The sequence below is a fragment of the Streptomyces sp. NPDC126499 genome (assembly GCF_040302485.1).
Lineage (GTDB): Bacteria > Actinomycetota > Actinomycetes > Streptomycetales > Streptomycetaceae > Streptomyces.
The window spans coordinates 1-54,110 of record NZ_JBEOUO010000001.1; the positions used below are offsets into that span (position 1 = coordinate 1).

62 protein-coding genes and 4 tRNA genes (1 of these 66 running past the window's edge) are annotated in these 54,110 nt (G+C 69.5%); 44 read left to right on the forward strand and 22 right to left on the reverse strand.

Features of this window, described 5'->3' with window-relative positions:
- Positions 1-338: 338 nt before the first annotated feature.
- A complete protein-coding gene (locus ABTZ91_RS00005) occupies positions 339-788 on the reverse strand; it encodes a helix-turn-helix transcriptional regulator (protein WP_352074797.1) in 450 nt (149 codons plus the stop codon).
- A 255-nt stretch (positions 789-1,043) separates the two neighbouring features.
- On the opposite strand from ABTZ91_RS00005, the gene ABTZ91_RS00010 reads away from it, so the two are divergent.
- From ABTZ91_RS00010 to ABTZ91_RS00020, 3 genes are read left to right on the forward strand one after another with little or no spacing between them, the layout of a single operon-like run.
- A complete protein-coding gene (locus ABTZ91_RS00010; protein ID WP_352074798.1) occupies positions 1,044-1,451 on the forward strand; it encodes a WhiB family transcriptional regulator in 408 nt (135 codons plus the stop codon).
- Positions 1,444-2,235 (forward strand): hypothetical protein, encoded by a 792-nt coding sequence (locus ABTZ91_RS00015; protein ID WP_352074799.1) that lies wholly within the window; start codon positions 1,444-1,446, stop codon positions 2,233-2,235. Before ABTZ91_RS00010 ends, ABTZ91_RS00015 begins: the two co-directional genes overlap by 8 nt.
- The gene (locus ABTZ91_RS00020) at positions 2,229-2,444 is read left to right on the forward strand and encodes a hypothetical protein (RefSeq protein ID WP_181019065.1); all 216 of its coding nucleotides are present in this window, start codon (positions 2,229-2,231) and stop codon (positions 2,442-2,444) included. Before ABTZ91_RS00015 ends, ABTZ91_RS00020 begins: the two co-directional genes overlap by 7 nt.
- Before the next feature lie 64 nt (positions 2,445-2,508).
- Here ABTZ91_RS00020 and ABTZ91_RS00025 read toward each other — a convergent pair whose 3' ends face one another.
- Positions 2,509-3,345: a hypothetical protein gene (locus ABTZ91_RS00025; RefSeq protein WP_352074800.1), complete on the reverse strand. Its 837-nt coding sequence runs from the start codon at positions 3,343-3,345 to the stop codon at positions 2,509-2,511.
- 419 nt (positions 3,346-3,764) lie between these two features.
- Between ABTZ91_RS00025 and ABTZ91_RS00030 the strand changes: the two genes are divergently transcribed.
- From ABTZ91_RS00030 to ABTZ91_RS00045, 4 genes are all read left to right on the forward strand, one after another.
- Positions 3,765-4,172, forward strand: coding sequence for a hypothetical protein (locus ABTZ91_RS00030; RefSeq protein ID WP_352074801.1), 408 nt, complete (start codon positions 3,765-3,767; stop codon positions 4,170-4,172).
- A 152-nt stretch (positions 4,173-4,324) separates the two neighbouring features.
- Complete coding sequence (locus ABTZ91_RS00035) at positions 4,325-4,924, forward strand: phage tail protein (protein ID WP_352074802.1); 600 nt, start codon at positions 4,325-4,327, stop codon at positions 4,922-4,924.
- Positions 4,925-5,022: 98 nt separating this feature from the next.
- The gene (locus tag ABTZ91_RS00040) at positions 5,023-5,313 is read left to right on the forward strand and encodes a hypothetical protein (protein ID WP_352074803.1); all 291 of its coding nucleotides are present in this window, start codon (positions 5,023-5,025) and stop codon (positions 5,311-5,313) included.
- Between the two features lie 113 nt (positions 5,314-5,426).
- Positions 5,427-5,726, forward strand: coding sequence for a hypothetical protein (locus ABTZ91_RS00045; protein WP_352074804.1), 300 nt, complete (start codon positions 5,427-5,429; stop codon positions 5,724-5,726).
- 93 nt (positions 5,727-5,819) lie between these two features.
- Here ABTZ91_RS00045 and ABTZ91_RS00050 read toward each other — a convergent pair whose 3' ends face one another.
- On the reverse strand, positions 5,820-6,641 hold the full coding sequence (locus tag ABTZ91_RS00050) for a hypothetical protein (protein WP_352074805.1): 822 nt from the start codon (positions 6,639-6,641) through the stop codon (positions 5,820-5,822).
- Between the two features lie 198 nt (positions 6,642-6,839).
- Here ABTZ91_RS00050 and ABTZ91_RS00055 point away from each other — a divergent pair, with 198 nt between their 5' ends.
- From ABTZ91_RS00055 to ABTZ91_RS00125, 15 genes are all read left to right on the forward strand, one after another.
- Positions 6,840-7,085 (forward strand): hypothetical protein, encoded by a 246-nt coding sequence (locus tag ABTZ91_RS00055; protein ID WP_352074806.1) that lies wholly within the window; start codon positions 6,840-6,842, stop codon positions 7,083-7,085.
- Between the two features lie 9 nt (positions 7,086-7,094).
- Entirely contained in the window at positions 7,095-7,499 is a 405-nt protein-coding gene (locus ABTZ91_RS00060) for a hypothetical protein (protein ID WP_352074807.1), read from the forward strand.
- Positions 7,500-7,631: 132 nt separating this feature from the next.
- Positions 7,632-8,291, forward strand: a complete 660-nt coding sequence (locus ABTZ91_RS00065; protein ID WP_352074808.1) for a hypothetical protein — start codon at positions 7,632-7,634, stop codon at positions 8,289-8,291.
- A 47-nt stretch (positions 8,292-8,338) separates the two neighbouring features.
- Positions 8,339-9,541 carry a phage tail protein gene (locus ABTZ91_RS00070; RefSeq protein ID WP_352074809.1) on the forward strand — a complete coding sequence of 401 codons (1,203 nt, stop codon included), beginning with the start codon at positions 8,339-8,341 and terminating at the stop codon, positions 9,539-9,541.
- Positions 9,538-10,779, forward strand: a complete 1,242-nt coding sequence (locus ABTZ91_RS00075) for a tape-measure protein (protein WP_352074810.1) — start codon at positions 9,538-9,540, stop codon at positions 10,777-10,779. The genes ABTZ91_RS00070 and ABTZ91_RS00075 overlap by 4 nt, the downstream gene beginning before the upstream one ends.
- 42 nt (positions 10,780-10,821) lie before the next feature.
- Entirely contained in the window at positions 10,822-11,745 is a 924-nt protein-coding gene (locus tag ABTZ91_RS00080; RefSeq protein WP_352074811.1) for a phage distal tail protein, read from the forward strand.
- 40 nt (positions 11,746-11,785) lie between these two features.
- On the forward strand, positions 11,786-12,988 hold the full coding sequence (locus ABTZ91_RS00085; RefSeq protein ID WP_352074812.1) for a hypothetical protein: 1,203 nt from the start codon (positions 11,786-11,788) through the stop codon (positions 12,986-12,988).
- A gap of 31 nt (positions 12,989-13,019) precedes the next feature.
- Positions 13,020-14,240, forward strand: a complete 1,221-nt coding sequence (locus tag ABTZ91_RS00090; RefSeq protein ID WP_352074813.1) for a hypothetical protein — start codon at positions 13,020-13,022, stop codon at positions 14,238-14,240.
- 43 nt (positions 14,241-14,283) lie between these two features.
- Positions 14,284-15,420, forward strand: a complete 1,137-nt coding sequence (locus ABTZ91_RS00095; protein ID WP_352074814.1) for a hypothetical protein — start codon at positions 14,284-14,286, stop codon at positions 15,418-15,420.
- A 12-nt stretch (positions 15,421-15,432) separates the two neighbouring features.
- Positions 15,433-16,569, forward strand: a complete 1,137-nt coding sequence (locus tag ABTZ91_RS00100; protein ID WP_352074815.1) for a hypothetical protein — start codon at positions 15,433-15,435, stop codon at positions 16,567-16,569.
- The gene (locus ABTZ91_RS00105) at positions 16,569-17,141 is read left to right on the forward strand and encodes a hypothetical protein (protein WP_352074816.1); all 573 of its coding nucleotides are present in this window, start codon (positions 16,569-16,571) and stop codon (positions 17,139-17,141) included. The genes ABTZ91_RS00100 and ABTZ91_RS00105 overlap by 1 nt, the downstream gene beginning before the upstream one ends.
- 40 nt (positions 17,142-17,181) lie before the next feature.
- A complete protein-coding gene (locus ABTZ91_RS00110) occupies positions 17,182-17,601 on the forward strand; it encodes an ATP-binding protein (RefSeq protein ID WP_352074817.1) in 420 nt (139 codons plus the stop codon).
- Positions 17,602-17,720: 119 nt separating this feature from the next.
- Positions 17,721-18,632, forward strand: a complete 912-nt coding sequence (locus tag ABTZ91_RS00115; RefSeq protein WP_352074818.1) for a peptidoglycan-binding protein — start codon at positions 17,721-17,723, stop codon at positions 18,630-18,632.
- 72 nt (positions 18,633-18,704) lie between these two features.
- A complete protein-coding gene (locus ABTZ91_RS00120; RefSeq protein ID WP_352074819.1) occupies positions 18,705-18,941 on the forward strand; it encodes a hypothetical protein in 237 nt (78 codons plus the stop codon).
- Complete coding sequence (locus ABTZ91_RS00125) at positions 18,928-19,191, forward strand: hypothetical protein (protein ID WP_352074820.1); 264 nt, start codon at positions 18,928-18,930, stop codon at positions 19,189-19,191. Before ABTZ91_RS00120 ends, ABTZ91_RS00125 begins: the two co-directional genes overlap by 14 nt.
- Positions 19,192-19,262: 71 nt before the next feature.
- Here ABTZ91_RS00125 and ABTZ91_RS00130 read toward each other — a convergent pair whose 3' ends face one another.
- From ABTZ91_RS00130 to ABTZ91_RS00175, 10 genes are all read right to left on the reverse strand, one after another.
- Positions 19,263-23,162 (reverse strand): DNA-directed RNA polymerase subunit beta', encoded by a 3,900-nt coding sequence (locus ABTZ91_RS00130; RefSeq protein ID WP_352074821.1) that lies wholly within the window; start codon positions 23,160-23,162, stop codon positions 19,263-19,265.
- A 100-nt stretch (positions 23,163-23,262) separates the two neighbouring features.
- On the reverse strand, positions 23,263-26,745 hold the full coding sequence (rpoB, locus tag ABTZ91_RS00135; RefSeq protein WP_352074822.1) for a DNA-directed RNA polymerase subunit beta: 3,483 nt from the start codon (positions 26,743-26,745) through the stop codon (positions 23,263-23,265).
- 547 nt (positions 26,746-27,292) lie between these two features.
- Positions 27,293-27,682, reverse strand: coding sequence for a 50S ribosomal protein L7/L12 (gene rplL, locus ABTZ91_RS00140; protein ID WP_352074823.1), 390 nt, complete (start codon positions 27,680-27,682; stop codon positions 27,293-27,295).
- A gap of 122 nt (positions 27,683-27,804) precedes the next feature.
- A complete protein-coding gene (rplJ, locus tag ABTZ91_RS00145) occupies positions 27,805-28,335 on the reverse strand; it encodes a 50S ribosomal protein L10 (protein ID WP_309054880.1) in 531 nt (176 codons plus the stop codon).
- A gap of 252 nt (positions 28,336-28,587) precedes the next feature.
- Positions 28,588-28,713, reverse strand: coding sequence for a hypothetical protein (locus ABTZ91_RS00150; RefSeq protein WP_352074824.1), 126 nt, complete (start codon positions 28,711-28,713; stop codon positions 28,588-28,590).
- Between the two features lie 92 nt (positions 28,714-28,805).
- Positions 28,806-29,534 (reverse strand): 50S ribosomal protein L1, encoded by a 729-nt coding sequence (gene rplA / locus ABTZ91_RS00155; RefSeq protein WP_309054882.1) that lies wholly within the window; start codon positions 29,532-29,534, stop codon positions 28,806-28,808.
- A 103-nt stretch (positions 29,535-29,637) separates the two neighbouring features.
- Positions 29,638-30,072 carry a 50S ribosomal protein L11 gene (gene rplK / locus ABTZ91_RS00160; RefSeq protein WP_345486284.1) on the reverse strand — a complete coding sequence of 145 codons (435 nt, stop codon included), beginning with the start codon at positions 30,070-30,072 and terminating at the stop codon, positions 29,638-29,640.
- Positions 30,073-30,231: 159 nt separating this feature from the next.
- Positions 30,232-31,125, reverse strand: a complete 894-nt coding sequence (gene nusG, locus ABTZ91_RS00165) for a transcription termination/antitermination protein NusG (protein WP_352074825.1) — start codon at positions 31,123-31,125, stop codon at positions 30,232-30,234.
- A gap of 44 nt (positions 31,126-31,169) precedes the next feature.
- The gene (gene secE, locus ABTZ91_RS00170) at positions 31,170-31,457 is read right to left on the reverse strand and encodes a preprotein translocase subunit SecE (RefSeq protein WP_345486286.1); all 288 of its coding nucleotides are present in this window, start codon (positions 31,455-31,457) and stop codon (positions 31,170-31,172) included.
- 106 nt (positions 31,458-31,563) lie between these two features.
- Positions 31,564-31,636 (reverse strand) — tRNA-Trp (locus tag ABTZ91_RS00175).
- Between the two features lie 204 nt (positions 31,637-31,840).
- Between ABTZ91_RS00175 and ABTZ91_RS00180 the strand changes: the two genes are divergently transcribed.
- Both ABTZ91_RS00180 and ABTZ91_RS00185 read left to right on the forward strand, forming a co-directional pair.
- Complete coding sequence (locus ABTZ91_RS00180) at positions 31,841-33,067, forward strand: pyridoxal phosphate-dependent aminotransferase (protein ID WP_352074826.1); 1,227 nt, start codon at positions 31,841-31,843, stop codon at positions 33,065-33,067.
- 129 nt (positions 33,068-33,196) lie between these two features.
- Positions 33,197-34,273 (forward strand): adenosine deaminase, encoded by a 1,077-nt coding sequence (locus tag ABTZ91_RS00185; RefSeq protein WP_352074827.1) that lies wholly within the window; start codon positions 33,197-33,199, stop codon positions 34,271-34,273.
- 77 nt (positions 34,274-34,350) lie between these two features.
- On the opposite strand, the gene ABTZ91_RS00190 is transcribed toward ABTZ91_RS00185, so the two are convergent.
- The 6 genes from ABTZ91_RS00190 to ABTZ91_RS00215 all read right to left on the reverse strand — a co-directional run bounded on the left by ABTZ91_RS00190 (position 34,351) and on the right by ABTZ91_RS00215 (position 36,916).
- Complete coding sequence (locus ABTZ91_RS00190; RefSeq protein WP_407077870.1) at positions 34,351-35,409, reverse strand: UDP-N-acetylmuramate dehydrogenase; 1,059 nt, start codon at positions 35,407-35,409, stop codon at positions 34,351-34,353.
- A gap of 67 nt (positions 35,410-35,476) precedes the next feature.
- Complete coding sequence (locus tag ABTZ91_RS00195; RefSeq protein WP_352074828.1) at positions 35,477-35,905, reverse strand: MaoC family dehydratase; 429 nt, start codon at positions 35,903-35,905, stop codon at positions 35,477-35,479.
- A 2-nt stretch (positions 35,906-35,907) separates the two neighbouring features.
- Positions 35,908-36,360, reverse strand: coding sequence for a MaoC family dehydratase N-terminal domain-containing protein (locus tag ABTZ91_RS00200; RefSeq protein WP_352074829.1), 453 nt, complete (start codon positions 36,358-36,360; stop codon positions 35,908-35,910).
- A 114-nt stretch (positions 36,361-36,474) separates the two neighbouring features.
- Complete coding sequence (gene rpmG / locus ABTZ91_RS00205) at positions 36,475-36,639, reverse strand: 50S ribosomal protein L33 (protein ID WP_003956487.1); 165 nt, start codon at positions 36,637-36,639, stop codon at positions 36,475-36,477.
- Positions 36,640-36,727: 88 nt separating this feature from the next.
- Positions 36,728-36,800: transfer RNA gene (locus ABTZ91_RS00210), tRNA-Met, on the reverse strand.
- Positions 36,801-36,843: 43 nt separating this feature from the next.
- Positions 36,844-36,916: transfer RNA gene (locus ABTZ91_RS00215), tRNA-Thr, on the reverse strand.
- A gap of 207 nt (positions 36,917-37,123) precedes the next feature.
- Here ABTZ91_RS00215 and ABTZ91_RS00220 point away from each other — a divergent pair.
- The gene (locus tag ABTZ91_RS00220) at positions 37,124-38,398 is read left to right on the forward strand and encodes an amidohydrolase family protein (RefSeq protein WP_352074830.1); all 1,275 of its coding nucleotides are present in this window, start codon (positions 37,124-37,126) and stop codon (positions 38,396-38,398) included.
- 2 nt (positions 38,399-38,400) lie between these two features.
- Entirely contained in the window at positions 38,401-39,057 is a 657-nt protein-coding gene (locus ABTZ91_RS00225; protein WP_352074831.1) for an SDR family oxidoreductase, read from the forward strand.
- A 75-nt stretch (positions 39,058-39,132) separates the two neighbouring features.
- Here ABTZ91_RS00225 and ABTZ91_RS00230 read toward each other — a convergent pair.
- Positions 39,133-39,209: transfer RNA gene (locus ABTZ91_RS00230), tRNA-Tyr, on the reverse strand.
- A 131-nt stretch (positions 39,210-39,340) separates the two neighbouring features.
- Here ABTZ91_RS00230 and ABTZ91_RS00235 point away from each other — a divergent pair.
- The 3 genes from ABTZ91_RS00235 to ABTZ91_RS00245 are packed head-to-tail and all read left to right on the forward strand — an operon-like array spanning position 39,341 to position 42,621.
- Entirely contained in the window at positions 39,341-41,542 is a 2,202-nt protein-coding gene (locus ABTZ91_RS00235; RefSeq protein ID WP_352074832.1) for a hypothetical protein, read from the forward strand.
- A gap of 54 nt (positions 41,543-41,596) precedes the next feature.
- Positions 41,597-42,043, forward strand: a complete 447-nt coding sequence (locus ABTZ91_RS00240; protein WP_352074833.1) for a winged helix-turn-helix domain-containing protein — start codon at positions 41,597-41,599, stop codon at positions 42,041-42,043.
- A gap of 11 nt (positions 42,044-42,054) precedes the next feature.
- Positions 42,055-42,621 carry an HD domain-containing protein gene (locus tag ABTZ91_RS00245; protein WP_352074834.1) on the forward strand — a complete coding sequence of 189 codons (567 nt, stop codon included), beginning with the start codon at positions 42,055-42,057 and terminating at the stop codon, positions 42,619-42,621.
- Here the strand turns inward: ABTZ91_RS00245 and ABTZ91_RS00250 are convergent.
- On the reverse strand, positions 42,609-43,082 hold the full coding sequence (locus ABTZ91_RS00250; protein WP_352074835.1) for an NUDIX domain-containing protein: 474 nt from the start codon (positions 43,080-43,082) through the stop codon (positions 42,609-42,611). The two genes, ABTZ91_RS00245 and ABTZ91_RS00250, sit on opposite strands and share 13 nt — an antisense overlap.
- Positions 43,079-43,849: a helix-turn-helix transcriptional regulator gene (locus tag ABTZ91_RS00255; RefSeq protein ID WP_352074836.1), complete on the reverse strand. Its 771-nt coding sequence runs from the start codon at positions 43,847-43,849 to the stop codon at positions 43,079-43,081. The genes ABTZ91_RS00250 and ABTZ91_RS00255 overlap by 4 nt, the downstream gene beginning before the upstream one ends.
- 558 nt (positions 43,850-44,407) lie before the next feature.
- On the opposite strand from ABTZ91_RS00255, the gene ABTZ91_RS00260 reads away from it, so the two are divergent.
- The 15 genes from ABTZ91_RS00260 to ABTZ91_RS00330 form a co-directional block, all read left to right on the forward strand.
- Positions 44,408-44,671, forward strand: a complete 264-nt coding sequence (locus ABTZ91_RS00260; RefSeq protein WP_352074837.1) for a DUF6284 family protein — start codon at positions 44,408-44,410, stop codon at positions 44,669-44,671.
- Entirely contained in the window at positions 44,668-44,943 is a 276-nt protein-coding gene (locus tag ABTZ91_RS00265) for a DUF6303 family protein (RefSeq protein WP_352074838.1), read from the forward strand. The genes ABTZ91_RS00260 and ABTZ91_RS00265 overlap by 4 nt, the downstream gene beginning before the upstream one ends.
- Positions 44,940-45,110: a hypothetical protein gene (locus ABTZ91_RS00270; protein WP_352074839.1), complete on the forward strand. Its 171-nt coding sequence runs from the start codon at positions 44,940-44,942 to the stop codon at positions 45,108-45,110. The genes ABTZ91_RS00265 and ABTZ91_RS00270 overlap by 4 nt, the downstream gene beginning before the upstream one ends.
- Entirely contained in the window at positions 45,107-46,246 is a 1,140-nt protein-coding gene (locus ABTZ91_RS00275; protein ID WP_352074840.1) for a conjugal transfer protein, read from the forward strand. The genes ABTZ91_RS00270 and ABTZ91_RS00275 overlap by 4 nt, the downstream gene beginning before the upstream one ends.
- Positions 46,243-47,271, forward strand: coding sequence for a DNA cytosine methyltransferase (locus ABTZ91_RS00280; protein WP_352074841.1), 1,029 nt, complete (start codon positions 46,243-46,245; stop codon positions 47,269-47,271). Before ABTZ91_RS00275 ends, ABTZ91_RS00280 begins: the two co-directional genes overlap by 4 nt.
- On the forward strand, positions 47,255-47,635 hold the full coding sequence (locus ABTZ91_RS00285) for a DUF6251 family protein (protein ID WP_352074842.1): 381 nt from the start codon (positions 47,255-47,257) through the stop codon (positions 47,633-47,635). The genes ABTZ91_RS00280 and ABTZ91_RS00285 overlap by 17 nt, the downstream gene beginning before the upstream one ends.
- A gap of 1 nt (position 47,636) precedes the next feature.
- Positions 47,637-47,831: a hypothetical protein gene (locus tag ABTZ91_RS00290; protein ID WP_352074843.1), complete on the forward strand. Its 195-nt coding sequence runs from the start codon at positions 47,637-47,639 to the stop codon at positions 47,829-47,831.
- 111 nt (positions 47,832-47,942) lie between these two features.
- On the forward strand, positions 47,943-48,356 hold the full coding sequence (locus ABTZ91_RS00295; RefSeq protein ID WP_352074844.1) for a hypothetical protein: 414 nt from the start codon (positions 47,943-47,945) through the stop codon (positions 48,354-48,356).
- 91 nt (positions 48,357-48,447) lie between these two features.
- The gene (locus ABTZ91_RS00300; protein ID WP_352074845.1) at positions 48,448-48,651 is read left to right on the forward strand and encodes a DUF6257 family protein; all 204 of its coding nucleotides are present in this window, start codon (positions 48,448-48,450) and stop codon (positions 48,649-48,651) included.
- 87 nt (positions 48,652-48,738) lie between these two features.
- Positions 48,739-50,922 (forward strand): cell division protein FtsK, encoded by a 2,184-nt coding sequence (locus ABTZ91_RS00305; protein ID WP_352074846.1) that lies wholly within the window; start codon positions 48,739-48,741, stop codon positions 50,920-50,922.
- Between the two features lie 141 nt (positions 50,923-51,063).
- Positions 51,064-51,315 (forward strand): hypothetical protein, encoded by a 252-nt coding sequence (locus ABTZ91_RS00310; protein WP_352074847.1) that lies wholly within the window; start codon positions 51,064-51,066, stop codon positions 51,313-51,315.
- 159 nt (positions 51,316-51,474) lie between these two features.
- On the forward strand, positions 51,475-51,663 hold the full coding sequence (locus ABTZ91_RS00315; RefSeq protein ID WP_352074848.1) for a hypothetical protein: 189 nt from the start codon (positions 51,475-51,477) through the stop codon (positions 51,661-51,663).
- 8 nt (positions 51,664-51,671) lie between these two features.
- Positions 51,672-52,337, forward strand: coding sequence for a hypothetical protein (locus ABTZ91_RS00320; RefSeq protein ID WP_352074849.1), 666 nt, complete (start codon positions 51,672-51,674; stop codon positions 52,335-52,337).
- 87 nt (positions 52,338-52,424) lie between these two features.
- Positions 52,425-53,276, forward strand: coding sequence for a DNA primase (locus ABTZ91_RS00325; protein ID WP_352074850.1), 852 nt, complete (start codon positions 52,425-52,427; stop codon positions 53,274-53,276).
- Positions 53,277-53,278: 2 nt separating this feature from the next.
- Positions 53,279-54,110, forward strand: the 5' portion of a protein-coding gene (locus tag ABTZ91_RS00330) for an ATP-binding protein (RefSeq protein ID WP_352074851.1). The gene runs 644 nt beyond the window's last position; only the first 832 of its 1,476 coding nucleotides appear in the window; it begins with the start codon at positions 53,279-53,281; the stop codon falls past the right edge of the window.

A 54,110-nucleotide genomic window follows, 5' to 3' on the forward strand; every position in this document is an offset into this window, starting at 1 on the left:
CCCGGCCCGGGGGGGCCGCGGGGGGGGGGGGGTGGGGGGGGGGGGGGGGGGGGGGGCCCCCGGCCGCCCCCGGGGGGGGGGGGGCGGGGGCGGGGCCGGGTGGCGGCGGGCCGGCGCCGGCCGGGACTGGAGCCGGGTCGCACGTGGGCCGCGGGCGAGCCGAGGCGACACGGGGCCGGGTCGGACGTGACCAGCGGGCAGACCGGCCGAGGCGGCCCGGTCGGCGGCGGGCCACGGTCGGTCGGGGGCGGGGGCCGGCGCGGGACCTGGGGGTGTCTCGCCGGCGTGGCCGCCCGGGATGTGGATCGGTGCGGCCCCGGACGGATCCGGGACCGCTGTCAGTCCTGCGCGGCGCGGCGGGACTCGCCCGTGGCCCGGACGTCGCCGCCCTCGGCCTCGGGATCCAGGAACTGCGTGACGACCTTGACGAAGACGTCCATCCGTTCGTCGGGGACCCCGAGCCAGCGCGCGAAGTCCTGCATGGTCGGCTGCCAGTCACCCGGCGGCAGCAGATCCGCCGCGAGCGGCAGCTCCTCCGGGGTCACGCGCCCGGACCGGATCAGCATGTCGCGGACGGAGACCCCGAGGAGCGGGGCGATCCTGCGCATGGTTTCCAGGTCGGGCATGCTCTGCCGCTGCAGCAGCCGGGTCACGGCGGCGCGATGGACGCCGGCCTCGTCCGCGATCCGGGACTTCCCTCCACCGCGGGGGCTGTCGATGTCGTAGCCGCGGGCCCGCATCAGACCTTCGACCCATCCCGCGAATTCGTCGAGCCCTTGAATGCTCATGTTATTTACCGCTCCCTCTTACTCCCCCACCCTTCGGGCCCCTTACTTTAGCGTGCTTGCGCGCACGGAATTACGTGCTTTCGGGCACGCAATCGTGTCGAATCGGTGAAGAGGCCTCCATCCCGGCTTCCGAAGCTAGTTGCGAGCTCGCACGCAACATGTCTATCGTGCTGCTCGCCGCACTCGTCGGCCTCCTGAGTCCCAAGGGCCCCATACGCCCCATGGGCACCGGGGCCCGGAACGTGGAGACCCACCTTGCACCTGTCCGACACCACCTCATGGCATGCCGCCGCCGCGTGCGTCGGCCTCTCGCCCTCCGTCGTCTTCTCCCGGCGTGGAAAGGAGGCGGCCCCGGCCCTGCGGGCCTGCGCCGTCTGCCCCGTCAGCCGCGAGTGCGAGGCGGCGGTGGCCCCCGCGGAGAGCTGGTTCGACGGCGTCTGCGCGGGCCGCCTCTGGCGCAACGGCCGCCCCGTGAAGCCGCGCCGCCGCCCCGGCGAGGCGGCCGCGGAGGCCGCGGAGGCCGCGCGAGCGGCCGAGGCCGCGGAACTGGCCGAGGCGCTCGACGCGGCCGGCCTCGCCGGCCGGAGCGACCTGTCCGACCGCACGTCGGCCCCCCTCCGCACCCTCGCCGGTGCCGTCCCCGCCGGAGGCCCCCGTGGCTGAGCGCATGCCGGAGACCGCCGACCACTCCGGAACCGCCACGGCCACCGGAGGCACCGGCACCGGCACCGCCGACGAGCGGGTGCTGCGGGACATCACTCTCTGGGCCGCCTCCCTCGTACGGCAGTTCCCGGAGCTCGCCGAGGAGCTCGCGCCCGGGCGGCGGGGGCCGGTGGGGAGTGCGCCGACGGCGCCGCATCCCGGGCGGGACGAGCTGATCCGCCAGGAGCGCCGGGAGGCGCTGCTGCTCGAACAGCGGCACGGCCTGGTCGTCCCCGGACACGGTGCCGCGCCGATCCGGCTGCACGTGTCCGATGCCATCCGTGACATCACCGACGGTGTCGTGGAGCTGGAGGAGGCGGTCTGCGCACGGCTCGGGCTGCCGCGGCCGCGCCGGGCCGGAGTGGTCGAGCGGCTGCGCCGGGTGGTCGGCCTGCTCGACGAGGTGGCGGGGCACCCCGTGCTCGCCCGCCACGTGCGGGACGAGATCCGCCGTATGGCACGGCGGTGTGCGCGGACGCTGGGCGAGGCGGAGACGGTCGTACGGGTCTCGGGGCGCTGCCCCTGGTGCGACTCGGTGTCCCTGCGGGCCTTTCCCGACCGGCGCGCGGTGCTGTGCGTGAACCCGGCGTGCGTGTGCACCGACACGGCGTGCGGCTGCCAGGACGACCCGTCCTACCGGCACCTGTGGCCGGAGGAGGAGTGGGCCGAGCTCGCGGCCGCGTCGGGGGCGCGTACGGAGGAGATCGAAGCGGCGATGGACGACACGAAGGAGACCTCATGCTGAGCTCGACCGCACTGCCGCTGTCCCTGCCGGCGCTGATCCCGGGCCCGCTCGCCGCCGAGGAGGCGGGAGTCGCCCCGGCGACCATCCGCAAGTGGGTCCAGCTGGGCCATCTGCGGGCCGCGGGGAAGGCGGGCCGGGCGCAGTTGTTCCGCCTGGAGGACGTCTTCGCTGCGGAGCGGGCGACCCGGCGGAAGCCCCGTACCGCCTGAACGGCCCCCTGCGACTCGTACGAACGAAGCGCCCCGTGTCTCTCGTGAGACACGGGGCGCTTCGTCATGCCCGCAGGAAGTCGTGCAGGGAGCGGGTCATCTCGGCGACGAAGCGGTCCCGGACCTCCTGTGGCACCCGGTCCAGGGAGAGATACGGATTGAGGTCCTCCAGCTCGACCAGGAGCAGCTCGCCCTCGGGGGTGCGGCAGGCGTCGACGCGCTGGATGCCGTGGTCGAGGGTGTTCCAGTCGACGAAGCGGCGGGCGAAGGCGAGGTCCGCTTCGGTGGGTTCGTACGGCTCCAGGACCCAGCGACGCTCGGGGTCGGGGGCGTACAGGGCGTACTGGAAGCGGTCGTCGACGTAATAGAAGGACACCTCGTAGCGGAAGTCGATCCGCGGCTGGACGAGGATCCGGTCGTACGAGAGCTCCGCGAGGTGGTCGCCGGGCACGAACTCCAGCCCTATGGAGTCGGCGCCGGCCTTGGGCTTGACGACGTACTCCGCCGCCTCGGGGAGCCGGCCGAGGTCGGCGGCGCGGTCGACGGTGGGGATGACGGGGAGTCCGGCGGCGGTGAGGTCGAGCAGGTACTGCTTGCCGGCCATGTCGCCGCTGCCGTGGAGCGGGTTGTACACGCGCGTGCCGAGGGCGGTCGCCTTGGCGCGGAAGGCGTCGTAGGTCTCCTGGTAGTGGAGGACGGGTCCGCTGTTGCGGACGACGACGGCGTCGAAGCCGTCCATGAGGGCGGCGGCGTCGCGCGGGTGGCACAGGGCGAGGTCGAAGTCGGTGCGCAGGCGGGCGGTGAGCTCGATGTCCTCGTCGCAGTAACGGCGTCCGCGGGCGGGGTAGGCGAGGTCGGTGACGTAGAGGAGACGGGGTCGGGGGCGGGCTGCGGCGGGCACGGGCGGCTCCTCTGGTTCGGTTTCGCCCAACCTACCGTGCCGAGATTTCGGCCAAAGCCCCAGGTCAGGCCCCGTGTGCACCCCTCCTCCGCGAAGGGGGCCCGAAACCGATCACCGAACTAGTTGCGTGCGCGCACGCTCTCTGTCACAGTTGGTGCAGCGGCGGAGCTGTGCCCGCGAGACGGGCCGCAGGCTCCGCCGTTCGCCGTCCGGGAGCGCTCCGCGCCCCTTCCCCCTTCGCCCGCGTCGAGCACCCCGGACGGCCCCGCACCACCCGCGCAGCACCTGCGTCACCCCGCACCACCCGCGCACCACCTACCTCACCCCGCACCACCTGCGTCACCCGCGCACCACTCGCACCACTCGCACCACCACCGCACCACCCGTCCCGCCCTCCCCCTCCACCGAGGAGATCCGTCATGACCACTCCCCCGAGTGCTTTCCCAGACGTCGAGAAGCTGGTCGTCGACGTCCTCAAGGCCGACCCGGCCCTGGCCGGCGTCACGATCGCCGTGCAGGCGCCGGCCGGCTTCGACGGCACGCAGAACGCCGTCCTGGTGAACCGCCGCGGCGGCGCCTGGATCGGCGACCTGCACGTCGACAAGCCGCTGATCGAGTTCGAGGTGTACGGCCCGACCAAGAACGCGGCCCACATCACCGCAAACGCCGCCCGGCGCGCGCTGCTCGCCACCATCGGCAAGCAGATCGGCGTGAACTTCGTCAGCGACGTCGAGGAGCAGGACGGGCCGCGCTGGCTGCCCGACTACCTCTACCGGGGCGCCAACCGCTACCTCTGCGTCATCCAGCTCTCCCTGAACGTCTTCTAGACGCCCAGGCTCCAGGAGCGCTCCCCCGGCGTCGTCACGACGCCCCCACAGACCAGGCCTCGCCGAACCGGCGGGGCCTTTGCCGTACCCGGACCCGGAATCGGTCCGGCCGGGGACGGCGCCCTCACCCTCTCACCAAGGAGAAACCCACCATGGCAGGAAACAACTCCGCCGAGATCCGCGTCGCCGGCGTCGGCAAGCTCTTCGTCGCCAAGGCCGACACCGCCGTGCCGGCCTTCGGTGCCGACTCCGCCACCGACTGGAAGGACTGGACCGACCTCGGCTACACCACCGGCGACGGTGTCACCTTCTCCAAGAAGGACAAGCTGGAGGCCATCGACTCGTGGCAGTCGGTCTCCCCGGTCCACTACATCTACTCGGCCCGTGACCTCTCGCTGAAGTTCTCCATGCTCCAGTTCAACGAGGACACGCTCCCGTTCTTCATGGGCGGCGGCAAGGTCGCGCCCGAGCCGGCCACGTCGACGGAGGTCTTCAAGTACGAGATCGCCGAGCGTCCGTTCGCGGACGTGCGCGCCCTCGGCCTGGAGTTCACCGACACCAAGGCCGGTGGCACCGCGGTCACGTACCGCTTCGTCATCCCGCGCGGCCAGGTCACCGCGTCCGACGACATCAAGCTGGCCCGTAAGGCGGCGTCCACCCTGGGCATCACCTTCTCCGCCATGTCGAACGGCGCGGGCAAGCCGCTGGCCACCTTCCTCATGAAGGACAGCCAGTACGGCGCGGCTGTCTGATCCGGCCACACCCCGGGGCGGGACGGCACACCGCCGTCCCGCCCCGCCCCCTCTCCTCATTCATCCACGCGCACCACGCGAACAAGGAGTACGCACACATGTCCCGTTTCGACGTCAACGCCGCTCGCGCCCAGCGACTGGAGGCCCACGGCCGCACCTGGTCCTTCGAGCTGGACGGCGAGTCCTTCACGCTTCCCACCGAGCTCTCCCGCAAGACCGCGAAGGCGCTGCGCAAGCTCGACGACAACGACGTGGACGGTCTGCTCGCGCTCCTGATGGGTGAGGAGCAGTTCGCCCGCTTCGAGGAGCACGACATCACGATGCAGGACATCGCCGCGATCCTCGAGGCCTACGGCAAGGAGACCGGGCTCGGCCTGGGGGAAGACTGAGCCTCGTCGAGTTCGTCGACGAACACGCCGAGGCCCTTGAGGCGGATCTCCTCCGCTACTACAGCGTCGACCTCCTCGACTGGCACAGGGGGGAGCTCTCGAGCCGGCGGCTGATGGTCCTGATCAAGAACCTTCCGCAGGACGCCGCCGTGTCGCGCGAGATCCACGGGGAGTCGGCCGACTGGTCGATATCCGACCATCTCCTCGCTGCCGCGGTGGACCACCTGGCCGCCGCCAACTGGATGTTCCAGTGCGTCAACAGCAGCGAGGACGACGATCAGCCCGACTTCCCGAAGCCGGTCCCGCGTCCGGGCGTTACGGACGAACAGGCCGAGGAGTCGGACGAGGGCACGACGGAGGAAGGCACCACAGAGGCCGTTTCCCCCATCGCCCTTGCCCGCTTCTTCGGCTGACGCTTCCTCAGCCCTATCGCACACCCTCGCAGCCCCCGGAGCCCGCTCCCGTCAGGGAGCGGGCTCCGGGGGCGCTTCCTGTGCTCGTTCCCGTCAGGGCTCGGGTGGCGCTTCCGGTGATCGTTCGGCGGCCAGGTCCTCCTCCAGGGCCCTGGCGCGCTCGGAGAGCCGGGGCCTACGCGCGCCCGCGCGCGCGTCCGGTTCGCCGGACTCGCCGCCGCGCCGCTCGGAACCGGCTCCGCCCTGACCGGGCACGCCGGCGAGCGGCGGCACGATCGGGCGGCCGCCCTTGCGGCGGGCGACCTTGCGGACAGGCTGGGTATTCCTGCGGGAGCGGCTCTCCTGGGCGGTCAGCAGGACGTCCGGCTCGGGGTCGGGGGCCGGGTCGGGCGCCGGCGCACGGACCGGTTCGGGATCGGGGTCCGGTTCACGTCCGCGCTCGGGCTCCGGTTCGGGCAGCGGCTCCGGCTCTGGGCGCTGTTCGAACATCTCGCGCTCCCGACGGACCCGCTCCTCGGCCTCGACGACCACGGCCGGCGGTTCGAGCAGCCGGGCGAAGGGCAGCGGGATGACCCGGGCGCCGTCCGGATTCGCGTTCGCATCGGTACGCCGCTGAGGGCGCCGGATTCCACGCGCGTCACCCTGCCCTTGAGCGTAGGCGTCGGCGACGCGCTTCTCGTACTCGCGGCGAATACGGGGCAGTTCGTCGGATACGGCCTCGGCCCAGCCGGCGGTGAAGGCGGCCGTCTCGCGGCGGTCGACCTCTGAACGCGGCATGACCACCAGGTCCTCGGGGTCGTACCCGTGGACGTGGACCAGTTCGGCGAGCCGGGCGAAGAGATGGGGCAGGTCCGGGTGGGACTCGAGCCAGTCGATGACCCGCTCCCGCCGGTTAGTGCCCGACTCCTTGTCCATGCGTGCGCACTGCCTTCCAACCCCCTGGGGTCCCCACGCGCCCCTCGCGCCCCTCGTCCCCCCGGCTGTGTCAGGCCCGGGCAACGCGTCCTCCAGGGTACCCCGGTCGAACACCAGACCCGTTCGAGGACCAAACCCTCACGGAACCTGACGAGATGACACGCCCGCAGGGGCTTCTCGCTCGACAAGCTCGAACCGATGTTCGACAATACTTCGCACACCAGTTCGATGGCCGAAAGGCAGGGCACCATGACTTCTCAGACCGGGGGAAGCGGCGCACAGACCACGCTGCAAGACCACCTCAACGCGTTGCTGCAAAGCCCCGGTCCCGTTGACAAGCGCGCGCTGCTCGCCCTCCTCGACGCCGAGGTCGCGGCTCGCGAGATCCACGCCTACAAGGCCGGCTGGAACGACGCCGTAGTCGAGTTGCGCCGGGTTTCATAGGATCCCGACGTGAGAAATCCGTGGTGGATCACCGCCGTCGGCGTGATCGCATTCAGCGCGTTCTTCTGGGCCGTAGGCGGAGCCGTGGACCTTGGTCTCGAACAACACGCCCGGGGGCGCTACGGCCTTCCCCGGGAAGGCCAGCGCTATACGTACGCCTTGTTCGGCGGGGGTGTGATCGCCTTGGGCTCGATGCTGGCCCTCGCCGGTCGCCGCGTACCCGGGTGGCAAACCGCGTTGCTTCCCGTCACGGGCCTCGTGGTCGGAGCCGCATCGGTCCTGATCCTGGGTCAGCAGTCCCGGCACTGGCTCGCAGCCGGCGCGATGACCCTCGCCGGGTTGGTGATCATATTGATCGCAGCCAGGCGCCGGCTCGCCGACAGACCGTCCGGGAACGAGCGCGCATCACGCTGAAGCGAAGGGATCCGTTCCCCGACTCCCGCTGCCACACCCAACCGCATGTGACGAAGCCCCTGCCCTCCCCGGCAGGGGCTTCGTCGCATGCCCGCCGAGCGCCGCAAGGCGCTCCGAACCGAAGGAGGTCCGATGGCGAAAAGCCTCGAGCAGTTGACCACCGACGTGGGCAACCTGCAGGCGGCCCTCGATCCGAAGAACAAGGACAACGTCCTCAAGGACACTGCGAAGTCCGCGGACATCAGCGAAGGCGCTCTGAAGGCGACGACGGGCGACGCCCAGTTCGCCACGAAGAGCTGGACCAAGACCCACGTCACCAAGGCGACTGAGACCAAACTCTTCGACTGGATCAAGACACCGGAGTTTCTGGCGCTGGTGACCGCGGGCGCGTTCGCACAGATCGGAGGCGCGCTTTTCAAGTTCGAGATCATGCCGTTCCTGAACTTCGACCCGGCGATCGAAGCCTGGTTCAAGAGGAGGGGCTTCGAGCGCAACAGGTGGGGTGTGCTGTGGAAGCTCTCCGAACAAGAGCTCCGCAGGCGGGAGCGCGAGTCACCTGAGTACGCCATCCGGCGTCTCCAGGACCTGGTGGTCAGTGCGCACACGAAGATCGGCAACTCCAACAAACGCATCAGTGTCCTGGAGAAGAAGGTCGGACGACTCACCACCCGGGGCAACACCACGCGTCAGCAGATCCGCCACATGGACTCCAATCCCGCGCTGCAGGGCGCGTCGAACCAGATCACGCTGCTTCAACGACGCGTCGATCTGCTCGCCCAGGCCCTCTCCTGACCACCGCCCCACGCAACGTCCCCATCCCTTAGCAGAGGTGGACAGTCATGTCCCTCGTCAGTTCGCTGAAGAACGCCAACGGATCCCTGCAGCAGTTCAGATCAGCCACGTCCAACGCCGAACGCGCCACGCAGACCCTCGGTCAGCGCGCCTCGTCGGCCGGCAAGAACATCAGCGGTATCAAGAGCGCGGCCCAGAGTTCCGCCCGGGAACTCAAGAACCTCAAGACGGCTTCCGACCAGGCCGAGCGCTCCATGGCCAAGGCCGGCCAGACCGGTCAGTCAGCCGGCGGCAAGCTCGGCAAATACGAGTCCGGCGCCGGCAAGGCCGCCAAGGGCCAGGACAAGCTCAACAAGTCCATGAAGGGCAACTTCCTGGCTCGGCTGATCGAGCTCTTCATGCCGCTCATCGAGAAGATCGTCGAGATGGCGACCCGCTCGAAGACCATGCAGACGATCCTGAAGAAGGCGTTCAGCGCCATCAAGACCGTGATCAGCTCGGTCATGAAGGCCGTCGGCCCGATCATGAAGAAGGCCGGCCAGCTGATCAAGACGGTGTGGAACGGCATCAAGAAGGCCATCTCCACCGTCGTCAAGGCCGTCGCCACCGTCATCAAGACCTACGTGAAGATCTGGAAGACGGTCATCACCACGGTCATGAAGGCGATCAAGACGGTCGTCAGCTCCGTCTGGAAGGGCATCAAGGCCGTCATCACCCCGGTGGTGAACTGGATCAAGACGGCCATCCCGAAGGCGTTCAGCGCCGTCAAGGAGAAGATGTCCTCGATCTGGAACGGCCTCAAGGACATCGCGTCCCGGGCGTTCGAGGGCATCAAGAGCGGTGTGTCCGGCCCGATCAACGCCGTCATCGGCCTGATCAACCGGATGATCAGGGCCGTCAACGGGGTCAAGGTCAGCGTCCCCGGCTGGGTGCCCATCGTCGGCGGCAAGACCTTCGGCGTGAACATCCCGACCATCCCGATGCTCGCCACCGGTGGTGTCGTCATGCCGCGCGCCGGCGGTGTCCCGGCGATCCTCGCCGAGGCCGGCGAGGCCGAGGCCGTCCTGCCGCTGTCCAAGCTGGACCGGCTGCTCGCCCTCACCGCCCGCCGCGCCCGCATGGCGTCGCAAGCCCAGGGCGGCCGCGGTAAGGGCGTCGGACTGCACATCGAGCACTACCACGCGGCCCGTGGCAGTGACCCGCAGTCCACCGCGGACGCGCTGATGTACCTGGCGAAGGCACGCGGATGAGTGCCCTGGCACTCAATCCGCTCGCCGGCTCGGGTCCTGGTTTCAGCGCCCTGGCAGGTGGAGCACGGCAGGCGGCGGAGTCGGTACAGCGGGTACTCGGCGCCGTGCGGCGCGCCGCCACCGGCGCTGACCGGCTTCGGGACGCAGCCCGCACGACGGCCACCCCCGTGCGCACCTTCGGCCAGAACGCCGGCTCTGCAGCCGTCGCCGCCGCGAAGCTCGGGCAGTCCCGCGCGGCCAAAGGCGTCAAGTCCTTCGGTGACCGGGCCCGCAAGGCCACATCGCGGTTCGGCAAGCTTGCCACCGGCGTCGGCGGCATCCTCGCCATCCTGCTGCCGCTGCTGCCCATCACCGATGTGATCACCGGCCTGATGGGCACCTACGGCACGGTCATGACCGTCGCCTCCGTCGCCATGACCGGCATCAACGTCGCCATGCGCGCCAACCCGATCGGCTTCCTCATCGGCATCCTCGTGCCCGTCGCCGCCTGGCTCATCGAGTACGCGATGCACAGCGAGACCGGCCAGAAGATCATGAAGCAGGTCTTCCAGGCGGTCCTGAAGGGCTTCCAGGCCGTCTGGAAGTTCCTCTCGCCGATCATGAAGGCGGTCGGCAAGGCCGTCGGGACCTACGTCAAGGCGTATCTGACCCTGTTCAAGGCCGCCCTCAAGGGCATCGGCGCCGCGATCGACGGCGTCAAGAGGATCGGCAGCGCGATCGGCTCCGCCCTCAACGCCATGCGCGGGATCGCCTCCCGCACCATGGGCGCGATCAAGAACGCGGTCAAGCCGATCCTGACCTTCATCACGGACAAGATCCCGGGCTTCTTCCGTCACGCGAAGGACGCCGTGGGCAAGGCCCTGCGCGGCATGGGCGACCTCATCAAGGGCGCCCTGAGCGCCGTGCTCGGCGTCGTCAAGGGACCCATCAACGGTCTCATCGCCTTCGCCAACTGGATCATCGACGGCCTCAACAAGCTGAGCGTCAACATCCTCGGCAAGAAGTTCGGCGTCGACATCGACAAGATCCCGATGCTCGCCGAGGGCGGTGTCGTCTTCCCCGGCTCCACCGAAGGCTGGCGCATCGACCCGCTCACCGTGCTCGAGAACCGTCGTGTCCCGGCCGTCACCGAGGCGCCCCCGCGGCCCCACCGCATCCGGGAGTTCCACGAAAAGCCGGGCGCCGGCCCCCGGTCGACCGCCGAGGACCTGCTCTTCCTCGCGTCGGCGCACTGCTGAACGCCCACCCTGTCAGCCCCTCAGAAGTGAGGTGACGGCCCCATGGCCGAGACCACAACCGCATATGCCGGAAGCGACAGCTTCACCGCCGACCTCGCGCCCGGCTCGCTGATCACCCAGGACGGGCAGATCCAGTGGGCCGGGCTTCTCATCGGCCCCGGTACGCCCTTCTCCGTCGACCGCTCCGGCCTCTCCGGCTGGGAGGACCTGCCGGAGTACGACTCCTCCGACGCCGAGCGCCCCACCTCGCACGGCGCCTGGCCCGGTTCCCGTTACGCCAAGCCGCGCAAGATCGGCGGCACGATCGTCCTGATGCCGGAGTACGGCGCCGCCACCGAGGCCATCCGCGCGCTGCGCCAGGCGCTCGCCCTGCTGGACGAAGAGCGCTGGCTCACCGTACGGCTGCACGGCGAGATGCTGACCGTGCGCGCCCGGATCGCCCAGCGGGTGGTCCCGGCCGACCAGGGCTTCGCCACCCAGGGCAGCTCCAAGATGTCCGTCCAGTGGCTGGCCGCCGACCCGCGCCGCTACGCGGTCACCGAGCAGACCGTCTCGACGGTCGCCCCGCAGCCGGAACTGGGTCTGAACTGGCCGCTGACCTGGCCGCTCGACTGGGGCCAGGCCACCTCCACCGGTGACGTCGTCGCCGAGAACACCGGCTCCGCCGCCACCCACCCGGTGATCAGCTTCCGCGGCCCGTGCTCCATGCCGACCGTCACCGAACGGGTCAGCAAGCGCCGGCTGCGGTACGCGATCGACCTGGCCACCGGCGACGAACTCGTCGTCGACACCGCCAACGGCACGGTCACCCTGAACGGCACCGCGTCCCGCCGGCACACCGCCATGGCCGACTCCAGCCCCGAGGAGCTGTTCCTGCTCGAACCCGGCCGCGCGGAGCTCTCCTTCCGGCCGGACGACAGTCCCGAGGCGCTGATGACGGTCCGCTGGCGCAGCGCCGAGTGGTGATCCCCGTGCGCGACCCCCGACCACTCAGGAAAGGTGAACGATGACCGTTCGCGCCGCTTGGCTCCAGCCCACCGGGCAGACCCGCGAGGACACCCGCCTCACCCTGGCCGCTCTGCTCACCCCTTCCGGTCAGGCCCCCGAGGAGACCCCGCTGCGCTCGCGGCAGGGCATCCTCCCCGGCGGCTTCGTGCTGACCGGGACGGCCCCCATGCAGTGCACCATCGGCACCGGGCGGGCGATCATCCAGGGCAAGGACACCCGTCAGGGCGCCTACCTGGTGAGCGCGATCTCCCCGGAGACCATCACCATCGACGACGGTGACCCGCAGTACGACCGGATCGACCTGATCGAACTGGCCGTCCTCGACAACGACTACGACAAGACCGGTGCCACCGAGTCGGTCATCCGCCTGGTCAAGGGCACCCCCGCGGCCACTCCGGCCGTCCCGGCGAGCGGCCCGGGCAGCACCCAGCCGCTCTACACCGTCAAGGTGCCCAAGGGCACGTCCGCCGGTACCGGCGGCATCGTCTGGACGGGGACCGGCAGCCAGGTGACCACCCAGCACTGGCCGGTCGTCGCACTCGGCGGCATCCTGCCGACCAGCGGTTTCAAGGGCGCCTACCCGGGTCAGTACCGCGACGCGGGCGGGGCCCTGCAGCGCTGGGACGGCGTCACCTGGGTCTCGTATCCGAAGGCGCTCGGCGGCATCGCCCCCAGCGGGACGACCTCCGGCGGCTACGCCGGCCAGTACCGCGACAGCTCCACGGGCCTCCAGCGCTGGGACGGCGCGGCCTGGCAGTACGCCGAGGGCTCGGCGAAGATCCTCTTCGCCGCCACCCAGTGGACGACCTCCCAGCAGCAGAGCGTCCCGGCCAACACCTGGACCCCGATCACCATGCCCACGGTGGAAGCCGACGACGCCGCCGGCTGGAACGGCACCCACACCTATGTCGTCCCGCGCACGGGCTGGTGGCGCATCGCCGGCCACGTCACCTGGGCCGGCGACTCCCAGACCGGCATGCGCGGCGCCCGCCTCGTGGTCGGCGGCGTCGGGCAGTCCCGGGCGACATGGCTCACGCCGGCCGGCAACGGCGCCATCTCGGTGGGCGGCCAGGGCCTGTTCAAGCTCACCGCGGGCGCCACGGTCCAGCTGGCCGGCTTCCACAACCACACCGCGGCGATCAAGACCCTCGGCGGCTCCGGCTACGCCTGCGTCCTGACCGCCGAATGGCTCAAGTCCTGAACCTCCCCCAGCTTCCCGATCGGAGAACTTCATGAACCTGCGCAGCAGCTGGGTCCTCGAGACCGGCCAGACCCGCGAGGACACCCGGCTCACCCAGATCGGCGCGACCAACGCGCTCAACCCCGTCCAGGTCCGCTCCGGCATCCTGCCGGGCTCCTACGACGGCAAGTACCGGCTGTCCGGCTTCTGGATGACGGGCGCCTCCGCCATGGCGGCGACCGTCTCCGAGGGCCGCGCCGTCATCCAGGGCGACATCTCCCAGGGCGTCTACCCGGTGGCCCTGCCGCTCTCCCAGCAGGTCACCTTCGCCGCGGGCGACGCCCAGTACGGCCGGGTCGACCTCGTCGTCCTGCGGATCTACGACAAGCTCTACGAGGGCACCCGCAACGAGGCCCTGGTCGAGGTCATCCAGGGCCAGCCCGGTGCGACGCCGAAGGCCCCGGCCGCCCCGCCGCGCAGCCTGCCGCTGTACGAGGTGACGGTGCCGGCCGGCGCCAGCGCGGGCAACGGCGGCATCCCGTGGAACACCGCCCTGAAGGACCTGCGGACCTCCGTCGTCTCCGCGGGCGGCATCCTGCCGGTCGAGGGCCCGGTCGCCCCCGGCGCCTACCCGGGCCAGTACCAGGACCAGGACCTGCCGAGCAGCCAGCTGCAGCGCTGGGACGGCGGCAAGTGGGTGGCGTACCCGCAGGCGCTGGGCGGCGTCGTGCCGACCTCGGTCAGCGCGTCGACCCCGGGCAGCTACAACGGCCAGTACCGGGCCACCAATGCGGGCCCGCTCCAGCGCTGGACCGGTTCGGCTTGGGTGTCCGCCTACCCGGGCCCGTACTTCAACGACTCGCTCGACGCGGGCTACACCGTCTCGACGACGTACGTGAACACGCTGACGGAGCGCGCCGAGAACCCGCTGTCGGTGACCTTCACCGCCCCGGAGACCCGCCAGGCGCTCGTCACCTTCGGTTCCCGGATCGAACTGACCCTGGCCTCCGGCACCAACGCCCCCTGCACGGGCTTCATGGGCATCCGCGTGATGCAGGGCACCAACGTCCACCGGGAGCTGGAGGACGAACTGAGCGTCGTGAACTCCCGGTCCGCCGACGCGGCGAACGCCGTCGCCGTCTCGACGACGCAGCGGCTGCACACCCTGACCCCGGGGGCGACCTACACCGTCACGGCGTACTACCGGACCTCCCACGCCAACATCCGCGCCTGGTTCGACAACACCTTCATCCAGGTCACGCCGCAGTACTGATCCGCGAGGCCGCGCCCGACCGCCCCTTCCTCCAGGAGACCCCATGCCCGTACGCTCCGGCTGGCTGACACCCACCGGTCAGTCCCGACAGCACACCCGCATCACCAACATCGGTGCCACCACTCCCGTCAACCCGCTCGGCGTGCGGTCGGGCATCCTGCCCGGAACCATCGACGGCAAGTACCGGGTCGGCGGCCTGTGGATGAGCTCCACCGGCCCGATGACGGCCACCGTCCACGCCGGCAAGGCCGTCATCCAGGGCGGCAACGCCGACGGCGCCTACCCGGTGGCCCTCGACCAGGACATGACGATCACCTTCACCGACGGCGACGCGCTGAACCCGCGCGTCGACCTCGTCGTCCTGCGCGTGTACGACAACGACGTCGACCTCCAGGGCAGGTACGAGGCCGTCGTGGAGATCGTCCAGGGGGAGCCGAAGGCGACCCCGGTCGCGCCCGCGGCGCCGGCCCGCTCCCTGGTGCTGTTCAGCGTCAAGGTGAAGGCCGGCGCCTCGGCGGGCACCGGTGGCATCGACTGGACGGGTACGGGTGTCGTCACCGATCTGCGCACCACGACGGTGGCGGCGGGCGGCATCCTGCCCGTCTACAACAACGCCGGTGTCGCCGGCGCCTACCCGGGCCAGTACCAGGACAACGACAACGCCCACTTCCTCCAGCGCTGGGACGGCACCTCGTGGGTCGCCTACCCCAAGGAGATCGGCGGCGTCGCGCCCAGTGGCACGCTCTCCACGGGCAGCTACACCGGGCAGTTCCGGGAGAACGCCGGTGTCCTGCAGCGCTGGAACGGCAGCGCCTGGGTGAACTACCACCCGCCGGTGGAGGTGGAGGCCACCACGACCGGCGCGACGGCGGCGGCCAACTGGACCGTCACGTACTTCTACGCCCGCCGGACCCGGGGCATCGTCACCTTCAACGTCAACGTCACCCGTTCCGGCGCCGACATCACCGCGCCGGCCAACGGCAACATCCCCGACGAGACCGTGTGCACGCTGCCCGTCGGCTGGCGCTCGGCGATCAACCTGGAGACCCTCGCCTCCGACGGCGTCGGCTCGGGCAGCGCCGCCCTGCTCAACACCGGCGACATCGTGCTGCGCACCTGGACGCCCAACGGAGTCCTGACCTCCCGCGCCATCCGCATCACCGCCACCTACGTCCTGTAAGGGAGGCCCGTCATGGCCATCGACACGCCCTACCGGGCCATCTTCACCGACCTGCTCACCGACCAGACCCTCGACATCCTGCCCCTGCGGGACGTCTCGTTCGACGATTACATCGGCAAGGCCGGCTCGCTCTCCGGCACCATCCCCATCCCCAACAAGGACATCGCCGACCGGGTCAAGAAGGTCCGCGAGGGCCGCACCGCGGTCTACCTGGAGCGCGGCGGCGACCTGTGGTGGGGCGGCATCATCTGGACCACCACCCTGCAGTCCAGCGGCCGAGGGGTGCTGACCCTCGGCATCCAGGCCGCCACCTTCGACTCGTACGCCGCCCGGCGCCGCATCCGGACCGAGATCACTTTCGCGACCGCGACCGACCAGCTCGAGATCGCGCGCCGACTGTGGAAGGAACTGAACCGGCAGGAGGACCCCAGCGTCCCCCGGGCGGAGGGGCAGGAGCCCCGCAGCCTCGGCATCACCTTCGGCGAGGAGAAGTCCGAGGTCTTCCGGACCGCCTCGTGGCGCAAGGGTGACGAGACCGTCTACCTGGAGGCGCTGGACCAGCTCGCCGCGATGGAGAACGGCTTCGAGCACCAGATCCTGGTCTACCGCGACCCGGACAGCGGCAAGCGGATCCGTCAGCTCCGACTGGGCTGGCCCAAGATCGTCAACGGTGCGACGGACCTGCTGTTCGACCGGCCCGGCGCCATCCTGTCGTACTCCTTCCCGTACGACGCGACCCGCGGCGGCACCACCGCCCTGGCCCGTGGCGCCTCCACGAACTCCAACGCGGGCACCGAGTCGCGGCCGCTCTACTCCACCGAGCAGTTCGCCAGCGACCTGCTCGCGGACGGCTGGCCGCTGATCGACCTGTCCTCGGACCACAACGAGGTCACCGACCCGACCACGCTGAGCGCGCTGGCCAAGCGGGAACTCGACGAGGCCCGCGGCGCCGTCGTCGTCCCGGCGATCAGCGTCCACCTCGGCGGCCTCGTGCCGCCCGCGCTCATCGGCCGCGTCGCCCGCATCCGCATCACGGACGAGTGGCACCCCCAGGGCCTCGACGCCCGCTACCGCATCATCGGCGTCAAGGTCACTCCCCCGGAGCGCGGCCGCCCCGACACCGCCGAGCTCTACCTTGAGGAGGCCTGATGCCCCAGCTGCCCGAGGACATCATCGACCGGCTGAACAAGATGGACCGCCGGATCAAGGCGCTGTCCACGGCCGTCAACACCCGGCCGGCGGTCAGCGAGATCCGCCCGCCCGCGCAGACCGGAAGCGTCACCGTCAACCGGCCGCTGTTCCGGATCTTCGACGGCTACAGCCACGAGATCTTCGCGGACGACATCATGACCGGCGGCCTCGCCCGGCCGTGGCTCGCGCTGCTGCCGCCGCAGACCGTCGACAAGGCCCACTGGCCGTCCACCACCAGCACCACCTTCACCACCGTCGCCCGGTCCTTCAACCCCATCTGGCAGCCGAAGCTGCGGCTGTCCGTGGAAACGGGGGCGTCCGCCAACGCCACCGGCGAGGTGCGGGTCCTGGTCGACGGACAGCCGTTCGGTTCGCCCGTCACCGCCGGATCCACCTTCAACCACACGGGCCTGATCCCCGGTGACATGAACAGCAGGTTCGGCCAGATCATGCAGATCGAGATCCAGGCCAAGGCCAACGGCGGCACCGTCTACGCCCAGCCCGTCCTGATCTACGGCACCCAGACGTGATCCCCGCACCCCCGCAGCCGAGCCGAACGAGGAGCACAGCATGAAGATCGACCCCACCCAGCCCTGGGGCGTGGCCATCGACTACGCGGGGCGCGCCATCGTCACCGAGAACGGCCACACCCTCAACATCCGCGTCTACGACAACAGCCTCGGCTACGCCCTGGACCGCGACCCGGTCACCGGGCAGTACCCGTCGGTGTACGTCACCGCCGAGTTCAACGAGAAGGGCGACGGCGACGCGTCCCTGCGCGGCGCCGGACTGGTGACGGTGGCCGCCCGGGACGGAGCGCCGGTGGTGCCCGACGCGACCGCCGTCCAGCGGGCCGTCGCCGCCGCCCTCGCCGACTTCGAGTCCCGCCGCGCCGCCTACGCCGCGCTCTGCGCCGCCTGGGCCCCGGCCCCCGAGTCGCCCGCCGAGCCCTCCCCGGCCGAACCGGCCCCCGAGGCCCCGGCCGCGTAACACCGGCACCACCAGCCCCACGCCCGCCCCGAGCCGACGCACCGGCCGGGGTTTTCTCATGTCTGGGAATGCCCGGGATCACCCGGGAACGCCCGGAATCCCTGCCCCGGAGGACACAGATGGCAGCCCCCCTCTCCGCGGACCGGCTCGTGGCCGCGCTCCGCGCCGAAGGCGTCACCGTCGTCGAGCACGACGGCTGGCGCACCCACCACCGCAACCAGGCCGGCCCCTGGGGGCCCGTGGCCGGTGTGATGATCCACCACACCGTCTCCAGCGGCACCGCGCACACCGTCGAGCTCTGCTACAACGGCTACGAGGGTCTGCCCGGCCCGCTGTGCCACGGCGTCATCGCCAAGGACGGCACCGTCCACCTCGTCGGCAACGGCCGCGCCAACCACGCGGGCGGCGGCGACCCGTCCGTCCTCCAGGCCGTGATCAGCGAGACGTACGGGGTGCGCCCGCCCGTCCCGCGCGAGCACCAGGGCAGCCGCGGCGCCGTCGACGGCAACTCCCGCTTCTACGGCTTCGAGTGCATCAACCTCGGCAACGGCACCGACCCCTGGCCGGCCGCCCAGCTCGACGCCATCGAGCGGGTCTCGGCGGCGCTGTGCCGGGCCCACGGCTGGGGCGCCCGCTCCGTCATCGGCCACTCGGAGTGGTCCGACTGGAAGAGCGACCCCCGCGGCTTCGGCATGCCGGGCATGCGCGACCGCGTCCAGAAGCGGCTCGGCAAGGCCCCCGCGCCCAAGCCGACCGCCCCCGCCAAGCCGGCCGCCCCGCGCTACCAGCCGTTCCCCGGGACCGCGTTCTTCAAGACCACCCCGAGCTCCCCCATCGTCACCGCGATGGGCCGCCGACTGGTCGCGGAGGGCTGCGGCCGCTACAAGGTCGGGCCGAGCCCGCGCTGGTCCGAGGCCGACCGCCAGTCGTACGCCGCCTGGCAGCGCAAGCTCGGCTTCTCCGGCTCCGACGCCGACGGCTGGCCGGGCCGCACCTCCTGGAACGCGCTGAAGGTCCCGTACGTCCAGTAGCCCCCTGATGCCGCGGTCCCCACGCCCGTGGCCCACCTTCGCACCAGCTCCCCCACGCAAGGAGAACCACCCATGTCCGAAGCCGCCAAGCGCACGATCCGCACGATCGTGCAGACCGCCGTCGGCATCGCCGTCGTGCTGCCGGCGCTCGTCGACGCCTCCGGGATCCCCGCCACCCTCCCCTGGGTCGCCGGGGCACTCGCCGTCGCCGGCGCCCTCACCCGGGTGATGGCCGTCCCGGCCTTCCAGGCCCTGCTGCCGTCCTGGCTGCGCACCACCCCGGAGGATGGGGCCGATGACCGAGCCTGACCCGAACGACCCGGTCGCCGTCGCCCTCGAACTGGAGCGGCTGCGCGGCACCCTGGAGGCCGGCTTCGCCCGCGTCGACGGCTCCCTCGCGCTGCTCGTCCAGCGCAGCGACCAGACCGACAAGCAGCTCGCCGACCACGAGGCACGGCTCGACGCCCTGGAACGGGCGCGCTGGCCGATCGCCTCGGTCGCCGCGCTGACGGCCACCGCCGGCCTCGGGCTCGCCCTGTGGGAGCTGGCCGGCCGCTAGCGGCCCCGGACGCGCCGAAGGGCGGCACCCCGCGAGGGGTGCCGCCCTTCTTCGCATTACCGCGCTACCGCTTACTGGTTGTACGGACCGTAGTCGTAGTCCTCCAGCGGAACGGCCTGGCCGGAACCGGTGCCGAACGGCGAGTAGTCGATGTCGTCGTAGCCGACGGCCGAGTACATCGCGGCCTTGGCCTCCTCGGTCGGCTCGACCCGGATGTTGCGGTAGCGGGACAGACCCGTACCGGCCGGGATGAGCTTACCGATGATGACGTTCTCCTTGAGGCCGATCAGGGAGTCCGACTTGGCGTTGATCGCCGCGTCGGTCAGGACCCTGGTCGTCTCCTGGAAGGACGCCGCCGACAGCCACGACTCGGTGGCGAGCGAGGCCTTGGTGATACCCATCAGCTGCGGACGGCCGGAGGCCGGGTGGCCGCCTTCCTGGACCACACGACGGTTCTCCTGCTCGAAGCGCGAACGCTCCACGAGCTCACCCGGCAGCAGCTCCGCGTCGCCGGACTCGATGATCGTCACGCGGCGCAGCATCTGCCGGATGATGATCTCGATGTGCTTGTCGTGGATCGACACGCCCTGCGAGTTGTAGACCTTCTGGACCTCGCCGACCAGGTGGACCTGCACCGCGCGCTGGCCGAGGATGCGCAGCACGTCGTGCGGGTTGGTGGCACCCACGGTGAGCTTCTGGCCCACCTCGACGTGGTCGCCCTCGCCCACCAGGAGACGGGCACGCTTCGAGATCGGGTAAGCGGTCTCGTCGCTGCCGTCGTCCGGGGTGACGACGATCTTCTTGGTCTTCTCGGTCTCCTCGATGCGGACGCGGCCGGCCGCCTCCGAGATCGGGGCGACACCCTTCGGCTGCCGCGCCTCGAAGAGCTCGACGACACGGGGCAGACCCTGGGTGATGTCGTCACCGGCCACACCACCGGTGTGGAAGGTACGCATCGTCAGCTGGGTACCGGGCTCACCGATGGACTGGGCGGCGATGATGCCGACCGCCTCACCGATGTCGACCAGCTTGCCGGTGGCCAGCGAGCGGCCATAGCACATGGCGCAGGTGCCGACGGCGGACTCACAGGTCAGGACCGAGCGGGTTTTGACCTCCTCGACGCCCGCGGTGACCAGCTGCTCGATGAGCACGTCACCGAGGTCGACGCCGGCCGGGGCCAGCACCTTGCCGTCGACGACGACGTCCTCGGCGAGGCAGCGCGCGTACACGCTGGTCTCGACGTCCTCGGCCTTGCGCAGCACGCCGGCCTCGTCCTTGACGGCGATCTTCAGCTTGAGGCCGCGGTCGGTGCCACAGTCCTCCTCGCGGATGATCACGTCCTGCGAGACGTCCACCAGACGACGGGTCAGGTAACCCGAGTCGGCGGTACGCAGGGCGGTGTCGGCGAGACCCTTACGGGCACCGTGGGTCGAGATGAAGTACTCGAGCACGGACAGGCCCTCGCGGAAGGACGCCTTGATGGGACGCGGGATCGTCTCGTTCTTGGCGTTCGACACCAGACCACGCATACCGGCGATCTGCCGCATCTGCATCATGTTTCCTCGGGCACCCGAGTCAACCATCATGAAGATGGGGTTCGTCTTGGGGAAGTTCTCGTTCATGGCCTCGGCGACCTCGTTGGTCGCCTTGGTCCAGATCGCGATGAGCTCCTGAGTGCGCTCTTCCTTGGTGATCAGACCGCGCTCGTACTGCTTCTGGACCTTCTCGTCCTGGGCCTCGTAGCCGGCGACGATCGCCTTCTTCGCCTCGGGGACGACGACGTCGGAGATGGCCACGGTGACACCGGAACGGGTCGCCCAGTAGAAGCCCGCCGCCTTCAGGTTGTCGAGCGTCGCCGCCACGATGACCTTGGGGTAGCGCTCGGCGAGGTCGTTGACGATCTCGGAGAGCTGCTTCTTGCCGACGGAGTAGTCGACGAACGGGTAGTCCTCGGGCAGCAGCTCGTTGAAGAGCGCGCGGCCCAGGGTCGTCCGCAGACGGAACGAGTCACCCTGCTGCCACTCCGGCTCGCCCTCCTCGGCGACCGGGGGAACCCAGCCGCGCGGCGGGACGGTGCCGATCGGGAAGCGGATGTCGATCTGCGACTGCAGCGACAGCTCGCCGGCGTCGAACGCCATGATCGCCTCGGCCGTGGAGCCGAACGCGCGGCCCTCGCCCTTGACGTCCCGCAGCTCGCCGTCGGTGGTGAGGAAGAACAGACCGAGGACCATGTCCTGGGTCGGCATCGTCACCGGACGGCCGTCGGCGGGCTTGAGGATGTTGTTCGAGGACAGCATCAGGATGCGGGCCTCGGCCTGCGCCTCCGCGGAGAGCGGCAGGTGGACGGCCATCTGGTCACCGTCGAAGTCCGCGTTGAACGCGGTGCAGACGAGCGGGTGGATCTGGATGGCCTTGCCCTCGACCAGCTGCGGCTCGAAGGCCTGGATGCCGAGGCGGTGCAGCGTGGGCGCACGGTTCAGCAGAACCGGGTGCTCGGCGATGACCTCTTCGAGGACGTCGTACACGACCGTGCGGCCGCGCTCGACCATCCGCTTGGCGCTCTTGATGTTCTGCGCGTGGTTCAGGTCCACCAGGCGCTTCATCACGAACGGCTTGAAGAGCTCGAGCGCCATGGCCTTCGGCAGACCGCACTGGTGCAGCTTGAGCTGCGGGCCGACGACGATGACGGAACGCGCGGAGTAGTCCACACGCTTGCCGAGCAGGTTCTGACGGAATCGACCCTGCTTGCCCTTCAGCATGTCGCTGAGGGACTTCAGCGGACGGTTGCCGGGGCCCGTGACCGGGCGGCCGCGACGGCCGTTGTCGAAGAGGGCGTCGACCGCCTCCTGGAGCATCCGCTTCTCGTTGTTCACGATGATCTCGGGGGCACCGAGGTCGAGCAGACGCTTCAGACGGTTGTTGCGGTTGATGACGCGGCGGTACAGGTCGTTCAGGTCGGAGGTCGCGAAGCGGCCACCGTCGAGCTGCACCATCGGACGCAGGTCCGGCGGGATGACCGGCACGCAGTCGAGAACCATGCCCTTGGGGCTGTTCGCGGTCTGCAGGAACGCGGAGACGACCTTGAGGCGCTTGAGCGCACGGGTCTTCTTCTGGCCCTTGCCGGTGCGGATGATCTCCCGGAGCTTCTCCGCCTCCTCCTCCAGGTCGAAGGACTCCAGGCGCTTCTGCAGCGCCGCGGCACCCATCGAGCCGTCGAAGTACGTGCCGAAGCGGTCACGCAGCTCGCGGTAGAGGAGCTCGTCGCCCTCCAGGTCCTGGACCTTGAGGTTCTTGAAGCGGGTCCAGACCTCGTCGAGGCGGTCGATCTCGCGCTGCGCACGGTCGCGCAGCTGCTTCATCTCGCGCTCGGCGCCCTCGCGCACCTTGCGGCGCACGTCGGCCTTGGCGCCCTCGGCCTCCAGCTCGGCCAGGTCGGTCTCGAGCTTCTTGGCGCGGGCCTCCAGGTCGGCGTCGCGGCGGTTCTCGATCTGCTGGCGCTCGACGGAGACGTGGGCCTCCAGCGACGGCAGGTCACGCGTACGGCGCTCGTCGTCGACGTACGTGATCATGTACGCCGCGAAGTAGATGACCTTCTCCAGGTCCTTCGGGGCGAGGTCGAGCAGGTAGCCCAGACGCGACGGAACGCCCTTGAAGTACCAGATGTGGGTGACGGGAGCGGCCAGCTCGATGTGGCCCATCCGCTCGCGGCGCACCTTGGCGCGGGTGACCTCGACGCCACACCGCTCACAGATGATGCCCTTGAAGCGGACGCGCTTGTACTTGCCGCAGTAGCACTCCCAGTCCCGGGTCGGACCGAAGATCTTCTCGCAGAAGAGTCCGTCCTTCTCGGGCTTGAGCGTGCGGTAGTTGATGGTCTCCGGCTTCTTGACCTCGCCGTGGCTCCACTGACGGATGTCGTCAGCGGTGGCCAGACCGATCCGGAGCTCGTCGAAGAAGTTGACGTCGAGCACTATGCGTCAATCCCTCTCAGGGTTGTAAGGCTGTGGGTCTGATACGGGGGTCCTGGGGCCGGCCGGGGGCTCATCGCTGAGCCCCCGTACCGGACTCCCGTCAGACCTCTTCGACGCTGCTCGGCTCGCGCCGGGACAGGTCGATACCGAGCTCCTCCGCTGCGCGGAAGACGTCCTCGTCGGTGTCGCGCATCTCGATGGACATGCCGTCCGAGGACAGCACCTCCACGTTGAGGCACAGGGACTGCATCTCCTTGATGAGCACCTTGAAGGACTCGGGGATGCCGGGCTCAGGGATGTTCTCGCCCTTGACGATGGCCTCGTAGACCTTCACGCGGCCGGTCACGTCGTCGGACTTGATCGTCAGCAGCTCCTGGAGGGCGTACGCGGCGCCGTAAGCCTCCAGCGCCCACACCTCCATCTCACCGAAGCGCTGACCACCGAACTGGGCCTTACCACCCAGCGGCTGCTGGGTGATCATCGAGTACGGGCCGGTCGAACGGGCGTGCAGCTTGTCGTCGACCAGGTGGTGGAGCTTGAGGATGTACATGTACCCGACCGAGATCGGGTCCGGGAACGGCTCGCCGGAGCGGCCGTCGAACAGGCGCGCCTTGCCGGACGGGAGCACCATGCGCTCGCCGTCGCGGTTGGGGATGGTGTGCTGGAGCAGACCCGCGAGCTCGTCCTCACGCGCACCGTCGAAGACCGGGGTGGCGACGTTGGTGCCGGGGGCGACCTTGTCGGCGCCGATGGCCTGGAGGCGCTGCGCCCACTCGTCGGCGAGGCCGGAGACGTCCCAGCCGCGGCTGGCGAGCCAGCCGAGGTGGATCTCCAGGACCTGTCCCGGGTTCATTCGGGACGGGACACCGAGCGGGTTGAGGATGATGTCGACCGGGGTGCCGTCCTCGAGGAACGGCATGTCCTCGATCGGGAGGATCTTGGAGATGACACCCTTGTTGCCGTGACGGCCGGCGAGCTTGTCACCGTCGGTGATCTTGCGCTTCTGGGCGACGTAGACGCGGACCAGCTGGTTCACGCCCGGGGGAAGCTCGTCGCCCTCCTCGCGGTCGAAGACGCGGACGCCGATGACCTTGCCGGTCTCGCCGTGCGGGACCTTCAGCGAGGTGTCACGGACCTCACGGGCCTTCTCACCGAAGATCGCGCGGAGCAGGCGCTCCTCCGGGGTCAGCTCGGTCTCACCCTTCGGGGTGACCTTGCCGACCAGGATGTCGCCGGCGACGACCTCGGCACCGATGCGGATGATGCCGCGCTCGTCGAGGTCGGCGAGGACCTCCTCGGAGACGTTCGGGATGTCCCGGGTGATCTCCTCGGGGCCGAGCTTGGTGTCACGGGCGTCGACCTCGTGCTCCTCGATGTGGATCGAGGAGAGGACGTCGTCCTGGACGAGGCGCTGCGACAGGATGATCGCGTCCTCGTAGTTGTGACCCTCCCACGGCATGAACGCCACGAGCAGGTTCTTGCCGAGCGCCATCTCACCGTTCTCGGTGGCGGGGCCGTCGGCGAGGACCTGGCCCTCGATCACGCGGTCGCCCTCGGAGACGACGACCTTCTGGTTGACCGAGGTGCCCTGGTTCGAGCGGGAGAACTTGGCCAGGCGGTACGTGATGTAGGTGCCGTCGTCGTTGGCCACGGTGATGTAGTCCGCGGACAGCTCCTGGATCACACCGTCCTTCTCGGCCTTGAGCACGTCGCCGGCGTCGGTGGCGCAGCGGTACTCCATGCCGGTGCCGACGAGCGGGGCCTCCGACTTAATCAGCGGCACCGCCTGACGCATCATGTTCGCGCCCATGAGGGCTCGGTTGGCGTCGTCGTGCTCGAGGAACGGGATCATGGCGGTCGCGACCGACACCATCTGGCGCGGCGAGACGTCCATGTAGTCCACGTCGGACGGGGAGACGTAGTCGACCTCGCCGCCACGGCGGCGGACCAGGACGCGGGCCTCGGTGAACCGCATGTCGTCGCCCAGCGCCGCGTTGGCCTGCGCGATGACGAAGCGGTCCTCCTCGTCGGCGGTCAGGTAGTCGACCTCGTCGGTGACCTGGCCGTCGACGACCTTGCGGTACGGCGTCTCGACGAAGCCGAACGCGTTGACGCGGCCGTACGAGGCGAGCGAACCGATCAGACCGATGTTCGGGCCTTCGGGGGTCTCGATCGGGCACATGCGTCCGTAGTGGGACGGGTGCACGTCTCGGACCTCGAAGCCGGCCCGCTCACGGGACAGACCACCGGGACCCAGCGCGGACAGACGACGCTTGTGCGTCAGACCCGACAGCGGGTTGTTCTGGTCCATGAACTGGGACAGCTGGCTGGTGCCGAAGAACTCCTTGATGGAGGCGACGACCGGCCGGATGTTGATCAGGGTCTGCGGCGTGATCGCCTCGACGTCCTGGGTGGTCATGCGCTCACGGACGACGCGCTCCATGCGCGCGAGGCCGGTGCGGACCTGGTTCTGGATCAGCTCGCCGACGTTGCGCAGGCGGCGGTTGCCGAAGTGGTCGATGTCGTCGGTCTCGACGACGATCGTGTTGCCGTTCTCGCCGACCGTCTCGGTCTCGCCGGCGTGCAGCTTCACCAGGTACTTGATGGTCGCGATGATGTCGTCGGTGGTGAGGACACCCGCGTCCAGCGGCTCGTCGGCGCCGAGCTTCTTGTTGACCTTGTAGCGGCCGACCTTCGCCAGGTCGTAGCGCTTGGGGTTGAAGTACAGGTTCTCCAGCAGCGTCTGGGCGGCCTCGCGCGTCGGCGGCTCGCCCGGACGGAGCTTGCGGTAGATGTCGAGCAGCGCGTCGTCCTGGCCCTGGGTGTGGTCCTTCTCCAGGGTGGCGCGCATGGACTCGTACTCGCCGAACTCCTGCAGGATCTGCTCGGTGGTCCAGCCGAGCGCCTTGAGGAGGACGGTGACGGACTGCTTGCGCTTGCGGTCGATGCGGACGCCGACCATGTCGCGCTTGTCGATCTCCATCTCCAGCCAGGCACCCCGGGACGGGATGATCTTGGCGGAGAAGATGTCCTTGTCGGACGTCTTGTCGATGGAGGAGTCGAAGTAGACACCAGGGGAACGGACCAGCTGCGACACGACGACACGCTCGGTGCCGTTGATGACGAAGGTGCCCTTGTTGGTCATGAGCGGGAAGTCGCCCATGAAGACCGTCTGGGACTTGATCTCGCCGGTCTCGTTGTTCGTGAACTCGGCGGTGACGAAGAGCGGGGCACCGTAGGTGAAGTCACGGTCCTTGCACTCTTCGATGGAGTTCTTCGGCGGCTCGAAGCGGTGGTCGCGGAAGGTCAGCGACATCGACCCGGAGAAGTCCTCGATCGGGGAGATCTCCTCGAAGATCTCCTCCAGGCCGGACTTCGTGGGGACGTCCTGTCCCGACTCAAGGGCGGCCTCGACGCGAGCCTTCCACGCGGCGTTGCCGAGCAGCCAGTCGAAGCTCTCGGTCTGGAGCGCGAGGAGGTTCGGAACCTCGAGGGGCTCCTTGATCTTTGCAAAGGAGATGCGCAGCGGGGCGGTGCTGGCGCCGTTGTTCGTATTGGTCGAGGCGTTGCGCGAGGCGGCCAAGAGGGGGTCCTTCCGAGGGCTCGGACTCACTACGCGCGTACCGGTCCCTAGCGGAGCCCCTGGACGAAGAACCCTGAAACGGCTTAAAGGCCAGGTCAGGGGCTATAGGCCCAGGATGCCGATGCGAGGGGATGCCCCTGGTGACGGGCAGGGGGCAGCTAACAGGCAGCGCAAAGGGTCAGTGTAGCCACTTGGCCCACTGATGTCCAGGGCGAGTAATTCGCGACCCTCGTTGTTCTCAACTCCGCGCTACGTCGCGCCGTGCGGCGCACCTCGATACTGCCCGTTCGGTCGTCGATCCATGCCTCGGAAACGGATCGTTGTGACGACGCGTCCTGAGAATTGCGCGCTGCGTGCGGTTCGTCAAGGCCCCTGCCTCTGCGCGGCGCACGGCGAAGATCACCATACTCCGCTTCCCCGCGCCCGTACGACCGCCGCCACGCGAGTCCCCGGGAACGCCGAAAGGCGACCACCCAGATGGATGATCGCCCTTCAGGCTCAGAGCGTTACAGCACGCTCAGCAGGAGTCGCGAGACGCGACGAGGTCTTACTTGACCTCGACGGAGGCGCCGGCGCCCTCGAGGGCCTCCTTGGCCTTGTCAGCGGCTTCCTTGTTGACCTTCTCGAGGACCGGCTTCGGGGTGCCGTCGACGAGGTCCTTGGCCTCCTTCAGACCCAGGGAGGTCAGCTCACGCACGACCTTGATGACCTGGATCTTCTTGTCGCCGGCGCCGGTGAGGATGACGTCGAACTCGTCCTTCTCCTCGGCGGCCTCGGCGGCACCGGCGCCACCAGCGGCACCCGGGGCGGCAACGGCGACGGCCGCGGCGGCGGTGACGTCGAACTTCTCCTCGAACGCCTTCACGAACTCGGAGAGCTCGATGAGGGTCATCTCCTCGAACTGCGCGAGCAGGTCTTCCTGAGAGAGCTTCGCCATGATGGGCGATCCTTCCACTAAATCGGCAGGTGCCGGATGTACATGTGAGGCGGGCGTACTGTCGGCCCGCTGTGACCCGCTCCGCCGGCTAGGCGGCGGCCCGGATCATTGCGCGAGCCGAATTACTCGGCACCGCCCTGCTCGGCCTGCTTGGCACGGAGCGCGTCCACGGTGCGGACGAGCTTCGACGGCAGCGCCTGGAAGAGCTGAGCAGTCTGGGACTGCTTGCCCTTGAACGCGCCGGCCAGCTTGCTGAGCAGAACCTCGCGGGACTCGAGGTCCGCAAGCTTCTTGATCTCATCAGCGGAGAGCGCCTTACCCTCAAGGACACCGCCCTTGATGATGAGGTTCGGGTTCTCCTTGGCGAAGTCACGCAGCGCCTTCGCCGACTCCACCGGGTCACCGGTGACGAAGGCGACCGCGGTCGGACCAGTGAACTGGTCGTCCAGCGCGGTGATCCCGGCCTGGTTGGCCGCAATCTTGGTCAGCGTGTTCTTCACCACGGCGTACTGGGCGTTCTCACCGAGCGAACGACGCAGCGTCTTGAGCTGCGCGACGGTGAGACCCCGGTACTCGGTCAGCACAGCGGCGTTCGAGCTGCGGAACTGGTCCTCCAGCTCGGCCACCGAGGCAGCCTTGTCGGGCCTTGCCATAAGCGTCGGCCTCCTTCCGGGTGATGGGACCGCGCGGAAGGGGCTGAACAAAACAAAACGCCCCGGGCGCAGGCGCACGGGGCTCAGCTCGACCGCATCGAGAACGATCCGGGAACTCATCCACTGTCACCTGCGCGGGTCGCTCGCATCTCTCAGCGAATCCTTCGGCCTCCGCACCCTCACGGGCACAGCGACGACCAGCGGTCTTTGGCTTCCTCGGAAGAGTACGCGACACCGACGCCCCGGGGCAAATCAGCCCTGCCCGGCCGCCTGCCCGGCCTCCTGGAGCAGTTCGAACAGGTCGACGGTGTCCTCGGCGGGCGGCGCCTGGACGGCGGCGTGGGCGCCGTAGTCGCTGGAGGCGGCCCGCCTGTACACCGGCGAACAAAACCGCCCCCCGCGCCTCGGAAGGCGCGGGGGGCGGTTTCAGGACGCTGGAGCCGCGAGGGGCTCCTGAGCCTTCAGAGGGCTCAGACCGCGGCCGGGTCCTCCTCGACGAGGAGGTTGCGGGTGCGGTTCGGGTCGACCGGAATGCCGGGGCCCATCGTGGTGGCGATGGCGGCCTTCTTGATGTAGCGACCCTTGGCGGCGGACGGCTTCAGACGGAGGATCTCCTCCAGCGCGGCGCCGTAGTTCTCCACCAGCTTGGTCTCGTCGAAGGAGACCTTGCCGATGATGAAGTGCAGGTTCGAGTGCTTGTCGACGCGGAACTCGATCTTGCCGCCCTTGATGTCGTTGACAGCCTTGGCGACATCGGGGGTGACGGTGCCGGTCTTCGGGTTCGGCATGAGACCACGCGGGCCGAGGACGCGGCCGAGGCGGCCGACCTTGCCCATGAGGTCCGGGGTGGCCACCACGGCGTCGAACTCGTTCAGGCGGTTGCCCTTGGAGATCTCGTCGATGAGCTCGTCGGAGCCGACGATGTCGGCGCCCGCGGCGATCGCGGCCTCGGCACGGTCACCGGTCGCGAAGACCAGGACCCGGGCGGTCTTACCGGTGCCGTGCGGAAGGTTCACGGTGCCACGGACCATCTGGTCGGCCTTGCGCGGGTCGACGCCCAGACGGAAGGCCACCTCGACGGTGCCGTCGAACTTGGTGGTGGAGGTCTCCTTGGCCAGACGCACGGCCTCGAGCGGGGCGTAGAGCTTCTCCCGGTCGATCTTGGCGTCGGCAGCCCGGAGGGACTTGCTGCGCTTCACTTCTGCTCCTGTGTGTTCAGGTGTGGAGTCGTGGTGCGGGCCAGCGCGTGGCCCTGCCACTGAGACGGCATCCGATGTCCGGGTGCCGCCGGGGGCGGGGTGATCAGCCCTCGACCGTGATGCCCATGGAACGGGCGGTGCCGGCGATGATCTTCTCGGCGGCGTCCAGGTCGTTGGCGTTCAGGTCGGGCAGCTTGACCGACGCGATCTCGCGGACCTGGGCGCTCGTGAGCTTCGCGACCTTGGTCTTGTGCGGCTCGCCGGAGCCCTTGTCCACACCCGCGGCCTTGAGGATCAGCTTGGCGGCCGGCGGCGTCTTGGTGATGAAGGTGAAGGAACGGTCCTCGTAGACCGTGATCTCCACCGGCACGACCATGCCACGCTGCGACTCGGTCGCGGCGTTGTAGGCCTTGCAGAACTCCATGATGTTGACGCCGTGCTGACCGAGCGCGGGGCCGACCGGCGGGGCCGGGTTCGCCGCGCCGGCGTTGATCTGGAGCTTGATAAGCCCCGTGACCTTCTTCTTCTTGGGAGGCATAGCTCTCTCCGGGTCCTAGTGAGAGTTTTCAGCCGGTCCATCCGGTCATCCGGATGGAGGCATACCGCACAACGATAACGGGTATAGCTGCGCGGCCAAAAACCGAGCAGGTCAGAGCGGCTGTCACAGCCCCTCTGACCTGTCCGGAAACCTGGTGTGTCAGTTCTTCTGGATCTGGTCGAAGCTGAGCTCGACCGGGGTCTCGCGACCGAAGATCTCGACGAGGCCCTTGACCTTCTTCGAGTCGGCGTTGATCTCGTTGATCGTCGCCTGGAGGGTGGCGAAGGGGCCGTCGGTGACGGTGACCGAGTCGCCGACCTCGAAGTCCAGGACCTGCACCTCGACCTTGCGGGCCGGAGCCGGCTTGCCCTCGGCCTCGGCGGCCTCGCGGGCGGCCTTCTCCTCGGCCTCGGGGGCGAGCATCTTGACGATCTCGTCCAGGGTCAGCGGGTACGGGTCGTAGGCGTTGCCCACGAAGCCGGTCACGCCGGGCGTGTTGCGGACGACGCCCCAGGACTCGTTCGTCAGGTCCATGCGGACGAGCACGTAACCGGGCAGCTTGTTCTGCCGGACGTTCTTGCGCTCGCCGTTCTTGATCTGGACGATCTCTTCCTCGGGGACCTCGGCCTGGTAGATGAAGTCCTCGACGTTCAGCGAGACGGCACGCTGCTCCAGGTTGGCCTTCACGCGCTTCTCGTAGCCCGCGTAGGTGTGGATGACGTACCACTCGCCGGGCAGGCCGCGCAGCTCCTCGCGGAGCGCGGCGACGGGGTCGACCGGAGCGGCGGGCTCGGCGGCCTCTTCCGCGTCCTCGGTCTCGTCGGTCTCCTCGGCTTCGCCGGCCTCGGCCGACGCGGCCTCCTCGGCGGCCTCGACGTCGGCGCTCTCGGTGCCGTCGTCCTCGGTGTCCTCGGCCTCGACCTCGTCGGCCTCGATCGCGTCGGCCTCGACGTCCGCAGCCTCGTCCTGGTCCTCGTCGGCCGCCTCGACGATGTCGAGCTCGTCCTCGACGGACTCGGACTCGAAGGCGTCGTTCAGGTTCGCGTCAGACACGGTGGCTGCTTCTTCCTGCGATACAGATGGGGTGGAACAAAAAGTCAGCCGAAGACGTACTTGACTGCTTCCTGGAAGCCATAGTCAATCACGGTCACGAGGCCGATCATGATGACAACGAAGACAATCACCACAGTGGTGTACGTCGTCAGCTGGCCTCGCGTGGGCCAGACGACCTTGCGGAGTTCCGCGACGACCTGACGGTAGAAGAGCGCGAGACGGCCGAGAGGGCCCTTCTTGCCGCGCTTGCCGCCCTTCCGGGCCTTCTTCTTGGACTCCGGAGTGGCGTCTTCGGCATCAGGCATGTCGATGGAGCCTACGGCGTCCGTCACGATCTCTCACCTGATTCCGGGTCGTGGCCGTGCCGCGCCCGGGGTGGAGCCGCACGGCGGTGCAATGAAGTACGTACATGCGCACACAACCTGGCGGTGTGTGTAGCAGGGCCGGAGGGACTTGAACCCCCAACCGCCGGTTTTGGAGACCGGTGCTCTACCAATTGAGCTACGACCCTTTGTGGCTTCCCCAACCTACCGCATCGTGAGATGTGGTCGGTGCGGGCCAACGAGCAGTGAGTGTACGTGGTCATGGGCCCTCACGTCGAACAGAAACCGGTCCGACCTGCCGCCGGACCCGCCGACGACCGCGAATGACCGTTCCTGTCCGGTCCGTGAAACCTGTGTGCCGGGCCCGTTCGGGGTCTGGGACGATGGGCCGCATGAGCGCTGCTACCCCTCCCACCGAGCGCCGGGTCTCCGCCCGGATCGGTGCGATCTCCGAGTCCGCGACCCTCGCCGTCGACGCCAAGGCCAAGGCCCTCAAGGCCGCCGGGCGCCCGGTGATCGGTTTCGGCGCGGGTGAGCCCGACTTCCCCACGCCGGACTACATCGTCGAGGCGGCCGTGGAGGCCTGCAAGAACCCGAAGTACCACCGCTACACCCCGGCCGGCGGCCTGCCCGAGCTCAAGTCCGCCATCGCCGCCAAGACGCTGCGCGACTCCGGCTACGAGGTCGACGCCTCCCAGATCCTGGTCACCAACGGCGGTAAGCAGGCCATCTACGAGGCGTTCGCCGCGATCCTCGACCCGGGCGACGAGGTCATCGTCCCGGCCCCGTACTGGACCACGTACCCCGAGTCGATCCGCCTGGCCGGCGGCGTCCCGGTGGAGGTCGTGGCCGACGAGACGACCGGCTACCGGGTGTCGGTGGAGCAGCTGGAGGCGGCGCGCACGGAGCGGACCAAGGTCGTCCTCTTCGTCTCCCCCTCGAACCCGACCGGTGCCGTCTACAGCGAGGCCGACGCCGAGGCGATCGGCCGCTGGGCCGCCGAGCACGGGCTGTGGGTGCTCACCGACGAGATCTACGAGCACCTGGTCTACGGCGACGCGAAGTTCACCTCGCTCCCGGCGCTCGTGCCCGAGCTGCGCGACAAGTGCATCGTGGTCAACGGTGTCGCCAAGACCTACGCGATGACGGGCTGGCGGGTGGGCTGGATCATCGGCCCGAAGGACGTCGTGAAGGCCGCGACCAACCTGCAGTCGCACGCCACCTCCAACGTCAGCAACGTGGCGCAGGTCGCCGCGCTCGCCGCCGTGTCGGGGAACCTGGACGCGGTCGCCGAGATGCGCACCGCCTTCGACCGCCGCCGCCAGACGATCGTGCGGATGCTCAACGAGATCGAGGGCGTGTACTGCCCGACGCCGGAGGGCGCCTTCTACGCGTACCCGTCGGTGAAGGGGCTGCTCGGCAAGGAGATCCGAGGCAAGCGCCCGCAGGACTCGGTCGAGCTGGCCGCGCTGATCCTGGACGAGGTCGAGGTCGCCGTCGTCCCGGGCGAGGCCTTCGGCACGCCGGGCTACCTGCGTCTTTCGTACGCGCTGGGCGACGAGGACCTGGTGGAGGGCGTGTCCCGGATCCAGAAGCTGCTGGCCGAGGCGCGCGACTGAGCACATACCGATTTCGGTGACTGCGGGCCCCTGGTTCTCCGGAACCGGGGGCCCGTTCTCGCGTTCGGGCAAGGTCCCGATCGGGGAAACGGACTGTTCTCGTCCATTCGGGTGCGGCAGTATCGGCCGATGGAGCACGTTCACCGAGACCTCACCACCCTCCCCAAGGCCCATCTCCACCTGCACTTCACCGGCTCGATGCGGCCCTCGACCCTGCTGGAACTGGCCGACAAGTACGGGGTGCACCTCCCCGACGCCCTGAGGGGCGGCACTCCGCCGAAGCTGCGGGCCACGGACGAGCGCGGCTGGTTCCGCTTCCAGCGGCTCTACGACATCGCCCGCTCCTGCCTGCGCGAGCCGGAGGACATCCGGCGGCTGGTGCGCGAGGCGGCCGAGGAGGACGTCAGGGACGGCTCCGGCTGGCTGGAGATCCAGGTCGATCCGACCTCGTATGCGCCGCTGCTCGGCGGTCTGATCCCCGCCCTGGAGATCATCCTGGACGCGGTGGACGCCGCTTCCCGCGAGACCGGCCTCGGAATGCGGGTGCTGGTGGCGGCGAACCGGATGAAGCACCCCCTGGAGGCGCGCACGCTGGCCCGGCTCGCCGTGCGCTACGCGGACCGGGGCGTGGTCGGCTTCGGGCTCTCCAACGACGAGCGGCGGGGCATGGCGCGCGACTTCGACCGGGCCTTCGCCATCGCCCGTGACGGCGGGCTGCTCGCGGCCCCGCACGGCGGCGAGCTGACCGGGCCCGCCTCGGTCCGGGACTGCCTGGACGACCTGCGGGCGGCCCGGGTGGGGCACGGGGTGCGGGCGGCCGAGGACCCGCGCCTGCTGCGCAGGCTCGCGGAGCGCGGGGTGACGTGCGAGGTGTGCCCGTCGTCCAATGTGGCGCTCGGGGTGTACGAGAAGCCGCAGGACGTGCCGCTGCGGACGCTCTTCGAGGCGGGGGTGCCGATGGCGCTCGGCGCGGACGACCCGCTGCTCTTCGGCTCCCGGCTGGCGGCACAGTACGAGATCGCCCGCGAGCACCACGGCTTCACGGACGCGGAGCTCGCGGAGCTGGCCCGGCAGTCCGTGCGGGGCTCGGCGGCCCCGGAGGACGTACGGCGGAAGCTGCTGGCCGGGATCGACGACTGGCTGGCGGCCCCGGCGGGCGGCGCGACCGGGACGCAGGCGGAGGCGTCCGTGGCGGCCGGCGGCTAGCCGGTCGAACCCATCGGGCCGACCGGGGCCCGCTCAGAGCCCGGCGCGGTCGAACATTCGGGCCGCTCGGCGCCTGCTCAGAGCCCGACGCCGACCATCACCGGCTCGTTGACGAGGGTGATCCCGAAGGCGTCCTCGACACCGGCGACGACCTCGCGGGCGAGCGCCAGCAGGTCCTCGGTGGTGGCCTCGCCGCGGTTGGTGAGGGCGAGGGTGTGCTTGGTGGAGATCCGGGCGGGCCCGGAACCGTACCCCTTCACGAAGCCCGCCTTGTCGATCAGCCAGGCCGCGGAGGTCTTCACCGAGCCGTCCTCGCCGGCCGGGTAGGCGGGCGGGGTGACGTCGGGGCCGAGCCGCTCGGCGACGCGCGCGAGGAAGGCGGCGTACTGCCCGGCCGTCAGGATCGGGTTGGTGAAGAACGAGCCCGCCGACCACGTGTCGTGGTCCTCCGGGTCGAGGACCATGCCCTTGCCGGCGCGCAGCTTCAGGACGGTCTCCCGGGCCCGCGCGAGCGGCACCCGGTCACCCGCCTCGACGCCGAGGGCGCGGGCGGTCTCCGGGTACGCGAGGGGGGCGGACAGCCCGTCGGCGTCCTCCAGCTCGAAGCGGACCCGGAGGACCACATAGCGGTCGGGGTCCTGCTTGAAGCGGCTGTGCCGGTACGAGAAGGCGCACTCGGCGTTGGTGAGGACGACCGTCTCCTCGGCCCGGCGGTCGTACGCGACGACCTCGGTGATGGTGGCGGAGACGTCCTGCCCGTAGGCGCCGACGTTCTGGATGGGGGTCGCGCCGGCGGAGCCGGGGATGCCGGCCAGGCACTCGATCCCGGCGAGCCCGGCCTCGACGGTCCGCGCGACGGCGTCCGTCCAGACCTCACCGGCGGCGAGCTCCAGGCGGTTGCCGTCGAGGGCGAAGCCGCGGGTGGCGATGTGCAGGGCGGTGCCGTCGAAGCCCTTGTCGCCGATGACCAGGTTGGAACCGCCGCCGATGACGAGCAGCGGGGTCCCGGAGGCGTCGGCCTCGCGGACCGCGGCGATCACCTCGTCGTCCGTGGTGGCGGTGACGAGCCGGGTGGCGGGCCCGCCGAGCCGGAAGGTGGTCAGGGGGGCGAGGGGGGCGTCTTCGATGTGCTGCACGGGCTCAAGAGTACGGGGCCTATCTGTCCTGAAAGATGATCTGTCTTTCAGGACAGATAGACAGCCGTCAGGCCAGCCGGACCACGGCCCGGCTCATGCCCAGGACCTTCTGCCCGGCGCTGGTCGCCGTGATGTCGACCCGCACCTGCTGGTCGTCGAGCTTGGCGGCCACCTTCGCGGAGACCTCGATCACGGCGCCCTGGTCGTCGTTCGGGACGACGACCGGCTTGGTGAAGCGGACGCCGTACTCGACGACGGCGGCCGGGTCGCCGGCCCAGTCCGTCACGACGCGGATCGCCTCGGCCATGGTGAACATGCCGTGGGCGATGACGTCGGGCAGGCCGACCTCGCGGGCGAACTTCTCGTTCCAGTGGATCGGGTTGAAGTCACCGGAGGCGCCCGCGTACCGGACGAGGGTGGCGCGGGTCACGGGGAAGGTCTGCGCGGGCAGCTCGGTGCCGACCTCGACCTCGTCGTAGGCGATCTTCGCGGTCACGGTCAGGCCTCCTCGGGGGCGCGGGACACGAGCTTGGTCCAGGCGGTCACGACGTGCTCGCCGGTCTCGTCGTGGACCTCGCCGCGGATGTCCAGGATGTCGTTGCCGGCGAGGGACTTGATCGCCTCGATGGTGCTGGTCACGGAGAGGCGGTCGCCGGCGCGCACGGGGCGGGTGTAGGCGAACTTCTGGTCGCCGTGGACGACACGGCTGTAGTCCAGGCCCAGCTGGGGGTCCTCGATGACCTGGCCGGCGGCCTTGAAGGTGATGGCGAAGACGAAGGTCGGCGGGGCGACGACGTCGGGGTGGCCGAGGGCCTTGGCCGCCTCCGGGTCGGTGTACGCGGGATTGGCGTCCCCGATCGCCTCGGCGAACTCGCGGATCTTCTCGCGGCCGACCTCGTAGGGCGGGGTGGGCGGATAGGTCCGGCCCACGAAGGACTGGTCGAGCGCCATGGACTCGATACCTCCTGCTGGTCCTGCTGGATTGTTGCCTACAAACGCTGGTGCGTTGCCTACAAACGACGCGAGGCCGCCCCCGGCTGGGGACGGCCTCGTGTACGAGCCTGTTTAGCGCGTCTCGCGGTGCGCGGTGTGCGAGTTGCAGCGAGGGCAGTGCTTCTTCATCTCAAGACGGTCCGGGTTGTTACGCCGGTTCTTCTTGGTGATGTAGTTCCGCTCCTTGCACTCCACGCAGGCCAGCGTGATCTTCGGGCGGACGTCGGTGGCAGCCACGTGAGTGCTCCTTGACGGACGGGTGGACGGATGAACGCAGAAAAGAGTAGCCGATCGTAGGACCGACCCCACAATCGGCTACTGAGGGTAGCGGTGACCGGACTTGAACCGGTGACACAGCGATTATGAGCCGCTTGCTCTACCGACTGAGCTACACCGCTTTGATGATCCGGATCCCGCCCGAAGGCGGGTCCTTCTCACCAGAGCCCCAATACGGAATCGAACCGTAGACCTTCTCCTTACCATGGAGACGCTCTGCCGACTGAGCTATTGGGGCGAGCGAGGAAGACATTACACGGTCCTCCGCCCATCACCCAAATCCGTTTCCGCGGGTACCCGCGCGCACGCGTCCCCACCCCCTCCTAGGCCACTCGTGCCCTCATCAGTACGACTATTGCGCTCCTCCTCGAAGGCGGTCGGGGCCGCCCCTAGGCTCGGGCCCACGCTGCGTGATCTTGATCTTGGCGAGCCCGTGAGGAGCCCGATGTCAGCCGACAGCAAGCAGCCCCAGCCGCCGCCCGACGACCGGCCCGCGGCCGCCGCGGCCGAGGCCACGTCACTGCTGCTCTCGAACGCGCGGCTCACCGACGGCCGCACCGTCGACGTGCGGCTCGGCGGCGGCCGGATCGAGGCCGTCGGCACCGCGGGCAGCCTCACCGCCGTCGGAGCCCGCGTCGACCTCGCCGGCTACCTGCTGCTGCCCGCCCCCGCCGAGCCCCACGCGCACGCCGACACCGCGCTCACCGCCGACTCCCCCGGCCCCGTCTCGTACGCCGCCGAGGAGGTCCAGCGCCGGGCCACCGAGGCCGCACTGCTCCAGCTCGGACACGGGGCGACCGCGCTGCGCGCCCATGTGCGGATCGGCGACGTGCACGGCCTCGGGCCGCTGGAGGCCGTGCTCCAGGCCCGGCGCTCGCTGCGGGGCCTCGCCGACCTGACGGCCGTGGCGGCGCCCCGGCTGCTGACCGGCGCGGCCGGGGCCGACGGGCTGGCGATGCTGCGGGACGCGGTGAAGATGGGCGCCGGGGTGGTCGGCGGCTGTCCGGACCTGGACCCGGACCCGACGGGTTACGTGGAGGCGGTCCTGGGGGTGGCCGCCGAGCACGGCTGCCCGGTGGACCTGCACATCGACGGTGACGACCCGGCCCGGCTCGCCCGGCTGGCGGCGATGGCCGGCGGGTTGCGGCCCGGGGTGACCATCGGGCCCTGCGCCGGGCTCGGCCGGCTGCCGGCCGAGCAGGCACGGCGTGCGGCGGACCAGCTGGCGGCGGCCGGGGTGACGGTGGTCTGTCTGCCGCAGGGGGGCTGCGGGGCCACCGAGCTGCGCGGCGCGGCCCCGGTGCGGCTGCTGCGGGCCGCCGGGGTGCGGGTCGCGGCGGGTGGCGGGGCGCTGCGGGACCTCTCCAACCCGGTGGGGCGGGGCGATCCGCTGGAGGCGGCGTATCTGCTGGCCTCGCTGGGCGGTCTGGGGCCGCAGGAGGCGTACGGGGCGGTGAGCACGGGCGCGCGGGCGGCGATGGGTCTGCCGGAGGTACGGGTGGAGGCGGGCTTCCCGGCGGAGCTGCTCGCGGTGCGGGGGACGCGGCTGGCGGGCGTGCTGTCCCTCGCGTACAGCCGGATCGTGGTGCACCGGGGGCGGGTGGTGGCCCGGACGAGTGCGGTGCGGGAGTACTGCGACTCGGCGGCGGCGCTCGATCTGCCGCGGCAGGCGCGGCCGGACTCGGGAGGCCCGGCGGGGCCCGGGGCCGTACGGTCGTGAGTATGCGCGTAGTCATCGCTGGAGGACACGGAAAGATCGCCCTGCGTCTGGAGCGGCTGCTCGTCGCGGGCGGACACGAGCCGGTGGGGATCATCCGCCGCCCCGACCAGGCCGACGACCTGCGGGAGGCGGGCGCCGAACCGGCCCTGATGGACCTGGAGTCGGCCTCGGTGGAGGAGGTCGCGGGCATTCTGCAGGGCGCCGACGCGGCCGTCTTCGCGGCCGGCGCGGGCCCGGGCAGCGACGCGGCCCGCAAGGAGACGGTGGACCGGGGCGCGTGCGTGCTGCTCGCGGACGCGGCGGAACGCGTGGGCGTACGCCGTTTCCTCGTCGTCTCCTCGATGGGCGCCCAGGCGGGCCACGAGGGCGACGCCGTCTTCGACGCCTACCTGCGCGCCAAGGGCGCCGCGGACGACGACGTCCGCTCCCGCAAGGGCCTGGACTGGACGATCCTGCGGCCCGGCATGCTCACCGACGACGCCGGCACGGGCCTGGTCCGCCTGGAGGCCCACACCGGCCGCGGCCCGATCCCCCGCGACGACGTGGCCGCGGTCCTCGCCGAACTCCTCGACACCCCGGCCACGGCGGGCCTGACCCTGGAACTGATCTCCGGCTCCACCCCGGTGGCGGTCGCGGTCCGGGACGTCGCGGGCAACTGACCGCCCGGGCCCGGAAAGCCGCCGCACAACGAGAGAAGGTCCCCGGTGCGAACACCGGGGACCTTCTGCATCGCGTGGCGGCGCCAGGATTCGAACCTGGGTAGGCTAAGCCGACGGATTTACAGTCCGCTGCCCTACGTCTGGGCAACGCCTTTCTGAGCTGTGCGAGTTCCCTGACCACAAGGTTGTGCCGCCACCTCCGTCCACACCTCGTCCAGGCCCGTGCGGCCACGGCCGTCAACGTCGGAGACAGACCGATGGGCAGCCAGGCAAGATGACGGCCATGGCACGCCGGGGGCGCACTGCGCACGTTCTCAAGTTGGTCTTCTGGGCTGCCCTCAGCGTAGGGGGCCTCATCTGGACGGTGTTCGCTCTCCAGCGGGTGAAACTGGAGGACGCTGACACCGCAGGGGTGCTTACGGTGTTGCCTGGCGCTCTAGGCGCTGCCTTCGGCGCGTGGGGAGTGTTGGTCGGCATCAAAGGTCTACGCGCCCAGCGCACTCCCGAGGTCATCGCAGCGGAGCTAGCCCAGCTCGTCCTCCGAGCCGAGGGGCGCCAGTATCGTCAACTCCTAGCCAGCGGACAGGAAGCACCCCACGGCAGGATCGACGTCGCCTTTACCGCAGCGTCCCCGGACGTAAGCGGTTCCGCTACAACCGGCAGCTTGGAATCGGTCGCTCCCTACTACCGTCAGCTGAAGCCCGGCAGGCTGGTTATCACGGGAACGCCCTCGCCACCAGCAAACACTAGTTCGAGTAGCGATGCAGGCGCCGGCAAGACGGTTCTCGCGCTTGCCCTACTGCTCGACCTTGTCCGCGAACGCTCCGCCGGAGAGCCGGTCCCCATCCGCCTGACAGCATCTTCTTGGCCAGGTGGGGAGATCCGAACTTGGCTCACCGAGCAGCTGATTCATTCATACGGCTTAAATCGGCGAGATGCCCTCCAGGTAGTTGAAGCGGATCTCGTTTTCCCTGTGATCGACGGTCTCGACGAGATGGACAAGCGGAATGAAGTCGGCTATACATCGCGCGCTTCTAACCTCGTTCGCGCAGTCGAAAGGTTTGAAAGTGGTGGGCTGCATCGCCCTGTAGTCATCACTTCCCGCCGAGAGCACTACGACGAGCTAATCTCTCTCGACACTCAACCGCGCAGAGTTGCCCATCTCACGATTCTACCGGTCGATGCCGCCAGAGCGCATAAGTACCTGCTGGATCGGATTGCGAATACTCCCGTTAGCTTGCAACGATGGAGACCCATCCTCACGGCACTGGAGGAGGCGGCCTCGCCGAGTGGGACTCATCGGCTAGACTGCATCGCACTTTCCCGGGCCCTTGACACGCCATGGCGACTAACACTGGCGATAACGGTATTCCAGGAAAGGACGCCAGATGGATCTTACGCGCGGAATCCCTCCGACTTGCTCACCTTGGCGGCAAGCGGGCGACTTTATGAATTCCTTCTCGATCGATTCGTTGGGGCCACAATCTCCGCGCATCAGATCGGCGAGCCCGACAGAATCGGAACCCGCAAGTCGGGCCCGATTCGGCACCTAGAGGCGCAATACACCTGGAAGTACCTTGCAACGCTTGCCCGCTACCTAAACTCAAACGCCACAGGAACGGGTGGCTCCCCGAGAATCATTGATGGGCGCCCCCTCAGCAGCACAGACATCATCCCTCACGAACTTTGGCCAGCCGCCGGACTACGCCTCCCCCGGTGGGTGGAGCGATTTCTTATCGGGTCACTCGCCACGGCCACCGCAGTGATCGGTTGGCGTTACTCGGCTGCTCGAATCGAGATGCCCTTCGAAATTTACCTTTCAATCACAGTTCTTGCCGTGCTCGTTTTCACCTTCGTTCTGGCAGGGCAAGCCTGGCCGTCTCCTCAACATGTTGACTTGCGCTGGTTTCGATCGCCTGCCTATAGGCGCCAGCTGCTGAGAGATATCGCCATTACCTTCACAGTGGCCCTCCTCGTAAGCTCCCTTTTCGGAATTTATCAGCTTTACACGGGGAAGAACCTGAGGGAGGCTGTAACAGGGGCTACCGCTCTTGGCGTCACGTTGGGTCTCATCAACTCGCTATCGGAGACCCTACGGGAAAAGATCCTCTCCACGCATAGTCGCGCAGTCACAAATCCTCGTGAAATCATCCGAGAAGACTCGGCAATTCTCTCCTTCTACATTCTCGGCTCATCGGTAGTTGCGGGCGTCATTACAGTCACGCAAGATGGGCCCCTCGTCTGGGTGCCAGGCATTATGATCGGGGGCTTCCTACTAGCCTTCCTTCTCAAGTCCGGGCGCGCCTCAGTGCGGTACTGGATTTTCCTCGCCTATACCAGGAGGAAACTGCCTCTACGGCTCTGCCGCTTCCTCGATGCCGCCTACCAAGTGGGCATTCTTCGAGTCTCAGGAACAGCTTGGCAGTTCCGGCATCGAGAATTGCAGGATCACTTGGCGATCCGCCCGAGCCATCCGATCATCTAGTGTAAATCGAGAATCGCGTCTGCCTAAAATCGGCATCAAAGCGGAGGAATCACAGTGGTAAGCCGTAGCCCGCGAGGGACATATTTGCTAGTTGCGGAAAAGCTGCGGGGGGACATCACTGAAGGATTGATCGAAGAAGAACTACCCTCTGAAGCCTCTCTAATGCAGCTACACAAAGTATCTCGCAATACTGTGCGGCGCGCCCTGAAAGAGCTTGAGAAGATGCACCTCATCGCACCAGTCCCTGGCATCGGATGGCGCGTCACTCAAGACGGTTCGATCACACCACTTTCCGATCGGATGGTCGCTTTGATCTCAGAGGACGGTCTGAAAATCGGTGATCGTTACCCATCCGAAGCTGCCCTCTGCCAGAGATTCGGTGTGTCGCGTACGGCCGTTCGACGTGCTCTAGCCCTCATGGAGGGAAGTGGGCTCCTGAACACCGTCCGGGGCAAGGGGCGAACCGTGCGTGCGCTCCCGGCTTCGCCCGAGCAGCCGTAACCTTGGCACCCATGGGGCTTACTGAGTGGGCGTACTCGCTCTCCGAATCGCTGCTGTCCGAGCCGTTGCCGCGCCGGTGGGCACACTCCCTGGGGGTCGCCAAGCGGGCTCGGTCCCTGAGCCCGATCCTCGGGAAGGACGCCGAGCTGTTGGAGGCCGCAGCCGTCCTGCACGACATCGGCTACTCGCCCTCCATCGCCACCACCGGCTTTCACCCGCTCGACGGCGCCCGGTTCCTGCGCGACCAGGAGGGGGGCGACGAGCGGGTCGTACGGCTCGTCGCTCATCACTCCTGCGCGCTCCTGGAGGCCGAGGAGCGAGGGCTCCGGCATGAGCTGGAGACGGAGTTCGAGCTGGAGCGGCCGGAGCTGGTGGACGCGCTCATCGTGTCCGACATGACGACGACGCCGGACGGCGAGCACACCACGCCGGCGGCCCGGCTGGACGAGATCGTGCAGCGGTACGGCCCGGACACGATCGTCGGCCGCTTCATCCAGCGGGCGGCGCCGGAGATCTACGCCGCCAACGACCGCGTGGAGCGCCGCCTGGCCGCTGCGGCCGGCGCTCAACCGATGTAGGGCTCGCGGCGGGACTCATCCAGGCCGTGCGCGATGCGCAACCGCATGGACGGGTGAATGTCCAGGTCATCGAGGTCCGCGGGGTCCACCCAGCGGACCTCTTTGGACTCACTGCTGGTGCGGAGATCACCCCCCACGGCGTGAGCCCTGAAGCAGATCGAGAACTGCTGCCGCACCTCGCCGTCGTCGTACGCGAGCACGTGTTCAGGGTCCGTGTAGAGCCCGACGATGCCGTCCACCTCAACACGGATCCCGGTTTCCTCCTCCACCTCGCGGACGGCCGTGTCGGCGATGCGCTCGCCGATGTCGTGGCCACCACCGGGAAGGGCCCACAAGTCATTGTCCGTCTTGTGGATCAACAGCAGCCGACCAGCCGCGTCTCGGACGACGGCCGTGACCGAGGGCACGACGGAGTTCGCCTTGGGAGCCGTCGGGTCGCGGAAGTAGTCGATGCGGCTCATGAGCCCGCACCTCCCAGATCGAAGGGCGACGAGATGGGTCGGGCGCTCTCCCAGACTCGCTCAACGCTCTCAGCGTAGGCGTCGAATAGCTCGCCCCCGGGGACGCGCTGAAGGTGCAGGACCGGCGCCAGGTAGGCGCCGACGCCGTACAGGTGGCCGTTGGCCAGCATCTCGTCATCCGCCCGATAGATCGAGTTGTAGAGCGTGGTGGAGTGCAGCCGGAACTCCACCCCGGGCAGCCCGAACAACTGCGCGTAGTTGACCAGCGCGTTGCGAATTTTGCTCGCCATCGCACCACCGATGCCCTCGTCCGCCCCGCGCACGGCGACCGCGGCGGAATCGGGGTCGCCCAGCATGAACCGCACCGGGACGCCGGCCGCCGACTTCTCCTTGACAACCTGGTGGAAGGCGGCGTCCTCAGTGAGCCAGAAGCCCGAGTAGACCAACACGTCGAAGTGCCGCGTTGCTCGGGCATACAGCTGCGGCCACAGCCGGTTCGGGACGACCGAACGGTGCGGATACAGCCTCACCAGCTCAGCGTTGCCGGCCTCCGTGACCTCCGCCGCCGTCCGCTCCTCCGGCCACAGATACGACACCTCGCGCTGGAGGAGCGATGCCGTCGCGTACTTGAAGCGGCGGTACGGCTGACGCTTGGGATCGTTGATCCAGCGCTCCACCGTCTTGGCGGACACCCCTAACCGATCGGCGACCTGATCGAGCGTCATGCCGCTCTCCACGATCGCACCGCGAAGCCGCTCGTTGGCCATGCCGTGCACTCCCCCCGTCAGGGACGACTTGGGACGACTGCACCGTAGCGAAGACGTCCTGAAGTCGTACATGCGCGGAGTCCAGCGTCTGCCGTGATCGAGCCAAGCTGAATGCATCGAGCGGGACGGACTCGCAGCCTCAAAGAAGCAAGGGACTTGACGATGCGAATCCTTCTCCGCATGATGAGGAACAGGTAATACATGTACCTCATTGAGCTTCGGGCTCGATGCGAGGTGCTGCGCTCGACGCCCGGAGAGCTCCGTGTAGGCGGGTCGGCTCGATGGAAGCGCCCGGTGCTTGAGAACTGAACAGCGTGATGAGGGTTCGCCGCCTGTCCTTGGGCACAACAAGGCGGCCGGCGCGGCACAGGTCCGCGCGCTCAGCCCCTCCGCAGCCGTTCGGCTGCGGCCGGTTGCCTCCTCCGCCCGTCCGGTCCCTTCGCGGGGCCGTACGGGCGGGGTCGAGGGGAGCCGGATGGTTCCAACGGCAAGAGGCCCCGGTGCGGGAACACCGGGGCCTCGGTTCGGGCCGTTCCTCTGAGAAGGGAGCACGACCCAATGAAGTCCATCGCTGCACTTCAGACGGCCGTTACGGCCGTGGCATTCGACGGTGAGCCGTCGGACGCCGAGCTGGACGCGATCGAGCAGGAGATGCCGCTGATCCTGGCGGAGGTCGACCTGCTCGACGCGCAGATCATGACGCTGGACCGTCCGGCCACGGTGCTGGACGAGCGGCGCATCCGCCGGGCCCGAAACCGGGTCTTGGTCGAGCGCCGGAACCTGACCAACCGCGCCGGCGTGACGATGGGCGGTGCGGCATGACGTACACCGCGCACCTGGCCAACCCGTTCACGGGTGAGTGGGAGCTGTACGTGGTGCTCAAGGAGCACCGCTCCGCCGACTGGCCCGCCCACGACTTCAAGCGGGTCTCGGTCCCGACCTGGGCGGAGCGGATCGAAGCACTGGCCCTGCTCGGCTACGAGCCCGACAACGCCGAGGGCGACTGGGAGTGGCAGGAGCTGTCCGGCCCCGACGAGGACCGCGTCCGCCTGCTCGCCTCCCTCGACGTCCGCCTGATCGGCGGTGCCGCATGAACCGCCTCACCTTCTGGTGCCTGCTCGCCCTGTGCGTCGCCGTGGAGGTCCTGGGGCTGGTCGTCGGCCGCCGGGACGTCCACTACGCCGGAGGGATCGCCGGTGTGGGTGTGATCGCCGTGGCACGGATCCTCTGGCTGGCCCGCCGGGACGGGGGTGAGTCGTGAACGCCACCGGCAAGCCCCTGAGCCGGGTGCAGAAGCTGGTGCTCGGTGTCGCGTTCGTGCCGATGCTTGCCACCGGCGGCGCCGGCGCCTATGGCACCTACACCAACATCAAGGCCGCATACGGCTCGGGAACGGCGGTGGGTGCGGTCGCGGCCGGTGAGGGTGCGACTGCGGTTCTCGCGGTGGTGCTGCTCGGGCTGACTCTGCTGGGGCAGTCGGCCCCGGCGGTGATCCGGGCGGGGCTGTGGGCTCTGCCTGCTGCGGCGTCCGCTATGTCGGCCATGGCCGCCACCGGCGCGGGTGAGATCGTCATCTACGCGCTCACTCCGTTGGCCATGACGGCGTCTGCCGAGGGCGCCGCGTTCCTGGCCCGACGGATTGTGGTCTACCGCGACGGCCGCGACGCCGAAGCCGAGCGCCGCGCCGCCGAGGTCGTCCAGGCCCTCGCCTATCACCGGGCACGGGCGGCGAACCACCCCGACGAAAAGGTCCGTCGACAGTCGGAGCTGGAGTCGTGGAAGCTGGCCAAGCGGGTCGGTACGGGCGATCTCGCGCTCGGCGAGAAGCTGCTCGATGTCCAGCGCACCCAGCTCACCACCGGCGCCGAGGCGGCCCTCACCGCCATGTACGCCATCACCCCGAGCGCCGGCCCGGCCGGTGAACCGGTCGAGATGACGGTGGAGCTGGAGGTCGACCGGTCCACCCGACCGATCCACTTCCCGAATGCGGAGGAATCGACCCAGACCGGTATGGAACGGTCTACCTCTGAGCAGGCCGTTCCGGCCCTGGAGCCCGTTCCCGTCGAGTACGGCCGCGCGCACGACCTGTTCGAGCAGGAAGAGTCCACCCCGCCCGACGTGGTGGCGCCGGTGGAGTCGACCGGTCCGGCCGTGGTCCGTGCGGTCGCGGCCGAGCCGTCGACCCCGCGCCGGGTGACCCGGCGGGTGCCCGAGGCCGCCAAGTCACCGCAGCCGCGCCGCACGAAAAATGAGCTGCTGGCGGAAGCGCGGCAGTTCACGGAGTCGTGGCCGGTGGAGCATCTGACGGCCGACCGGATCCGCAAGGCGCTGCGCACGTCGCCGGAGAAGGGGCGGTGGCTGCGCGACACCCTGAAGGCTGAGAGGGCGGCGGCGTGAGCGGGCTGCGTATCGGTTCGGTGTGTACCGGTTACGGCGGGCTGGACATGGCCGTCCAGGCCGCCATGGGCGGGGCGCCGGCGTGGGTCGCGGACAACGACTCCGGGGCGGCCCGCATCCTGGCCCACCACCACCCTCAAGTGCCGAACCTCGGCGACATCACCGCCGTGGACTGGCACGCCGTGGAGCCGGTCGACGTCATCGTCGGCGGGTATCCGTGCCAGCCCTTCTCCACCGCCGGCAAGCGGAAAGGAACCGCCGATGAGCGGCACATCTGGCCGTACATCGCGAACGCCCTTCGCGTTCTACGACCCCGAATCGCAGTCTTTGAGAACGTCGCAAACCACCTTCGACTGGGATTTGCCGATGTCCTCGCCGACCTTGCCCGCCTCGGGTTCGATGCGCAGTGGTGCCTTGTACGCGCATCGGAGGTCGGCGCTCCCCACCAACGCCAGCGTCTCTTCGTCCTCGCCGTTGCTGCCGACCCCGACGGCCTCGGAGGCGACGGGCGCCGGGCACGCGGCGCAGGGCGGGATGAACCTCCGCCACACCGTCACGCTCCTCCCGACACCAGCGGCGAGGGACTGGAAGTCCGGCGAGTCGAACCTCATTGGAACGAACGCCAGGCCGCTGAACGAGGTCGTGGTGAACCTCCTACCGACACCGACGCGAGCGGACGGAGAGCGGACGAGCCCGACGTTCGGCCAGGGCAACCCGACGCTGACTGGGGCCGTTTCGCCCCCGCCATCACCCGCTGGGAAGCCGTCACCGGACGACGTGCCCCCTGGGCAACTGACGATCGACGCCGCCTGAACCCCGCCTTCGTCGAATGGCTCATGGGCCTCGAAGCCGGCCACGTCACGACCGTGCCCGGCCTGACCCGCACCCAGCAACTCAAGGCCCTCGGCAACGGCGTCGTCCCCCAACAGGCCGAAGCCGCCATTCGTCTCCTGCTCGCCCAGTCCGCGACCGGACCGGTCGCCTCCATGACCTCACCGAGGAGAACCCATGGAATCGCTGCCTGAACCCGCCCGGATCGTCCAGCTCCCGGACGGCACCTACACCTACGCCGACCAGCTCCCGGCGACGTTCCAGCCGGCCGCCGGGCCGCAGGTCATTCATCAGCACATTCACCAGGCACCGCCGGACCGCACGGTGCAGCGGATCGCGCTCGGCTCCGGCATCGGCGCCGGCACCGTCGCGGCCGGGGTCTACTTCGGGCCCCTTCTCGTCGGTGCGCTGACCACGATCGCCGCGAACCTGGCCCTGCTCGCGTTCCTCGCCGTCGTCCTCGCCTGGGGCGTCCACACGGTCGTGAAGTCGATCGGCGGCCCGGACGGCAAGGCCGCCGCCAAGACCCTGGCCCGTGCCCGCAGGAAGGGGAAGTGACATGTTCCGTGCCGGAGACAAGGTGTTGATCCTCGCGTGCGAGGACGACCCCCGCGCGATCGGCAAGACCGGCCGCGTCCTGGACGAGGTCCCGCCCGGCCCGCTCACGGAACACCGGTGGACCGTCGACCGGATCAGCATCTGGATCGCCCCCGTCCTGGTCCACACCCACGAAATCCGCAAGGTCGACTCCTGACCCGCTGCATCCCGCAGGACTGACGCCTGCCTGTCCGCCCTCCGGCCCCGTGCTGGGGGGCGGGTGGGGAGTCGGGACAGCCCCGGCACCTCTTCCGAAGAGAGGCTGAGCATGACGACGCACTACCCCCGACGGGACGGACGGCCGTTAGCGGGCTGGATCGACCTGCCTGCAGACATCCGGGAACACCTCGCCAGCCAGGTACCCGCCCGCCTCCAGAGGATCATGTACAACACCGAGGTGGGTGAGGTGCCGGCAGACCAGTTCGCCGCCGCCATCGCTGAGGCAGATCGCAAGCTGGCCGAGCTGCTGGCCGCCGACCCCGACGCCCGTCAGTACTTCGGCGACTGGACGTTCGCAGCGGTGGCCGACACGTCCGACCCGATGGGGGCGGCGGAAGCGGAGTACTACCTCTGTGACGCGCTGATCGAGTACGGCGAGCGGCACTACGGCGACCGGGCCGGCGTCTGGAGCCTGCCAATCCTGGATCCCTCCCTCTACGGCCTGTTCAAGGAATCGCGCTGACCGGACCCTGACGGCTGCCTGTCCACCCCTGGCCCCACGCCGGGGGTGGGTGGGGAGTCGGGACAGCCCCGGCCCCAGAGAGGGACCGATCGTGGCCAGCACGCAGAACGCCGAGCAGGACCCGAACTACCCGAAGCTCACCGCCGGAGAGCACGCCCGGATCGCGTTGAACGTCGCCCGGATGTGCAAGCGCTCCCTGGCCGGTGAGAACGCCGACCGCTCCGACCTGGAGCGCAAGGTCGACCGGATCATCGACGGCGCCCGCAAGCGCGCCGAGAAGAACGGCCGCAAGTAGCTGTGCCCCGGGGCGGCCGACAGCCGCCAAGCATCCCGACCGCCCCGGGCCCTTGTTCCCTCCCCTGTCGAGAGAGGAAGCACTTCAGTGAAGCACCCCGAGGACGACAACGAACTGTTCAACCGCCTGGAAGCAGAGATGGCCGCCGACGCCGGCGCCGAGGTGGTCGACCTGGACAAGGCCCGCGCCGCCCGCGACACCACCCCCAGCACTACCGTGGTCGACCCGACCGAGCCGGAGGGCGAGCGGCCGTTGGTCGACCTGCCGAGGCCAGTGGCGACCGGGCCGGGCTACCTGGGTCGACTGGCCGGGGCCAAGCGTCGGGACGTGATTCCGGTCTGGCTGCGGTCTACCTCTGAACTGCGCACGGCGGCCGGGTGGGTGGCCCGCCACTACACCCACACCGTCGGCTACCACGCGCTGCGCGCGCCGATCTACGCCGCCCGGCTCGCGCTGCAGTCGCCCGCGGGGACGGCCCGGTTCATCGGCGGCACGATGCGGTGGGTGTCCGACCGCGAGGGTGAACCGGTCCGCGCTGCCGCCGTACGGCGGGAGGACGCGGCCGAGTACCTGCGGCTGTCCGCGCAGCGCGACAGCCGCGTGAAGCTGCGCATGATGGTCGCCGCCCTCGCCATGTTCGTCGGCCTCACCGTCGCGCTCGCCATCTACGTCCTCGCCCCCGGATGGGTCCAGGCCCTCTCGGTCGGCACGGTCGTACTCGCCCTCGGCGCCGCAGGCCGCAAGGCCGACGCCCCGGTCATCCACCGCGCGGTCGAGCTGCCCAAGGCCAGCAAGCTCACCTCCGACATCGTGCTCCGCGCGCTCGGAGCCCTCGGTATCCCCGCGATCAACCAGGCGCAGGGCAAGGGCCGGGACGGGTTCGAGTTCACGGCCCCCATCACCCGCGACGGCCCCGGATGGCGCGCGCAGGGCAACCTGCCCTACGGCGTCACGGTCACGGACGTCATCGAGCGCCGCGAGCGTCTGGCGTCCGGCCTGCGTCGTCCGCTGGGCTGCGTGTGGCCCGAGCCGGCCTCGGAGGAACACCCCGGCCACATGGTGCTGTGGGTGGGTGACCAGGACCTGACCAAGGCAAAGAAGCCCACCTGGCCGCTGGCCAAATCGGGCAGCGTGGACCTGTTCAAGCCCGTCGCCTACGGCACCGACCAGCGCGGACGCTGGGTCGACGTCACCCTGATGTACATCGCCGGGGTGATCGGCGCGATCCCCCGCATGGGCAAGACGTTCCTGCTGCGTCTGCTGCTGCTCATCGCCGCGCTCGACCCGCGCGCCGAGCTGCACACGTACGACATGAAGGGCACCGGCGACCTCGACCCGGTCGGCAACGCCGTCTCCCACCGGCACGCCGCCGGCGACGACGACGAGTCCATCAACTACGCGCTTGCCGACTTCCGCGCGCTGCGCGAGGAGCTGCGCCGCCGCACCAAGGTGATCCGGGGCCTGCCCCGGGACATCTGCCCCGAATCGAAGGCCACCTCCCAGCTCGCCGACAAGCGCTCCTTGGGGCTGCACCCGATCGTCGTCGGGGTGGACGAGTGCCAGGTTCTGTTCGAGCACGCCGAGCACGGCAAGGAGTTCGAGGAGATCGCGACCGACCTGGTCAAGCGCGGTCCCGCCACCGGGATCGTGCTGCTGCTCGCCACCCAGCGCCCCGACGCCAAGTCGCTCCCGACGGGCATCTCGGCGAACGCCGGCGCCCGCTGGTGCCTGAAGGTCATGGGCCAGACCGAGAACGACATGGTGCTGGGCACCTCCGCCTACAAGCGCGGTGTCCGCGCCACCATGTTCGCCTGGGGCGACAAGGGCATCCACTACTTCGTCGGCGAAGGATCCGACGCCCGGATCGTCTCCGCCGTCTACGTCGACGCCCCCGGTGCCGAGGCCATCGGCGCCCGCGCCCGCGCCGCCCGCGAGAAGGCCGGGCTCCTCACCGGCTACGCCATGGGCGAGGCGCCGGAGGTCGTGACCGGCCCGGCCTACGACCTGCTCGCCGACATCCTCGCCGTCGTCCCCGCCGCCGAGGCCAAGGTGTGGTCCGAGACCGTCGTGGCCCGACTCGCCGAACTCCGCCCTGAGGTCTACGACGGGTGGGAGCCCGACGCGCTCGCCGCGGCGCTCAAGCCGCACGGCATCTCCACCGTCCAGGTCGGCCGCCGGGTGGACGGCAAGGTCATCAACCGTCGGGGCATCACCCGCGCCCACATCGCCGATGCGGTCGCTCAGCGTGACGGGAAGCGGGACGCGGGATGACCGTCCGGAGCCGCTAGCGCTAGCAGCAACCCCCGCTAACGTTAGCGGCTCCGCTAGCACCCCAAACCGCCTCTGAGCTGGCCGCTAGCGGATAGCGGCCCACCTGCGAAAACCCCTGGAAACCGCCTGGGAGGGCCCTTCATGACCCCCGCCCTGTTCGCTATCGCCTGCCTGCTCGCCGTCACCCTCGGTTACATCGCGAAGTGTGCGGCGTCGCCGTTCGGGACCTGCCGCAAGTGCCGCGGCCTCGGTCACGCGCTCAAGACCGACCGCAACGGGCGCCCCAAGCGCGGCAAGGACTGCCGCCGCTGCCAGACCACCGGCAAGCGCATCCGCGTCGGCCGCTGGCTCTACAACCGCGCCACCGCCACCTACCGCGCCGGCACCCGCTGAACCCAGACGTAAAGCGGCCGACGGCGCCCGTCATCAGACGTACCCCGCTCCTAGCTGGAGCCAGGCGGACGCAGCCGTCGGCCATCCCCTGAGCTTGTCAGCACCCGAGGGTGCCCACACCCAATCACCCACCCGACTCACCGTCAAAGGAGATCCGCCATGGCCCTGACCGTCTCCCTGGTCGCCCTGTTCGGACTCGTCCTGTTCTTCCTGCTCCGCTCCAACACCCTCGGCTACGGCTCCGCGTTCGTCGCCGCCGGGTTCGGCTTCTTCCTCGCCTCCACCGGCGCGGCCACCCCCATCAACAACCTCGCCAACGCCGTCCTCGACGCCATCCCCAACCTCTGAGGAGTCCCATGTCCCGCAAGACCCTGCCGTGGTTCGAGACGCTGACCGACAGCGTGTACGCCCTGGGCGCCGCCGCCCGTGAGACCCGCACCGCTCACCAGGCTGCGCAGGCCGCCACCGCCCAGTACGACCTCGACCGCGTCCACCTCCTCGACGGTGAGATCACCGTCCCCGGACTGTTCACCCCGCCTCGGCCCCACGACCGCGCCGTGACGGGCATCGGCAAGGCGCTGCAGGAGTGCCGGGACCGGATGGAGCGCCTCTACACCGACGCCGCGCTCAGCTACGCCTACGGCACCGCCTGGGCCATTCTGCGCGTCCTCGACGGCCAGGAACCGCCCCGCGTGGAGCTCTGTCTCACCGCCGAGGGCGGCCTGATCATTCCGGCCCAGCTCGCTCCCATCCCGCCCGCCATCGAGGGACTGGGTCGCTGGCGGGACAACGCCAAGTTCGAGAAGGCCCGCCAGCGGTGGTGGGACTGCGACTCCGCCGGCGAATACGCCTCCGCTCTTGACGAGGAGGACTACCTAACGGACCACGAGGCGTACGAGATGCACCTGGCGTTCGCTGAGGCGAGCGGCCTGGCGGACGCCGCCTACGCCTACGGCGTCCTCGCAGAATCCGCCCTCCGCTTCACCCTGCTCGGCACCCGCGCCCGCCACACCCACCCGTAGCTACGCCGAGGGCGGCCCCCTGAATCCGCCAAGACCCGGGGCCGCCCTCGTCTACCAGCACCTTCTACAGAACTGGAGACACCCAGCATGACCCATCCGACGTTGATCCGGCGAGACAGCGCGCTCGCCCTCGCTGTCAACGGTCTGCCGGTGCTGCCACTGAGCGCCGACAAGCGCCCGTTCGGCAACTGCCCCGACTGCCGGGACAACCGCTGCGGCGGGCGGCCGAACATGAAGACCCCCGGACCCTGCCAGTGCCCGCGTCCGTGCCACGGATGGGCCGCCGCCACCACCGACCCGGCGGTGCTGTCGTCCGGCCCGTGGGAGGGCGCTTGGCGTCGCGCTGGGGCCGTCGCCTACCACCCCGGCGCCGCTAGCGTGACCGTGGTCGACCTGGACGACGCGGACGCGATCGCGTGGGCCCGCCGCACCCTGCCCGCGACCCGCACTGTCGCCACGACTCGGGGTGAGCACTGGATCTACCGGGGAGCGATGCAGTCCGCCAACGGTGTGCGGCCGGGCGTGGACATCAAGTCGTCCATGTCCTACGCCCGTTGGCTCGGCCCCGGCACCGGCACCATGGCGGCCCTGCCGTCGGTCGTCCGGACGCTGGTCGAGAAGAAGCCGTCCCCGGTCCGGCCGATGCCGACCCCCGTCACGGTGCCCGCGCCGGCCGGGGGCGGGAAGTGCCCGCACCGCTCGCCCGCCTACCTGGAGCGCGGGATCGCCATGGCGGAGCAGCGCATCACCGACGCCACCAGCGCGATCCACAACACGGTCTACGCGACGTTCCTGGCGGTGCTCTCCGCGCACGGCCGGTGCGGCTGCCTGACCGAGGCGCACATCGAGCGGCTGTTCGCGGCCGCGCAGGCAAAGGGGGAGTCGGTGCGGCACTGCACGGACGGCTGGACCAACGCCCGTACGGCGTTGGGACTGTAGCCATGTCCGAGGACGAGAAGACTCCGGCCCGCGAGGTCATCACCGACTACGCGCAGCAGCATTTCCGGTACTTCCGCACCGCCGACGGCACCGTCTACGCCCAGCGCAACGGCCAGCCCGTCGCCCGGCCGATCCGCTCGCAGGGCACCGCCGGCAGCCACCGGCAGGAACTCATGGTCGGCCTGTTTCGCGACGGGCTCGGCGTGTTCAACGGCACCGCACTCAAGGAGGCTCTGGACTTGATCGAGGCACTGGCCATGACCCAGGAAGTGCAGCCCGTCCACATCCGGGTCGCCCCCGGCTCCGACGGAGCGACGTGGCTCGACCTGGGCCGCAACGACGGGAAGTCCGTCCGCATCCACCCCACCGGATGGGAGATCGTCACCCCCGAGCCGCGCGAGGTGTGCTGGCGGCGCACCCAGCTCACCGGGGAGCTGCCCCTGCCCGCGAAGGACACCGACGGCAAGGGCATCGACCTGCTGCTGCGGCTGTGCAACTTCGCCAACGCGCAAACCGAGTGCCTGGCCATCGCCTGGCTCATCGGCTGCCTCGGGCCGTCCGTGCCCGTCCCCGCACCGTTCCTCACCGGCCCTCAGGGCGCGGGCAAGTCCACCGGCGGACGGATGCTGGTGCGGATCATCGAGGGCATGAGCGGCGACCTGCGCCGGGCGCCGAAGGACGAGGAGAACCTGATCGCGGCCGTCGCGGCCGGGTGGGTCACTGCCCTGGACAACCTCTCCCACCTCGCCCCGGATCTGTCCGACCTGATGTGCTGCATCGTCACCGGCGCCGAGACCGTCAAGCGCGCTCTGTTCACCGACGGCGACGTGGTCC

What these genes read in the sequence shown, in the direction of transcription:
- ABTZ91_RS00020 (WP_181019065.1), top strand. Translation starts at nt 2,229, where the DNA reads ATGCTGAGCTCGACCGCACTGCCGCTGTCCCTGCCGGCGCTGATCCCG.
- ABTZ91_RS00075 (WP_352074810.1), top strand. Translation starts at nt 9,538, where the DNA reads ATGAGTGCCCTGGCACTCAATCCGCTCGCCGGCTCGGGTCCTGGTTTC.
- rplJ (WP_309054880.1), bottom strand. Translation starts at nt 28,335, where the DNA reads ATGGCAAGGCCCGACAAGGCTGCCTCGGTGGCCGAGCTGGAGGACCAG.
- rplK (WP_345486284.1), bottom strand. Translation starts at nt 30,072, where the DNA reads ATGCCTCCCAAGAAGAAGAAGGTCACGGGGCTTATCAAGCTCCAGATC.
- ABTZ91_RS00065 (WP_352074808.1), top strand. Translation starts at nt 7,632, where the DNA reads ATGGCGAAAAGCCTCGAGCAGTTGACCACCGACGTGGGCAACCTGCAG.
- ABTZ91_RS00285 (WP_352074842.1), top strand. Translation starts at nt 47,255, where the DNA reads ATGGAATCGCTGCCTGAACCCGCCCGGATCGTCCAGCTCCCGGACGGC.
- ABTZ91_RS00045 (WP_352074804.1), top strand. Translation starts at nt 5,427, where the DNA reads ATGGTCCTGATCAAGAACCTTCCGCAGGACGCCGCCGTGTCGCGCGAG.
- ABTZ91_RS00185 (WP_352074827.1), top strand. Translation starts at nt 33,197, where the DNA reads ATGGAGCACGTTCACCGAGACCTCACCACCCTCCCCAAGGCCCATCTC.
- ABTZ91_RS00070 (WP_352074809.1), top strand. Translation starts at nt 8,339, where the DNA reads ATGTCCCTCGTCAGTTCGCTGAAGAACGCCAACGGATCCCTGCAGCAG.
- ABTZ91_RS00315 (WP_352074848.1), top strand. Translation starts at nt 51,475, where the DNA reads ATGGCCCTGACCGTCTCCCTGGTCGCCCTGTTCGGACTCGTCCTGTTC.
- ABTZ91_RS00310 (WP_352074847.1), top strand. Translation starts at nt 51,064, where the DNA reads ATGACCCCCGCCCTGTTCGCTATCGCCTGCCTGCTCGCCGTCACCCTC.
- ABTZ91_RS00265 (WP_352074838.1), top strand. Translation starts at nt 44,668, where the DNA reads ATGACGTACACCGCGCACCTGGCCAACCCGTTCACGGGTGAGTGGGAG.
- rplL (WP_352074823.1), bottom strand. Translation starts at nt 27,682, where the DNA reads ATGGCGAAGCTCTCTCAGGAAGACCTGCTCGCGCAGTTCGAGGAGATG.
- ABTZ91_RS00080 (WP_352074811.1), top strand. Translation starts at nt 10,822, where the DNA reads ATGGCCGAGACCACAACCGCATATGCCGGAAGCGACAGCTTCACCGCC.
- ABTZ91_RS00090 (WP_352074813.1), top strand. Translation starts at nt 13,020, where the DNA reads ATGAACCTGCGCAGCAGCTGGGTCCTCGAGACCGGCCAGACCCGCGAG.
- ABTZ91_RS00255 (WP_352074836.1), bottom strand. Translation starts at nt 43,849, where the DNA reads ATGGCCAACGAGCGGCTTCGCGGTGCGATCGTGGAGAGCGGCATGACG.
- ABTZ91_RS00260 (WP_352074837.1), top strand. Translation starts at nt 44,408, where the DNA reads ATGAAGTCCATCGCTGCACTTCAGACGGCCGTTACGGCCGTGGCATTC.
- ABTZ91_RS00235 (WP_352074832.1), top strand. Translation starts at nt 39,341, where the DNA reads ATGGCACGCCGGGGGCGCACTGCGCACGTTCTCAAGTTGGTCTTCTGG.
- ABTZ91_RS00030 (WP_352074801.1), top strand. Translation starts at nt 3,765, where the DNA reads ATGACCACTCCCCCGAGTGCTTTCCCAGACGTCGAGAAGCTGGTCGTC.
- ABTZ91_RS00100 (WP_352074815.1), top strand. Translation starts at nt 15,433, where the DNA reads ATGGCCATCGACACGCCCTACCGGGCCATCTTCACCGACCTGCTCACC.
- ABTZ91_RS00085 (WP_352074812.1), top strand. Translation starts at nt 11,786, where the DNA reads ATGACCGTTCGCGCCGCTTGGCTCCAGCCCACCGGGCAGACCCGCGAG.
- ABTZ91_RS00270 (WP_352074839.1), top strand. Translation starts at nt 44,940, where the DNA reads ATGAACCGCCTCACCTTCTGGTGCCTGCTCGCCCTGTGCGTCGCCGTG.
- ABTZ91_RS00320 (WP_352074849.1), top strand. Translation starts at nt 51,672, where the DNA reads ATGTCCCGCAAGACCCTGCCGTGGTTCGAGACGCTGACCGACAGCGTG.
- ABTZ91_RS00095 (WP_352074814.1), top strand. Translation starts at nt 14,284, where the DNA reads ATGCCCGTACGCTCCGGCTGGCTGACACCCACCGGTCAGTCCCGACAG.
- ABTZ91_RS00105 (WP_352074816.1), top strand. Translation starts at nt 16,569, where the DNA reads ATGCCCCAGCTGCCCGAGGACATCATCGACCGGCTGAACAAGATGGAC.
- ABTZ91_RS00325 (WP_352074850.1), top strand. Translation starts at nt 52,425, where the DNA reads ATGACCCATCCGACGTTGATCCGGCGAGACAGCGCGCTCGCCCTCGCT.
- ABTZ91_RS00120 (WP_352074819.1), top strand. Translation starts at nt 18,705, where the DNA reads ATGTCCGAAGCCGCCAAGCGCACGATCCGCACGATCGTGCAGACCGCC.
- ABTZ91_RS00040 (WP_352074803.1), top strand. Translation starts at nt 5,023, where the DNA reads ATGTCCCGTTTCGACGTCAACGCCGCTCGCGCCCAGCGACTGGAGGCC.
- ABTZ91_RS00050 (WP_352074805.1), bottom strand. Translation starts at nt 6,641, where the DNA reads ATGGACAAGGAGTCGGGCACTAACCGGCGGGAGCGGGTCATCGACTGG.
- ABTZ91_RS00245 (WP_352074834.1), top strand. Translation starts at nt 42,055, where the DNA reads ATGGGGCTTACTGAGTGGGCGTACTCGCTCTCCGAATCGCTGCTGTCC.
- ABTZ91_RS00225 (WP_352074831.1), top strand. Translation starts at nt 38,401, where the DNA reads ATGCGCGTAGTCATCGCTGGAGGACACGGAAAGATCGCCCTGCGTCTG.
- ABTZ91_RS00125 (WP_352074820.1), top strand. Translation starts at nt 18,928, where the DNA reads ATGACCGAGCCTGACCCGAACGACCCGGTCGCCGTCGCCCTCGAACTG.
- ABTZ91_RS00220 (WP_352074830.1), top strand. Translation starts at nt 37,124, where the DNA reads ATGTCAGCCGACAGCAAGCAGCCCCAGCCGCCGCCCGACGACCGGCCC.
- ABTZ91_RS00200 (WP_352074829.1), bottom strand. Translation starts at nt 36,360, where the DNA reads ATGGCGCTCGACCAGTCCTTCGTGGGCCGGACCTATCCGCCCACCCCG.
- ABTZ91_RS00290 (WP_352074843.1), top strand. Translation starts at nt 47,637, where the DNA reads ATGTTCCGTGCCGGAGACAAGGTGTTGATCCTCGCGTGCGAGGACGAC.
- ABTZ91_RS00250 (WP_352074835.1), bottom strand. Translation starts at nt 43,082, where the DNA reads ATGAGCCGCATCGACTACTTCCGCGACCCGACGGCTCCCAAGGCGAAC.
- ABTZ91_RS00115 (WP_352074818.1), top strand. Translation starts at nt 17,721, where the DNA reads ATGGCAGCCCCCCTCTCCGCGGACCGGCTCGTGGCCGCGCTCCGCGCC.
- ABTZ91_RS00005 (WP_352074797.1), bottom strand. Translation starts at nt 788, where the DNA reads ATGAGCATTCAAGGGCTCGACGAATTCGCGGGATGGGTCGAAGGTCTG.
- ABTZ91_RS00295 (WP_352074844.1), top strand. Translation starts at nt 47,943, where the DNA reads ATGACGACGCACTACCCCCGACGGGACGGACGGCCGTTAGCGGGCTGG.
- ABTZ91_RS00055 (WP_352074806.1), top strand. Translation starts at nt 6,840, where the DNA reads ATGTTCGACAATACTTCGCACACCAGTTCGATGGCCGAAAGGCAGGGC.
- ABTZ91_RS00180 (WP_352074826.1), top strand. Translation starts at nt 31,841, where the DNA reads ATGAGCGCTGCTACCCCTCCCACCGAGCGCCGGGTCTCCGCCCGGATC.
- ABTZ91_RS00035 (WP_352074802.1), top strand. Translation starts at nt 4,325, where the DNA reads ATGGCAGGAAACAACTCCGCCGAGATCCGCGTCGCCGGCGTCGGCAAG.
- ABTZ91_RS00110 (WP_352074817.1), top strand. Translation starts at nt 17,182, where the DNA reads ATGAAGATCGACCCCACCCAGCCCTGGGGCGTGGCCATCGACTACGCG.